The organism is Duganella sp. GW821-FHT01E12 (assembly GCF_059422325.1).
This window is the reverse complement of the sequence record NZ_JBWKWR010000008.1, coordinates 223,338-279,515: the sequence shown is the minus strand read 5'-3', so window position 1 is coordinate 279,515 and position 56,178 is coordinate 223,338. Positions and strand designations below refer to the sequence as shown.

The window sequence follows — 56,178 nt, the reverse complement described above, 5'->3', positions numbered from 1 at the left end:
CAAAAATCAAGTCTAAGTGATGGGTTCAAGCGCTGTTTGATCTGTCTCAATCAGCGCTGAGGCCAGGGCCTAGCCAGCCGACAGCATGGCCGACATGCCGATCAGCGTGGGGTATTGTTCGGTGATGACGAAGGTGGGGATGTGCGCCAGGTAGTCGGAGAAGCGGCCCTTGTGCTCGAAGCGCGCGCGGAAGCCGGAGCGCTCGAAGAACTCGCTCATCTGCGGCACGATGCGCCCGCCGATGTAGATGCCGCCCTTGGCGCCCAAGGTCAGCGCGACGTTGCCGGCCACGGTGCCGAGCATGTCGCAGAAGGCGTCCAGCGTCTCCTCGCACACGGGGCACAGGCGGTGCAGGCCGCGCTCCATAATCTGCGCGGTGTTCAGGTCCTGCGGCTCGACGCGCGCGCGCTCGGCCAGCGCGCGGTACACCAGCGCGATGCCGATGCCCGACACCAGCCGCTCGCTCGACACATGCTCATGGTAGCGGCGCGCGTAGCGCAGGATGTCGATCTCGCGCTCGTTCATCGGCGCGAAGGTGCTGTGGCCGCCCTCGCTGTCGATGGCGATCCAGCGCTCGCCGGCCGGCACCAGGGCCGACACGCCCAGGCCCGCGTCCGCGCCCACCAGGCCGATGGTGGCGCCGGCACGCGCCACGCCGCCGCCGATCTGGCGCTTGTGGTCCGGCGCCAGATAGGGCAAGGCGCTGGCCAGCGCGGTGAAGTCGTTCACCACCACCAGCGATTTCAGGCTGAATTGCGAACACACGGCCTCGATCGAGAACGACCAGTGGTGGTTGGTCATCGTCACCCAATCGCCGTCGATGGGGTTGGCGATGGCGATGCCGGCCAGGCGCGCCTGGTAGCCGCCCGCCGCCACCGTGGCCGGCTGCGACAGATAGGCCACCAGCGCCGCGCCCAGCGTGGGATAGGCGGCGCAGTCGGTGACCCAGATCGCCTCGATCCGGTTGGGGGCGGTCTCCAGCCCGAAGCTGGCGCTGGTGCCGCCGATGTCGGCCAGCAGGCGCGGGCCGTTCGCGAGGTGCGAAAAAGATTCGCGTTGCATGTCTCTTCCTGTTTTCTTGTGGGTGCCGGCGGCTCGATTATATGCCACATCGCTTATGAAAACGATTTCAAGCACCGTTTTCATTAAATACCGTCTGTCGATGAAAGTCAATGTGGCATCGGTGGTGGATTTGGCCGGAGGGCCCGGGTTTTATGGTAATCTTCCGGCGAAAAGGTTTTCACAAAATAACGATCACAACAGGAATTGCCTTGGCAGACGTCCCCCACTCCACCGGCCCATCGACCCTGATGGATGTTGCGCGCCAGGCGGGCGTGTCGCCCAGCACCGTGTCGCGCATCCTCAACGGCACCGCCCGGGTGTCGGACGACAAGCGCCTGGCCGTGCTGGCCGCCATCGACAAGATGAAGTTCGCGCCCAACCAGATGGCGCAGGGCCTGAAAAAAGGCCGCTCGATGACCATCGGCATCGTGGTGCAGGACATCTCCTCGCCCTTCTTCGACGAAACCCTGCGCGGCGTGGACGACGGCTTGAAAGGTACGGGCTACGCCTCGGTGATCGTCAGCGGCCACTGGAACGCGGAAGAGGAAGCCGACCGCATGCGTCTGCTGCTGGCGCGCAAGGTGGACGGCATCATCCTGCTGTCGGGCCGCATGTCGGACCAGGCCGTGCTGGGCTTTTCCAGCCAGCGCCCCATCGTCTCCACCGGCCGCGCCTTGCAGACCCGCAGCGCGCTGGGCTTCAAGCTGGACAACGAATCGGGCGCCTGCATGGCGGTCCACCATTTGATCGAGCTGGGCCACCGGCGCATCGCCTTCATCTCCGGCCCGGCCAACAACATCGACGCCGCCGAGCGCCTGGCCGGCTACACGCGCGCGCTGCGCGAGGCGCACATCGAGCTGGATCCGGACCTGATCGTCGAGGGCAACTACCACGAGGCCAGCGGCATGCTGGCGATGAACCGGCTGTTCGACACCCACCAGCAATTCACCGCCGTGTTCGCGGCCAACGACCTGAGCGCATATGGCGCGCGGCTGGCGCTGTACCGCAAGGGCATCCGCGTGCCGGACGACATCTCGCTGGTCGGCTTCGACGATTTGCCCGGCTCGTCCTATACCACGCCGCCACTAACGACTATACGCCAGCCCTTGTATGACATCGGCCGCATCGCCACCCAGGCGCTGCTGCGCATCATCAACGGCGAGGAAGCGCGCGGCGAAGTGCCGCCGCTGGAGCTGATCGTGCGCGAAACCACGCGCCGCGTGCGCTGATCGCGATAGCCACACGGAAAGCTGGTCTTTTCTGCACCGATGGCGCAACCGCTTTACAATGACGGACGTTTCGGCAAGAATCACCTCGATTTTTTCACATCGTCAAACCAACACAAGGAAGAACAATGGAACATACCCTGCCACCACTGCCCTACGCAATCGACGCCCTGGCGCCGCACATCTCGCAAGAGACGCTGGAATACCACTACGGCAAGCACCATCAAACGTATGTGACCAACCTGAACAACCTGATCAAGGGCACCGAGTTCGAGAACCTGTCCCTGGAAGAGATCGTCAAGAAATCGTCCGGCGGCATCTTCAACAACTCGGCCCAGGTGTGGAACCACACCTTCTACTGGAACGGCCTGACCCCGAACGGCAAGGGCGCACCAAGCGGCGCGCTGGCCGACGCGATCAACGCCAAGTGGGGTTCGTTCGACAAGTTCAAGGAAGAGTTCACCAAGTCGTGCGTGGGCAACTTCGGTTCGAGCTGGACCTGGCTGGTGAAGAAGGCCGACGGTTCGCTGGACATCGTCAACACCTCCAACGCCGCCACCCCGCTGACCACCGACGCCAAAGCGCTGATCACCTGCGACCTGTGGGAGCACGCCTACTACATCGACTACCGCAACGCGCGTCCTAAGTACGTAGAGACCTTCTTCAAGCTGGCCAACTGGGACTTCGCAGCCGCCAACTTCGCCTGAGCTGTCTGAGTTTTATCCCCGCACTGCATGGCCGTGCGGGATTTCCCCTCCTTACTGCAACTGCAGGGTCTTGACGATCTTGAAGTCGCTCTTTTCGCCGGCGCCCGATGCGGTGTTGCGGCTCTCCTTGCGGATCGATACCAGGCGGTTGCCGGCCAGCGCGTAGACGCTCGACTCTTCGTTCTTCGCCTCGAAGGTGACGACGATAAAGGCCCGGCCATAAACATTCTGCGTGATGCGGCTCGCCAGCGGCGTGCCGTCGGCCGCGATCCAGACGTGCAGCTTGCCGTCGAATTCCTTGACGTACTTCCTATCCCTGTCGCTCAGCGCGTCGATGCCCTGCGCGAAGGTCAGCAGGCGCGCCGGCTTGCCCTGGTAGACGTCGGCCTTCTCGCTCAGGAAGCTGGTCTTCTCCAGCATGTGCGCCAGGCTGCTGGCCGCAGAGATCATCGGCCGCAGGTCGGTCGGGCTGAATTCGCGGGCGGCGTTCAACGTCGGCGTCTTGGCGTTGGGGTTGCGGGCGACCGCCGTCGCTTCCGCATCGAGCCTGGCCAGCATGTCGCGGCTGTAACTGAGCTGCATGCCTCGCTGGCCATCCTCGATGCCGACCATGGCCTGGCCGCTGGTTTCGTCGGCGTCCTTGCCCTCGCCGTTGCGGCGCCAGACGTTCGAATCCAGCGTGGCCTTCAACGGCACCGGCTCCTGCAGGTGCTCCAATGCCGCCTTCAAATCGGCCACGCCATCGGCGCGCGCGGCGGCGCCGGCCAGCGCCAGCACGGGGATCAACATCAGATGTGGCAATCGCATTCGTTCCTCTCTCAGGCGGCGGCCAGGCGGCCGGCATTCATGGTGACGGTTCTGCCGCAGCGCGCGGCGATCGACAAATCGTGCGTGACCAGCACCAGCGTCGAGCCGCGCTCTCGGTTCAGCGCGAACATCAGTTCGATCACCGCCGCGCCGGTGGCCGCGTCCAGCGCGCCGGTGGGCTCGTCGGCCAGCAACAGCGGCGGCTCGCAGACGAAGGCCCGCGCCAACGCCACCCGCTGCTGCTCGCCGCCGGACATGTACTTCGGATAGTGGCGCAAGCGCGCCGACAGGCCCACCCGCTCCAGCATCGCCCTCGCCTTCTCGCCCGCCTGCGCCTCGCCGCGCAGCTCCAGCGGCAGCATAACGTTCTCCAGCGCGGTCAGGTGCGGCAGCAGCTGGAACGACTGGAACACGAAGCCCACGTTCTGCTGCCGGAACACGGCGCGGCCGTCCTCGGTGAGCTGGAAGATGTCGGTGTTCTCCAACTCCACCGTGCCGCTGGTCGGCAGGTCCAGCCCCGCCAGTATGCCCAGCAGCGTGGACTTGCCCGAGCCGGACGCGCCGACGATGGCCAGCGTCTCCCCGGCCTGCACCGTCAGGTCGATGTCGTGCAGGATGGTCAGTTCGCCGGTGGCGTCGGTGACGCGCTTGCCGAGGTTTTTTACCGCTATCGCCGGCCGCAGCAGGCTGGCCGCGAGATTCATATTGGTCATTGATGCTCCTAATTTTCCCGAAGACTGAGTAAGGGCGGCTGGTTCAACACGTTGCGCAGACCCGCCCAACCGCCGGCCAGCGCGCACAAGGCGCCTGCCAGCAGGCCGGCGATCCACAACAACGGCGACCATTGCCATTCCAGGTGAAAGCTGAAGCGCGCCAGCGCCCAGCTGGCGGCGGTCGCGCCGCCGGCCGCCAGCAAGCCCGCCAGGGCGCCGGTCAGCAGATGCTCTATCCACTGCGCCTGCGACAGCTGCCGGCGCGTGGCGCCCAGCGCGCGCAGCAGCGCGGCCTGGCGCTTGCGCGCGTCCAGCGATCCCGCCATCGCAGCGTACAGTACCAGCAATCCGGACATCAGCGTGAACGCGAACAGGAATTCCACCGCCGCGCTGACCTGCGCCAGCGTCTCCTGCATGCGCTCGATGAAGGCGCTGATGTCGAACACGCTCACGTTCGGGTAGTCGCGCGCCAGCAGGTAGGCAAAGCGCCGGTCGTCCGCCGGCACGTGCACGGTGGTCGCCAGCGTGGCCGGCATGGCGGCCATCAGCGCGGGCGCGACTTCGAAGGCCGCCGCCACCTGGTGCGCGCGCCAGTCCACCTTGCGCAGGCTGGTGGCCTTGACGTCCAGCGTCTCGCCGGCCACGTCGAAGGTCAGGCGGTCGCCCAGCTTGACGCCAAGGATTTCGGCGATGCCCTGGTCGACCGACACTTCCGCCGCGACGCCGTCGTACCAGCGGCCAGCGGTGATGGTGTTGGGCGCCTGCAGCGAGGCGGCGTGTTCGATTTCCATTTCGCGCTCGACCATCTCCTTCGCACGCGGATCGTCCAAGCTGGCGGGCTTGCCGTTGATGCCGACCAGCCGCCCGCGGCTCAACACATGCATCCGCGGCTGGCCGTACTTGTTCAGCCGCGCCTCCAGCGCCTGCCGCTGGTCCGGCTGGATATTGATGATGTAGTGGTTCGGCGCGCCGTCCGGCGTGGCCTGGCGCCAGGCTGAAAGCAGGTCGCCGCGCACCACCGTCAGCAGCAGCAAGGCGGTCAGGCCCAGCGCCAGCGCGACGATCTGCGTGATGCTCGCGGCCGGGCGGCGGCGCAGGTCGGTGACGGCGAAGCGCCAGGCCGGATGGTTGAACAGGCCGCGCATCGGCCGCAGCGCGCCGACGCCCAGCCACGCCGCCAGGCCGAACACCAGCCCGCACAGCGCGAACGCGAGGGCCGCGCCCAAGCCGAGCATGACGTCGGCGGTCTGCCACACCAACAGCGCGGTGAACACGCCGGCGCCCAGCGCATAGCTGGCGACGGTGCGCGCCTGCGGCGCTTCCTGCTCGCGGCGCAGCAGCCGCACCTGCGACACGTTGCGCATCTGGAGCAGCGGCGGCAGCGCAAAGCCCAGCAACAGCGCCAGTCCCGCCACCAGGCCTTGCAGCGCCGGCTGCCAGCCGGGCGGCGGCAGGTCGGCGTCCACCAGCTTGCCCAGCCATTCGAGCAGCACAAAGTGGCAGCCGAATCCCAGCAGCACGCCGGCCACGCTGCCGGCCACGCCCAGCATCAGGAACTCCAGCAGATACATGCGGATCTGCTGCGACTGCGTCTGGCCCAGGCAGCGCAGCACGGCGCAGGCGTCGAGGTGGCGCTGCACGTAGCGGCGCGCGGCCATCGCCACCGCGATCCCGGCCAGCAGCGCGGACAACAGCCCAACCAGCGACAGGAACTGCCGCACCTGGTCCTGCATGGACTGGCTGTCCTTGCCCATCGAAGCCAGCGTGCTGATTTCGATGCCCAGCCTGGGCGCGGCGGCGATGCGCGCCTTGATCCATTGTTCGAACCCGGCCACCTGCGCCGGTTCGCCGGCCACCAGCAGGCGGTGGGTGGCGATGGCGTGCTGCTGCAGCAGGCCGGTGGACATCAGGTCGGCGCCGTTGATCATCGCGCGTGGCGCCAGCGTCACGAACGATGCGGCGGCGTCGGGCTCGGAGGCGATCACGCCGGCCACCGTCAGGCTGCGGTCGCCGATGCGCAAGGTGGAACCGTCGTGCAGGTTCAGCGCAGCCGTCAGGGTCGCGTCCACCCACACGGTTCCGGGCGCGGGGATGGACGCGGCCACCGCCGCCGGCCCGCCGTCGCGGCGCAGCTTCATGTGGCCGCGCAAGGGGTAGCCGTCGCTCACGCTCTTGAGCGCGACCAGCATCGACGCGCCCTGCTCGTCCCTGCCGGCGACGGCCATGTTCAGCATCGCGACCGTGTCGGCGCTGCGCAGGCCGCGCCGCCTGGCCTCGGCGCGCACGTCGTCGGGCAAGGGCTGGTCGGACGCCAGCACCAGGTCGGCGGCCAGCACCTGGTTGGCGTTGCGCGCGATGCCGGCGCCCATGCGCGCGGTGAAGAAGTTCACCGACGACAGCGCCGCCACCGACAGCATCAACGCCGCCAGCAGGAACCTCAACTCGCCCGCGCGCCAGTCGCGCCGCAGCATGGAAAACGATAGTCTGAACATCTCGCCGGCTTCCGGAATAAAACCCGCAGCATGCCAAAACCGCCGCGCGTCGACCGCCGCAATGCGACGAAACGCCAGCCGCCGCGACGGTTTGCCAGATTGGAGGGCTGGATTGCACGGCACGATCCGCACAATCTGCACGATTGGGCCGGCGTGCCTATAATTCAGGACACTTCTCTTCCACCCCGGAGTATCCAGATGACCTACCACGCCTCGCCGCACCGCTACGACGCGATGCAGTACCGCCGCTGCGGCCGCAGCGGCCTGCAGCTGCCGCTGATGTCCCTCGGACTGTGGCACAACTTCGGCGACACCAACTCGCTCGCCTCGCAGCGCGACATGCTGCGCACCGCCTTCGACCTGGGCATCACCCACTTCGACCTGGCCAACAACTACGGCCCGCCATATGGCTCGGCCGAATCCAATTTCGGCCAGGTGTTCAAGGCCGACTTCCGTCCTTATCGCGATGAGCTGATCGTCTCCACCAAGGCCGGCTGGGACATGTGGCCCGGCCCCTACGGCCAGGGCGGCGGTTCGCGCAAGTATGTGCTGGCCAGCCTGGATCAGAGCCTGCAGCGCATGGGCCTCGACTACGTCGACATCTTCTATTCGCACCGCTTCGATCCGGACACGCCGCTGGAGGAAACCATGGGCGCGCTGGCGCACGCGGTCCAGCAGGGCAAGGCGCTGTATGTGGGCGTGTCGTCGTATTCGGCCGAGAAGACCGCCGAGGCGGCGCGCCTGCTGGCCGAGTGGAAGGTGCCGTGCCTGATCCACCAGCCGTCCTACAATATGCTGAACCGCTGGATCGAGGAAGACCTGCTCGACACGCTGGCCGCGCAGGGCATGGGCTGCATCACCTTCACCGCGCTGGCGCAGGGCATCCTGAGCGACAAATACCTGAACGGGATTCCGCAGGACTCACGCGTGAACCGCCCCGGCGGCGGCTCGCTGCAGAAGGCGCACCTGAGCGATGCAAACCTGGCGCGCGTGCGCGGCCTGAACGAGATCGCCAAGGCGCGCGGCCAGACGCTGGCGCAGATGGCGCTGGCCTGGGTGCTGCGCGATGCGCGCGTGACGTCCACGCTGATCGGCGCCAGCAGCAGCGCGCAGATCCGCGAGAACGTGGCGGCCTTGCAGAACCTGGCCTTCAGCGCCAAGGAACTGGCCGACATCGACGTGCTGGCCAGGGAAGGCGACATCAATCTGTGGGCCGGATCGTCCAGCCACAAATAAAGGCCGCTACGGCCGCGACGCGGGCGGCGAGCCGGTGCGCGACCAATCGCGCCGCTCGGGGCGCTCTTCCGCCGCCCCGTCGTTGAACGCGCCGTCCACCACCGGGATCGTCTCGACGTGATCGAAGCCGATGTCGGCGTCCGCCGGCAGCGTTTCGACGTCCACGCCGGCGCGCTCGCCGGTGCCTTCGGCGTCGGTGTCGCTATCGAGGCCCAGATCGGGCTCGCCGACGACATCGCTGCCGCTGTCGGAGTTGTCGCTGGGGCCCAGCGCCCGCGTGCCATGGCCGCGCCCCAGACTGCGGTCGGTGCCTACCGGGATATTGTCCGGGTCCAAGGTACTGTCAGACATGATCTGCTCCTCCCTCTGAAAACTCCATTTGACCATCGCCGCCGCGCCCGTTCCGTGCGCGACCGCGCATAAACGCTATCGTTCTCATAGGAATTTTTTACTTTACAAATGTATTATTCATCTCTATAGTTACTCCATCCCAGCAGCCAAACCAAGGAGCAACGCCATGAGCATCACCGCCAAAAACCTGATCACCGCCGCCGCCACCGCAGCTTTCGCGATCGCCGCCACGGCCACCACCGTCACCAACGCCTTCGCGCAGACCGCCGCGCCGGCAGCGGCCAACACGGCCGCCACGACCACCGCCGCCGCGCAAACCGCCGTCGCCAACGGCGCGCTGGCTGCCACCGCCAAAGCCCAACCGGCCGGCCTGACCCGCGCCCAAGTGCAGGCCGAATTCCTGGAAGCGCGCAAGAACGGCACGCTGATCGAGAACGAAGCCGACATGGACGTCGCCCAGACCAAGAAACACCACGTCAAGTAATCGGCAGCCCGTCCCGTGAAACCGCGCGCCATCCAGTCGACCGCCCCCGCCGCACTCGCCGTCTTCGCGCTGGCGGTGCTGGCCGGCTGCGCCGACATGGGCCAGATCCATCCGCAGGCAAGCGCGCTGAAACCGGCCGAACTCAATCCGGGCAAGGCCATCGCCGCCGCCAGTGCCGATGTGGCCTGGCCCGAGCAGCAATGGTGGCAGGCGCTGCACGATGAGCAGTTGAACCGACTGGTGGCCGCCGCGCTGGCCGGCAGCCCGACGCTGCGTGCCGCGCAGGCGCGCGTGCGCCAGGCCGAGGCGCTGGCCGGCGTCGCCAAAGCCGGCACGCTGCCGCAGGTGAACGCCTCCGCCAGCGCCGACCGCGAGCTGTATTCCGCGCACAGCACCGTGCCCGCTCCGCTGGCCGGCAACTACGCGTGGAAGAACACGGCCACGCTGTCCGGCGCCTACGACCTGGATCTGTGGGGCCGCAACCGCGACGCGCTGGCCGCCGCGCTGGACGAGGTGCACATGGCGTCGGCCGAGGCGCAGATGGCGCGGCTGACACTGACATCGGCCATCGTGCGCAGCTACATCCAGCTGTCGCTGGAGTATGCGCTGCAGGACAGCGTGGAGCAGAACCTGGCGCAGCGCCAGCGCATCCTGGACATCACGCGCAAGCGCCAGACCGCCGGCCTGGCCAGCGAAATCGAGGTGGCGAGCATAGAGACCACGCTGCCGGCCGGACGGCGCGAGCATGAGCAGATCGGCGAATCGATCGCCCTGCTGCGCAACCAGCTGGCGGCACTGATCGGCAAAGGACCGGGCGACGGCGATGCGATCGCCCGGCCGATGCTGGCCCTGGACGCCGGCCATGGCGGCGCGGTGCCGGCCTCGCTGCCGGCGGAACTGGTCGGCCACCGCCCCGACATCGCGGCCCAGCGCTGGCGCGTGGAGGCGGCCGGCGCGCGCATCGCCGGCGCCAAGGCGGAGTTTTACCCGAACATCAATCTGGCGGCGTTCGTCGGCTTGCAGTCGCTGGGCTTCGGCCATTTCCTGGACAGCAGCTCGTCGATGCGCGGCGTGACGCCGGCCATCAGCCTGCCCGTGTTCGAGGGCGGCCGGCTGCGCGCACAGTTGGGCAACCAGACCGCGCTCTACGACGGCGCGGTCGAGCAGTACAACGCCGCCGTGGTGCAGGCGATGGCCGACGTGGCCAACGCCGTGGTGCGCATCGACTCGGTGCGGCAGCAGGACCGGCTGGCGCAGCGCGCGCTGGCCGCGGCGCGGCGGCAACAGGAACTGGCCGAACGCGCCTACCGCGCCGGCATGACCGACGCGCTGAATGTGATCAATGCGCAGCTGACCTTATTGAACGAGGAACAGCAGATGGCGCAAGTGGCGAGCAAACAACTGGATAACTACACATTGTTGATGACCGCGCTGGGCGGCGGCATAAAACTGGATTTGCCGTGACGCTTAGATAGTACAATCAAATCCTTTGAAAATTAGTGAGGAGCAGGCAATGAGCAGTTTTGAAGCGACTAAAAAACGCCTGAAAAACATCCATGCCCGAATGCCGGAGTTCCCAGAGGATCTGATGCGCGTGCTGCGCATGACGTACCACATCCAGAAGCGGATGAAAGACCTGAGCAACGCGGCGCTGCGCAAATACGACCTGGTCGACGCCAGCTACATGGTGTTGGCGGTGCTGTACGGCTCGGACGACGAGACCTCGACGGCGTCCACGCTGGGCGAGGCCTGCATGGAAAAGCCGGCCAACCTGACGCGCGTGTGCAACGACCTGGAAGCCCAGGGCTTGATCTCGCGCGGCAACCGTCCGGGCGACCGCCGCTGCGTGATGATCACGCTGACCGACGCCGGCCGCGAGCTGGCCGCGAAGGTGCTGCCGGAAGTATGGGGCACCACCACCCGCGCCTACGACGGCTACACCGACGAAGAAGTTAAAGTACTTGAAGCGCTGCTCAAAAGGCAGCTGGACAACCTGGAAGCACTGACCTAGCAAGAACCGACCGCCATGAACTCTCCCCAAGCCGCCGCCACTCCCCCCCAGGACCCAAGCGCGGCAAGGGGAGCATGGCGCTGGCTGGCGCGCGAGACCGCCGGCTGGTTCAACACCGAAGGCGCGCGCTGGCTGTTCGTCGCCAGGACCATGCTGGCCTCCTTCTGCGCGCTGTGGCTGGCCTTCCGCCTCGGCCTCGACGCTCCCTACACCGCCCTCGCCACCACCGTGATCCTGGCCCTGCCCAGCAGCGGCATGGTGCTGGAAAAAGCCTTCTACCGTTTTCTCGGCACGCTGGTCGGCTGCTCGGCGGCGCTGCTGCTGGTGGCGCTGTTCCCGCAATCGCCGCCGCTGCTGTTCATCGGCGTGGCGCTGTGGATCGCCCTGTGCACCGCCGGCGCGGCCATGCACCGCAACCAGCAGTCGTACAGCTTCGTGCTGGCCGGGTACACCGCCTGCATGATCGCCGTGCCCGCGATCGACGCGCCGGAACACGTGTTCACGCTGGCCGTCACGCGCGTGACCGAGGTCGGGCTGGGCATCATCTGCGCCGCCGTGGTGCACGACGTGGTCTTCCCGCGCCGCCATTCGCACGCCGTGATGCGCACCGTGCAGGCGCGCTACGCCAGCTTCATCGCCTTCAGCGTCCAGGTGCTGGAGCAGCGCCTGTCGCCGGCCGAGACGGAGCTGAACCACCTGAAGTTCGCCGCCGACATCGCCGCGCTGGAATCGGGCCGCGCCGCCGCCTTCTTCGAGGCCGGCCACGCGCGCGCCCACACGCGCCAGCTGCACGCCTTCAACGCCGCCTTCATGGCGGTGCTGACCACCTTCTACACGCTGCACCGGCTGATCCACCGCCTGCGCGGCGCCGCGCCCGCGCACGCGCAGCCGGTGCTGGCGCTGATCGAACCGATGCACGTCCACCTGGCGCAGGCCATGGGCGAGGAGCTGACGCCGCAGCGCATGGCGCAGATGCGCGCCAGACTGGCGGCCGACACCGACGCCGCCCGCGCCCAACTGGCTGCGGCGCCGACGCTGGAGCGCGCGCAACGCATCGACTTCGACACGGCGGTGGAACTGCTGGAGCGCTATGGGCGCGACATGGAGGCCTTCGCCTGCCTGTACCACGGGCTGGCGCAGGAGAAGCGCCAGCAGGTCAGCGATCCCGGCGCCTACACGCCGAAGACGCCGCCGGCCATCGTCGCCGCCAGCGGCTTCCGCGCCGGCGTGGCCCTGCTGCTGACGGCCGCCGCGTGGTACTGGCTGGCCTGGCCCTACGTCGGCAACGCCATCCTGATGGCGACCATCTTCTGCGCGCTGGCCTCATCGTCGCCGCGCCCGACCGCGATGGTGCAGCAGGTGCTGATCGGCTTTTTGGTCGCCACCCCGCTGGCCTTCGTCACCGAATTCTTCCTGGTCGCCCGCGCCAACGACTTTCCCACGCTGGTCATCGCCGCGCTGCCGATCTTCGTGCTGGGCAGCTACCTGATCACCAGCCCGCGCTGGGCCGGCGTGGGCATCGGCATCTGCATGTTCTGCGCCACGCTGGTGGTGCCCACCAACTTGATGCACTACGACGTTGAGGGCTTCATGAGCAGCGAGCTGTCGCTGACGATGGGCGTGGCGGTGGCCTACCTGATGTTCAAGGTGGTGCTGCCCGAGCACACCATGGGCCAGAAGGACCACGTGGCCGCCGCCCTGTGGCGCGAGGCGCAGCGCGCCTGCACCGCGCCGATGTACCGCCTGAAGCGGCGCTTCGACAACCGCGTGCGCGACCTGCTCAGCCAACTGAACGCCGCCTCCGGCCCCGCGCCAGGCGAGGCGGTGCGCGCCGTGGTGCGCCAGGGCCTGACCTTGCTGGAGCTGGGCCACGCCGTGATCGAGCTGCGCCAGCTGATCGCCACTTCGCACCCCGGCCCCGTGCCGGAAGCGCTCAAGCTGGTGGTGGGCGAGCTGGCCGCCCACCTGCGGGCGCCGTCGCGCGCCAGCGGCCAGGCGGCGCTGCAAACGATACTGGACGCCGGCGCCAGCGTGCGCGCCGCGCTGCCCACCGCCACGCCGGAACGCCAGCTGCGCCTGCAAACCGCGCTGACCGACCTGCATTCCATTTACACGTCCTTGCTGGACCAGATCACTACAGGAGAAACCGGCGATGCCGCGTGAGATAGATTTTTTCGGCGTACTGCTGCCCGGCGTGCTGCCGCTGTTCCTCGTCAGCGTGCTGCTGCAACTGGCGCTCAACAGCGTCTTGAGCCACCTCGGCGCCTACCGCCACAGCTGGCATCCGGCGCTGGCGCGGCTTTGCCTGTTCGTCTGCATCTTCAGCGCCCTGCTGGTCGCGCTGTACAAATAATCCAACCCAATCAGAAAGGCCGCCGTGAGCGCATCCAAAATCTTCCGCTTTTTCCTGACCATGCTGCTAGTGGGCGCCGCCCTGTGGATGGGCCGCTCGGCCTGGGACCGCTACATGGAGTCCGCCTGGACGCGCGACGGCCGCGTCAAGGCCGACGTGGTCACCATCAGCGCCGACGTCGCCGGCACCGTCACCGGCGTGATGGTGCGCGATAACCAGCTGGTCAAGCAGGGCGACGTGCTGTTCGAGGTCGACAAGGCGCGCTACCAGAGCGCGCTGGTGCAGGCCAACGCCGTGCTGGCGTCGCAGCAGGTGGAGAAAGGCCGGCGCAGCAAGGAGGCCAGCCGCCGCGCGGGCCTGGACAATTCCATCGTCTCGGCCGAGAGCAAGGAGACGGCGGAATTCGCGGTCGGCACGGCGGCCGCGCAGTACCAGGCGGCGCTGGCGGCGCGCCAGCTGGCGGAGCTGAACCTGGAGCGCACCGTGGTGCGCGCGCCGGTCACCGGCTACGTCACCAACCTCAATGTGCACCCGGGCGACTTCGCCGCCGTCGGCGCGGCCAAGCTGGCGATGATCGACAGCGCCTCGTACTACGTGGTGGGCTATTTCGAGGAGACCAAGCTGCCGCTGCTGAAGGTGAACGATGCCGTCGAGGTGCACCTGATGAGCGGCGCGGCCCAGCTGCACGGCCATATCGAGAGCATCGCCCACGGCATCACCGACCGCGACGCCAACACCGGCCGCGAGCTGCTGGCCGACGTCAACCCCACCTTCAACTGGGTGCGGCTGGCGCAACGCGTGCCGGTGCGCATCCGCATCGACCAGCAGCCCAAGGGACTGGAGCTGGTGGCCGGCACCACCTGCACGGTGGTGATCCATGGATAACGGCGCCGATCGTTTCAGCACCATCCGCCTGTTCCTGGACGCGGCGCTGCTGGGCAGTTTTTCCGCCGCCGGCCGCAAGCAAGGCATGTCGCCGGCGGCGGCCAGCGCCTGCATCCAGCGCCTGGAGGCCTCGCTGCAGGTCAAGCTGTTCGAGCGCACCACGCGCCAGCTGCGCCTGACCGAGGAGGGCCAGATGTACCGCCACTTCAGCGAGCAGGCCATGGCCCTGATGGCGGAGGCGGAGGCGGGCCTGCACGCGGGCGGCGACAATGTGCGCGGCATGGTGAAGGTCTCGGCGCCGTCGGACCTGGGGCGCAATGTGCTGATGCCGATGCTCGACGAATTCCGCGGCCGCCATCCGGAGCTGCAGTATTCGCTGACGCTGAGCGATTCGACCGCGAACATGGTGCAGGACGATATCGACCTGGCGATCCGCTACGGCCAGCTGGCCGACAGCGAGATGGTGGCGCGCGTGCTGGCGCCGAGCCGGCGGGTGGTGTGCGCGGCGCCGTCGCTGATCGCGCAGACGGGCGGCCCGGCCACGCCGGAGGAGCTGGCGCGGCTGCCGACGCTGGTGCTGGTGACGGCGCTGGGGCCGATGCAGGAATGGCGCTACTGCAGCAACGACGAGGCGGACGAGAAGCGCGCCGTGCGCGTGCGCCGCACGCAGCAGAGCAACGACGGCGAGGTGATACGCAAGTGGGCCATCGCCGGCCAGGGCTACGCCTACAAGTCCATCCTCGACATCGCCGGCGACTTGCGCAGCGGGCGGCTGGAGACGGTGCTCGACGAGTACTTCACCGAGAGCGCGCCGCTCAACCTGCTGTACCACCGCAACCGCTACCAGCCGCCGCGCATCGCGCTGCTTATTGCGTTTTTGCTGGAGCGCTTTGCAGACCTGGCATGACGCCCATCTGCTGCAACAGCGTCAGGTTGTCCTCCAGGTGCCAGTTCTCGGCGATGCGGCCGTCGGCCACGCGGTACAGGTCGAAGGCGCGGAAGTCGATGGCCTGGCCCTTGCCACTGGTGGCGCCGAAGGTGCCGGTGAAGTGGCCGCTGAAGTGCAGGTGCACGGCCACGCGGTCGCCGTTGACCACCATGTCGGTGATCTCGGCCTTCAGGTCGGGGACGGCGGTGCGGAAGCCCTTGGACGCCTGCAGCGGGCCGTTGACGCCCTGCTCGCGGCCGGCCGGCAAGGTGCGGTCCATGAAGTCGGGCGCCAGCGCCTGTTTGGCCAGCGCCGGATCGCCGGTGTTCCAGAAGGCGGCGTAGCGGCGGGCCGCCTGCTCGGTCAGGTCGTTGGCGCTGGCGGCGCCGGCCAGCAGCAAGGCGGTGATCAGGAGGGAGCGTTTCATGGGCAATCCTTTCGTTGTGTGGATGCCCGGATTGTGCGCCGCCGGCCGCCGCGCCGGAATGGGCCTGGCCGTTGAAGCAGTTGCTTGCGGCGTTTGAAAATGCCTAGCGCGCGCCGCCCGCGTCGACGATGGCGCCGCTGACGTAGGACGATTGTGGGCCGAGCAGCCACAGGATGGTCTCGGCGATTTCCTCCGGCTGGCCGCCGCGCTGCATCGGCACGGTCGATTCGAGCCGCGCCACGCGATCCGGATCGCCGCCGCTGGCGTGGATGTCGGTGTAGATGATGCCCGGCCGGACGCAGTTCACGCGGATGCCCTCGGCCGCGACCTCCTTCGACAGGCCCAGCGTCAGCACGTCGATCGCGCCCTTGGACGCGGCGTAGTCGATGTAGACGTTGGCGCCGCCGTGCCGGGCCGCGCCCGACGACAGGTTGACGATGCCGCCACCATGCCCGCCGCTGGCGGTCGACATGCGCCTGACCGCCTCCCGGCTGCACAGGAAGTAGCTGATCACGTTGGTGGTGAACACGCGCTGCAGACGCTCGACCGACATCTCGGTCAAACGGCACTGCCGTTCCAGCACGCCGGCGTTGTTGACCAGCGCCGTCAGCGGCCCCAGTTCCTCGTCGACGGTGGCGAACAGCCGCAGCACGTCCGCCTCCACGCCGACGTCGGCCTGCACGGCGATCGCCTCGCCGCCCTCGGCCGCGATCTGGGCGCGCAGCCGCCCGGCCGCCTGCGCGTCGCGCAGGTAGTTGATGCAGACCGCGTAGCCGCGCCGGCTCGCCATCAGCGCGGTCGCCGCGCCTATGCCCCGGCCGCCGCCGGTCACCACCATCACTTGTTTCATCGGATGCCTCATCAAGCAAAAAGCCCGCTGCTGCGGGCTTGGGCCGGGTTTATTTTTCCGGGCTCAGATGCGTCAGCGCGTAGCCGACGTGCTGCCACCAGTGCTCGCGCGAGTGCACGGTGCGCAGGCACTTCTTGTCGAGTTCTCCCTTGAAGACGGGATCGGCGCACTGCTTGGTCATCAAGGCATTGCGCTGGTTCTCGGCGTTGGTGAGCGCAATCACCAGCCAGACGATGAAGCCCAGCGCCAGCACCGCCAGGCTCCAGGCGACGTGGTTGATGTAGGCCCATTCGAACAGGGTTTCGATGACCGGCGAAGACTCCTTGTAGATCTTCATGACCTCACCTTCGGCCGCCTTGCGTTCGTCGCTGATTTCTTTCATGTCTGTCCTTGCTTCCTGGCGGTGCGTTCCTGAGCCGACTTGGCAACCAGGCTATCCATCACCGCAAATACTGTAGCCTGCGCCGCCGTGGCGGACGTCAGGTCGTGGCCGTCGATCACCGAGGCCGGCGCACTGTCGAGTTTATACCGGTTTACCACCTTCACGCCACGTTTCATCCTGGTTTGGACCGCGAACGAATCGAAAAATTCCAGATATTTTGCGCGGTCGACGGCGTCCAGCCTCAGGGCCGGTGGCGGCGCGCCGTCTCCAGCCGCTCGCACAGCGCCGCCACGCCGTCGGCGATGCGCGGCGTGGCGCGCACCAGCTGCTCGCCGCCGAGCATGAACAGGTTGCCGCGCTGGACCGCCTGCATGCCGGGGTACTGCTTCCAGATGTTGATGCCCGATTCGGCGTCGTGCGCCTCGCCGCCCAGGATGGCTTCCGGGTTCTCCTTCAACACGGCCTCGGTGCTGACGGTGGGCGCCGGCACCTTCAGCGCGGCGAACACGTTCTGACCGCCGCAGACGCGGATCGCGTCGCTGACGATGTGCTCTCCGCTGAGCGTGAACAGCGGCTTTTCCCATATCTGGTAGAACACCCGCACCGTCGGCCGCTGCGCGTAGCTGGCGGACAATTGGGCGATCTTCTGGCGGTAGTCCTGCGCGGCCTTCTGCGCGGCGGCCTCGGTGCCCATCAGCCGCCCCAGGCGGGTCAGGCTGGTGGCCACTTCGTCCAGCTTTTGCGGATCGCTGTAGAAGATGGGGATGCCCAGGCTTTTCAACTGATCCAGCTGGCGCGCGGTGTTCCCGCTCTTCCACACCACCAGCAGGTCCGGGCGCAGCGCCAGCACGTGTTCCATGTCGATGGTGGCGTTGCTGCCCACCTGCGGGATGCGCTTGGCCGCTTCCGGGTAGTCGCTGTAGTTCATCACGCCGACCACGCGCTCGCCGCCGCCGGCCGCGAACAGCAGCTCGGTGATGTGCGGCGCCATCGCGATGATGCGCTGCGCGGGCCTGGCGACGGTGACGCTGTTGCCGGCGTCGTCCTGCACGGTGATGGCGGCGTGGGCGCCGGCGCACGCCAGCAGGGCTGCGGCCAGCAGGCGCGCTTGGTGGGTGATGGAGGTCATGGGCGTGGGCGTTGGGGCGGGCGGACGAAGAGCGGGATTATACGCGCGCGCCCCTGATCATTCACATTTTAGATATGACCTATCTACATTTCGCGCATTGATCGGCGCGGCGCCGGTGCTTATAGTGGTGGCATACTCAAACCGGAGCTTCGCCATGAAAGTCTTGCCCACCTATTTCCTGTCCCACGGCGGCGGCCCCTGGCCGTTCATGATGGACCAGGTCGGCCACCTGTACGCCCAGCTGGATGCATCGCTGCGCGACATGCCGCGCCAGATCGGCGTGACGCCGAAGGCGGTGCTGGCGGTCACCGCGCACTGGGAGGCGCCCGAATTCACGCTGTCGTCGTCGGCCGCGCCGGCCATGATCTACGACTACGGCGGCTTCCCGCCGCACACCTACGAGGTGCAGTACAAGGCGCCCGGTTCGCCGGCGCTGGCGGAACAGGTCCGACAGCTGCTGGAGGCGGGCGGCCATCCGGCGCGGCTGGACCCGCAGCGCGGCTTCGACCACGGCACCTTCAGCGCGCTGTATCCGGTATATCCGGACGCGGACGTGCCCATCGTGCAGCTGTCGCTCAAGCGGGGGCTCGATCCGTTGACGCATCTGGAGGTGGGCCGTTTGCTGGCGCCCTTGCGCGAGCAGGGGGTGCTGATCGTCGGCAGCGGGCTCAGTTACCACAATCTGCGCGCCTTCAACGCGCAGGGAGCGGCGGCGTCGCATGCGTTTGACGGCTGGCTGCGGGCGACGATGGCGCTGCCGCCGCAAGAACGCGCGGCGCAGCTGCTGGCGTGGGAGCAGGCGCCGGCCGCGCGCATGGCGCATCCGCGCGAGGAGCATCTGCTGCCCTTGATGGTGGCGCTGGGCGCGGCGGAGAACGATGCGGCGTCCGTGCCGTACCACGAGGACGCGTTCATGGGATCACTGGCGGTGACCAGCTTCCGCTTCGGTTAAACGGTCAGGTGCCGCGCTTGCCGTTGGCGTAGGCCTCGGCCTTGGCGGCGGCGATGGCGGCCTTCTCGGCGGCCTTCACCGCCATCTCGGCGTTGTGCGCTTCCAGCCGCTCCTTGCGGCTGGCCGGCGTCTCCAGCGAAATGCGGCCCAGGATGCCGCTGCGGTAGTCGCCCAGGAAGGTGTGCGAGGCCTTCTCGAAATCGAGGTCGCCACCCTTCTGGCGGAAGCCGCGCTTGGCCGCCACGCCCTCCACCACGGCGATGCCGTCGAAGCTCCCGATGTCCTTGAAGCCGTAGCGCGCCACCAGTAGCTGCGGGTAATACTTGAGCATCTCGTCGGCCAGGAACACCGCCACCTCCTCCTCGATCAGCGCGTTCGAGCCGATCGCGTGGCTGGCGGCCAGCATCAGGCCATCGCTCGGCAGCGCGATCTTCGGCCACAGCATGCCGGGCGTGTCGACCAGGATGGTGTTCTTGTCCAGGTAGAGCTTCTGCTGCTGCTTGGTCACCGCCGGCTCGTCGCCGACCTTGGCCACGCGCTTTTTCAGCAGCGCGTTCATCAACGTCGACTTGCCGACGTTGGGGATCCCCATGATCATGATGCGCAGCGGCTTGGTCGGCACGCCGCGGTGCGGCGCCAGCTGCTTGGCCAGTTCCGGCACGCGCGCCACGTCGGCCGGCTTCTTGGTCGTCATCGCGAACGCCGTCACGCCCTCCTGCGCGTTGTAGTAGGCCACCCAGGCCGCCGTGGCGGCCGGATCGGCCAGATCGATCTTGTTGAGGATCTTCAGGCACGGACGCTGGCGGAACTTGCGCAGCTCCTCCACCATCGGATTGGTGCTGGCCTCGGGCAGGCGCGCGTCGACCACCTCGATCACCAGATCGGTGTTCTCCATCTGCTCGGCCGCCTTCTTCTTGGCGGCGTTCATGTGCCCCGGGTACCATTGTATCGACATGCTCTGACCTTCAAAATCGTTCTGACAATCCGCTATTTTACCTGCTACCCCGTCTGGACTTCGGATATCATGGGGCGCTTTTTGCGTTTCCTGACCATATCAACAATATTATTTTCTCCACCGGAGTGCTGAAGATGAGCATAGCTGCACCGTCCAACCCGAAGGAAATCACCCTTCGCGGCATTATCCTGGGCATTCTGATTACCCTGGTCTTCACCGCCGCGCAGGTCTACCTCGGCCTGAAGGTCGGCCTGACCTTCGCCACCTCGATCCCGGCGGCGGTGATCTCGATGGCGCTGCTGAGCGCCTTCAAGGACGCCACCATCCAGGAAAACAACATCGTCCAGACCATCGCCTCGGCGGCCGGCACGCTGGCCTCGGTGATCTTCGTGCTGCCCGGCCTGCTGATGATAGGCTGGTGGGCCAAGGTGCCGTTCTGGCCCACCTTCGGCGCCTGCGCCATCGGCGGCGTGCTGGGCGTGATGTACACGATGCCGCTGCGCCGCGCGCTGGTGTCGCAGTCCGACCTGCCGTATCCGGAGGGCGTGGCCGCGGCCGAGGTGCTCAAGGTCGGCATGGCCTCGCGCGCCGGCGCGGCCGAGGGCAAGGCCGGCCTGTGGGCCGTGATCTGGGGCAGCACCGCCTCGGCGCTGTTCGCCGCCGGCGCCGCCGTCAAGCTGATGGCCGGCGAGGTGGCGATCTACTTCCGCACCGGTGCGGGGGCCAATGCTGGCGCCACCGGCATCGGCGCTTCGAGCTCGCTGGCGCTGATCGGCGCCGGCCACCTGATGGGCATCACGGTCGGCATCGCGATGCTGGCCGGCCTGGTCATCGCCTGGGGCATCATGGTGCCGCTGATGACGCATCTGTCGCCGGCCGCCGCCGGCGTCGACGCCTCCGCGCACGCGCTGGGCATCTGGTCCAAGGAAGTGCGCATGATGGGCGCCGGCGTGATCGGCATGGCCGCCATCATCACGCTGGCCGGCCTGGCCAAGCCCATCTTCGGCGGCCTGAAGTCGGCGATGGAATCGGCCCGCAAGGCCAAGCTCAATGGCGGCGTGCTCGACCGCACCGAGCAGGACCTGCCGATCTTCGTGGTCGGCCTGGTCACGCTGCTGTCGATGGTGCCGGCCGGCTGGCTGCTGGCCTCCTTCCTGCAGGGCGGCCCGCTGGCGTCGCTGGCCTTCCCGCTGGTGGCCGTAGGCATCGGCTACATCCTGATCGCCGGCATGTTCGCCGCCGCCGTCTGCGGCTACATGGCGGGCCTGATCGGCTCCTCCAACTCGCCGGTGTCGGGCATCGCCATCCTGACCATCCTCGGCGCCGCGCTGAGCGTGGGCATGGTCGGGCGCAGCGTCATGGGGCCGGAGGTGGCGCAGGCGCTGATCGCCTACGCGCTGTTCGTCACCACCGTGGTGCTGGCGGTGGCGGTGATCGGCAACGACAACCTGCAGGACTTGAAGACCGGCCAGCTGGTCGACGCCACGCCGTGGAAGCAGCAGGTCGGCCTCTTGATCGGCGTGGTGGCCGGTTCCTGCGTGGTGCCGCCGGTGCTGGAGCTGCTCAACCACGCCAACGGCTTCGTCGGCGCGCCCAACCTCAACTCGATCTCGGACCAGCCGCTGGCCGCGCCGCAGGCGCTGCTGATCTCGACCCTGGCCAAGGGCGTGATCGGCGGCCAGCTGCGCTGGGACCTGCTGGGCTATGGCGCCCTGGTCGGCCTGCTGCTGGTGGCGATCAACTTCGCCCTGAAGAAGTCCAGCAACGGCAAGTACTCGCTGCCGCCGCTGGGCGTGGGCCTGGCGATCTACCTGCCCAGCGCGGTGATCACGCCGGTATGCATCGGCGCCGTGACCGGCTACCTGTTCGACCGCGCGATGGAACACAAGGTCGGCGGCGACACCGCCAAGCGCCTCGGCGTGCTGGTGATGTCGGGCTTCATCGTCGGCGAGAGCCTGTTCAATGTCGCGCTGGCCGGCCTGATCGTGGTCTCCGGCAAGGGTGAGCCGCTGGCCATCGCCAACTCGCTGAGCGAGGCGCAGACCATGGTGGTGGCGCTGATCCTCGGCATCGCCATGGTGTGGGGCTTGTACCGCTGGTCGGCGAAGAGCGGGCGCAACGTCGCCGCCTGAGGTAGTCCGCGCCCGATGTCCAACGCCCTGCCGCCCGGCAGGGCGTTTTTCATTTGGACGCCGCCGATGTGACAATTGGCTATAATTCAACATTAGAATTTCAATATCATCCTGAGTTCCCGCTCTCTTCACCTCAGGAACCCCGTGAAAAAAACCACCGTATGGCTGCCCACCTGGGCGGTATTGACTGCGCTGACGCTGGCCGCCGCCGCCCAAGCGCAGAGCATCGACTTCGTCGCGGACAACGCAAATGTGCCATCCCCGCACGACTCCGGACCAAAGGCCGAATCTTATGCCTACGAGAAAGCCCCTGACGCTTACTCCGACGATCCAGACCTGAAGTTCCGCAAGCCGCAACCATCGTTTGCGACCCCGCTGACCACCATCCCGACCTTCCAATCGATCGGCATTTATTGGGCGCCGCCCAACGCCGTGGTCGACCGTCGGGCGCGGGTGCAGTTCCGCAAACATGGCGATCAGACATGGCGCGACGGCCTGCCGCTGTGGTTCGATCCACGCAACCGCGAATACCGCGGCAGTCTGGTGATGCTGGACGCGGACACCACCTACGATATCGCGCTGCAACTGGCCGACGAGCCTGGCACGACCGCCGAGACCACGCAAGCCACATGGACCGACATGCCCGTGGTCGCCCAGACCATCTTCGTTCCCGAGTTCTCGACGACGACCTATCAGGTCAACGTCTCGGGCCATCCCGGTGCCTATGTGCTCTATGAGCCGCTGCCCGGCACGCAAAGCGTCATCGACATGGGCGAAGGCCTGCATCCGGATGCAGGCAGCTGCGTAACGATCACCGCCTCGCATGTCATCGTACGCAATCTTATCCTGAAAAACTGCCAGCGCCAGGGCATAGAGATCGCCACGAAGACGCAAGACGTCATTATCGAAGGCAATGACATCAGCGGCTTCGGCGCAGCCCCGCTGGGCACCGCACCGCCGCCGAGCGCCGGTAACGTACCGACCAATAAGATCGTCGCCGGCACCGAATATGAGGCTGGCGTCTATTGCCAGAATACGAAAGCTCCTCCCACAGAGCGGCCTAGCCGCGTCGTCATCCAGCGCAACACGATACACCATCCGCGCTACGGTTCGCAGCATTGGGCCTACGGCCATCCCAACTCGGCTCAGGCGGTCATGTTCAGTCACTGCGGCAGCAACCATGTGATCCGCTACAACACGATTTACTCGGCGCCAGGCCACTACTTCAACGACGGCATCGGCGGCTTGTCCAACTTCTCGTTCGAAGGCTTCCCGAACGCCGATTCGGATATCAACGGCAATGACATTTCCGGCGTCTATGACGACGCCATCGAATCCGAGGGCGCCAATCGCAACGTTCGCATCTGGGGGAATTACCTGCATCACGTCTACAATGGCGTGGGCATGGCGACGGTATCGGAAGGGCCTATTTACGCGTTCAGAAACATCCTGAGCGACACGGTGGGCATGCACGCCCCCACCACGGATCCGGAAGTTGACGACCACGGCTCCTTTTTCAAGCTGGGCAGCGATCAGCCTATCGTCAACGGCGGCAGAATCTATCTATTCCACAATACAAATCTTCAGCCACAACCCTTTATCGATAGCGGCTTGACATCCGGGCTGGGCGCGGGCGGCTTCTTGACCACGCCCTTCGGTTACAGCACCTGCAATATCGTCAGCCGCAACAACCTGATGACCAATAGGCTCAGCAAGCGTTCCGTCGTCGCCGTCAACGAAAACTGCGGCAAGAACGACATCGACTACGACGCCTTCATCGGCACCGTCACCGGCACCGTGTTCGAACAACACCGCGCGGCCGGAAGCGGCGCGACCGATGCCAGGCCGATTATCTTCAAGGAAGGCAACAAGGTCATGCCGACGATAGAACTCAAAACCTATGCCTATGAGCCCCCCCCAACCCAGCTCACGGGCAAGGTATTCCTGACCACAGTGGCGCCCCAAAACAAGGGGGACTTCAGCCTGAATAAAACATCGCTGGGATACGGCACCGGGGTCAGTCTGCCCAACTTCAATACGGCGGCGACGTCAGGACCAGGCGACACCGGCATCGATGCCGGCGCGCACCAGCGCGATACGGCGCCGATGGAGTTTGGCACCGAGGCTCACAAGCCCAAGCCGTAAACGCCGCAGCGGAACAACGGGCGGCGCGCATCCTGGCCGGACGCAACGTCACGCATGATTGACAAAAAAGCAACCGGCCTCTACGATGCTAAAAAAACATCGCAGAGGCCCCCATGTCCCCATCGCCGTTCCGTTTCACCCCCTTGCTGCTGGCACTGCTGCTGCCCTGCGCCGCGCGCGCGGCAGCGCCCGCCGCGGCCTTCTTCCAGGCAGCGCAAACCAGCCATGTGACGCTCTCGCCCAAGGGCGGCCACGTGGCCAGCGTGACGATGCTGCCCGGCGGCGTCTCCGGCCTGGTGGTGTACGACACCGCCGACCTGGGCAAATACACCGTCATCATCAAGACCTCGCCCAGCGAGACCATCACCGCGGTCCACTGGGTCAACGAGCGGCGCATCGGCTTCACCGTCAAGAACCTGCGCATCGAATTCCAGGGTAACCAGGAAGAGCTGGCGGCCGACATCGACGGCAGCCACCTGGTGCACCTGATCTCCGGCAGCTGGGAACACCAGCAGGAATCGACCGGCAGCATGATCAAGGCCCACAAGCTGACCGCCGACTACGCCTTCCACAGCGTGACCCACGACGGCTCGGACGACATCCTGGTCGAGCGCTACCACTGGAACGGCATCGACGCCGCGCCCGAACACTCGCGGCTGTATCGCCTCAACACCCGCACCTCCCAGCTCAGCAGCACATTCGAGGGGGCGCAGCCGGAGGCGGTCAGCGACTGGCTGACCGACGTGCACGACGCGCCGCGCGTGGCCACCTCGGTGCGGCAGGGGCGCTGCATCAGCTCCTACCGCAAGGGCCAGGAGAGCGGCTGGACCGAACTGGCCAGCGGCAACTGCCTGCAGGACGAGCGCTTCACGCCGATGTTCCTCGACGGCGCCGACGTCCTCTACGTGCGCGCCAACCACCAGGGCTACAGCGCGCTGTTCCGCTACGACCTCAACACGATGAAGCGGGCCGCCGAGCCCTTCGTCTCGGTGCCGGGCTACGACTTCAACGGCACGCCCGAAATCGACGGCGCCAGCGGCAAGCTGCTCGGTATCCACATGCAGACCGACGCCGGCACCACCTACTGGCTCCATCCGGCGCTCAAGGCCGACCAGGCCAGGATCGACGCCGCCATGCCCGCCACCACCAACACCGTGCACTGCGCCCAGGATTGCCTGGCCTCGCCGGTGCTGCTGGTGGTCGCCTCGTCGGATCGCCAGCCCGACCAATACGTGCTGTACACGCGCGCCGACGGCAAGCTGCAGGGGCTGGGCGGCGCCCATCCCGACATCGACCCGCAGCAGATGGGCCAGCGTGACCTGCTGCGCTACCAGGCGCGCGACGGCCGCACGATTCCGGCCTACGTCACGCTGCCGCCCGGCAAGGCCGACGGCCCGCGGCCGGCGGTGGTGCTGGTGCACGGCGGCCCCTACGTCCGCGGCGGCTACTGGGACTGGGACGCCGAGGCGCAGTTCCTCGCCAGCCGCGGCTACGTGGTGATCCAGCCCGACTATCGCGGCAGCACCGGCTTTGGCTACGCGCATTTCCGCGCCGGCTGGAAGCAATGGGGCGGCGCCATGCAGGACGACCTGGCCGACGCCGCGCGCTGGGCCGTCAAGCAGGGCTGGGCGGACCCCAGGCGCATCGGCCTGATGGGCGCCAGCTACGGCGGCTACGCCACGCTGATGGGGCTGATCAAAGAGCCCGAGCTCTTCCGCTGCGGCGTCGAATGGGCGGGCGTGACGGACATCGGGCTGATGTTCAGCACGCCGCAGTCCGACGCGTCCGAGGAAAGCCTGAACTACGGCATGCGCACGCTGATCGGCGATCCGCAAACCGACGCCGCCCTGTTCCGCGCCAATTCGCCGCTGCTGCGCGCGGCCGAGCTGAAGCAGCCGCTGCTGATGGCGCACGGTCTGGAAGACCGCCGCGTGCCGCAGGTGCACGCGGATCGCTTCCGCGACGCGGTCCAGGCCGGGAACGCCAACGTGCGCTACATCACCTACAACAACGAAGGCCACGGCTGGCGCCATGAAGACAACCGCATCGACTTCTGGAAACAGGTCGACGCCTTCCTGGCGCGCCACCTGGCGCCAGCCAAGTAAGGACCGCCCAGGCCGCCCTCGCCGCCCGGCGGTCAGGCATCCATTACATGGCTGATCCGCCAACTTGGCTCAGGCCTCTTCAATGCATACTGAAAAAGGTTATCTTTTATCCGTGAATAGCTTCGTCGAGGTTGTTATCCAAGGCTTCACGATGCGCTTAACACTTCCCGCTTCCGCGCTGTTACTACTGACGGCTGGCAGCTGGTTTGTCCCGGCATACGGAGCAAACTTCGTCGCCCTGGAACAGCTCGAATGGCCAGCAAAGGCAAACTGCACCGGCTGCACGAGACTCCAGTTCGGCACGCTGGAGATCCAACTGCCGCCCGCGCTCGTCGGCAAGGTCTTTATCCCTGCCAGCATGGCCTGCTCGGTGCATTTAATTCCGCCCGACGGGGACTTCAGTCCATGCCGCCAAACTCGCAATACGCTTACCTGGTCATCGATAACGCGCCCGATATCTACAGCCTGTCGGGCGCGCTCACACCGGAGCTTTACGCCGCCATCCTCGCCAACCTGCGGCCCGCTCCCGCGCCTTAGCGCACAGCCTGCTTCCTTGCCGGGAGTATAGACGCCGGGTCCGAAAATCGGCCCTTGCGGCATTCGTGCTCGTTTGGCTGTCTCGTTCCGTCTCCTCTTGTCTCGTTTGTACTTTGTGCGGCGCACAAGCTCCGCTGAGACAGAACGAGACAAAACCAGACAGAACGCGCAAGGGGAACGAGCATGAATGCCGCAAGGACCTGTGACATACCACCCGCCGCATACACCGAGCGGGAAAGACCACCGAGCGCCGGCGGCTACAAGTCCGCCAGCGCCTTCACATGCGCCACCACGCTGCGGCCCAGCGCCGACAGGTTGTAGCCGCCCTCGAGGCAGCTGACGATGCGGCCCTTGGCGTACAGCCTGGCCACCTCCATCACCTGCTGCGTGATCCACGCATAGTCGGCCTCGACCAGCCCCATGCCGCCGATTTCATCCTCGCGGTGGGCGTCGAAGCCGGCCGAGATGAAGATCATCTCCGGCTTGAACGCATGCAGCGCCGGCAGCCATTGCTCCAGCACGATCTTGCGCACCGCGTCGCCCTTGGTGTGGGCCGGCACCGGCACGTTGACCATGTGCTCGCTGATCGGCTCCGGCTCCGTGTACGGATAAAACGGATGCTGGTAGAAGCTCACCATCAGCGCGCGCGGCTCGTGCAGCAGCGCCTCCTCGGTGCCGTTGCCGTGATGGACGTCGAAGTCCACCACCGCCACCCGCGCCAGCCCGCGCACATCCAGCGCGTGCTTGGCCGCCACGGCCACGTTGTTGAACAGGCAGAAGCCCATCGGCTCGATCGGCCGCGCGTGGTGGCCGGGCGGACGCACCGAGCAGAAGGCGTTGTCGATCTCGCCGTCGATGACCGCGTCCGTGGCGGCCACGGCGGCGCCGGCGGCGCGCTGCGCGGCCTGCCAGCTGTAGTGGTTGAGCGAGGTGTCGCCGTCGATCGGGTAGGTCTCGCCCGGCGCCGGCACGTTGTCGCGCACGATGCCGATGGCGTTCCTGCTGTGGTTGCGTTCCAGGTCCGCCAGCTGCACCAGCGGCGCCTCGCGGTATTCCAGCAGGTCGCTGATGTGCGAGGAAATCAGCTGGTCGGCAATCGCTTGCAGGCGCGCGGGGGATTCGGGGTGCCAGTCGCCCATGTCGTGGCGGGCGCAATCGGGGTGGCTGTAGATGGCTGTGGTCATGTCGTTATCTGCTGCTGGTAGGCGCTAATCTACCATAGATGGCCGGCACGGTATCGCCTGCTCCGTTTCTCGCATAGAATCTGTACAGCGCCCAACTCCCATCGAAACCATGTACACCAAACTGCACGCAGTGGCCCGCCAGGTCGGCGACATCATCGTCGGCAAGGAACAGCAGATCCGCCAGGCGCTCACCTGCCTGCTGGCCGGCGGCCACCTGCTGATCGAGGACGTGCCGGGCGTGGGCAAGACCACGCTGGCGCACGCGCTGGCGATCTCGCTGGGGCTGCGCTTCAACCGCATCCAGTTCACCAGCGACCTGCTGCCGGCCGACGTCAACGGCATCTCGATCTACGAGCGCGAGAAGAACGGCTTCGTGTTCCACCCCGGCCCCATCTTCACGCAGGTGCTGCTGGCCGACGAGATCAACCGCGCCACGCCCAAGACCCAGTCCGGCCTGCTGGAGGCGATGGAGGAGCGCCAGGTCAGCGCCGACGGCGTCACGCGGGCGCTGCCCGAGCCGTTCTTCGTGATCGCGACGCAGAACCCGACCCACCAGATCGGCACCTTCCCGCTGCCGGAATCGCAGCTGGACCGCTTCCTCATGTGCCTGTCGCTGGGCTACCCGGACGCCGCCGCCGAGCGCGCGCTGCTGATGGGCGAGGACCGGCGCGTGCTGCTCAAGGCGCTGCCGCCGGCCATGACGCCGGCCGAGCTGGCCGAGGCGCAGCAGGCGCTCAAGCGCATCCACGCCGCGCCGGCGCTGATCGACTACGTGCAGGCGCTGGCCGCCGCCTCGCGCCAGAACGGCCTGTTCGCCGAGGGCATGAGCCCGCGCGCCGCCATCGCCCTGCTGCAGGCCGCGCGCGCCTGGGCCGCGCTGGAAGGCCGCGACCACGTGCTGCCGGAGGACGTGCAGGCGATGCTGGTGCCGGTGTGCGCGCACCGGCTGCGGCCGCTGAAGGCCGCGCACGGCGTGGCGCTGGCCAGCCGCGACCTGGTGCTGCAGCTGCAAAAGTCGGTGCCCGTCTAGAACGCCATGGCCGGCCAGCTGTCATCGTTGTACCGCAAGGCGCGCGACCAGTGGCTGTTCCAGCTGGGCCCCAGCGAGCCGGGCGAGGTGACGCTGACCATGCGCCGCGTCTTCATTGTGCCGACCCGGCCCGGCCTGGCCTTCGCCGGCCTGCTGCTGCTGATGCTGATCGGCGCGCTGAACTACAACCTCGGCCTGGGCTTCGCGCTGACCTTCTTCGCCGGCGCCTGCGCCATCGCCGACATGTACCAGACCGCGCACAACCTGGCCCGCCTGCGGCTCGCGCCCGGCCGCGCGCAGCCGGTGTTCGCCGGCGAGGCCGCGCAGTTCGAACTGCGGCTGCACAACCCAGGCAAGTTCGACCGCTACGCCATCTGGCTGGGCTTCCAGGCCGACGGCGAGCCGCGCCAGGTCACCGACGTGCCGGCCGGCGGCGCCAGCGCCGTGCTGCTGTCGGCCGCCACCAGCGGGCGCGGCTGGCTGGAGGCGCCGCGCGTGCGCCTGGTCACGCGCTTCCCGCTCGGCCTGTTCCGCGCGTGGAGCTACTGGCGGCCGGCGCTCAGGGTGCTGGTCTACCCCGCGCCAGAAACGCCGGCGCAGCCGCTGCCGTCGAGCGGCGCCGCCAGCGAGGACGGCCACGGCACCGTCGGACTGGACAACTTCGCCGGCATCCGCAGCTACCAGCCGGGCGACCCGATGCGCCACCTGGCGTGGCGCCAGATCGCCCGCCACGACCCGGCGCTGGGCGGCCAGCTGGTCACCAAGCATTTCGACGGCGGCGCCGTGGCCGAGCTGTGCCTCGACTTCGCCGCACTGCCGCCGCAGCTGGAGCTGGAACGCAAGCTCTCGCGCATGGCGCGCTGGGTGCTGGAGGCCGAGCAGCGCGCCCTGCCCTACACCTTCCGCCTGGCGCAGCACGAATACGGCCCGGCGCTGGGCGACGCCCACCAAGCGGCCTGCCTGCGCGCACTGGCGCTGTTCGGCCACGAGGGCCAGTCATGAGCGCCGCCCTGCCGCCATCGCCGGCGCCGCCCGGTGACCGCGCCAGCGCCGGCGGCAGCGACAGCCCCGGCGCCCACGCCAGCCCGCGCGCCCGCCTGTCGCTGCGCCTGACCCGCGACAAGTCCGACACCTTGCTGCTGCTGGCCGCCGCGCTGATGGTGCTGGCGCCGCACTTCGAGCACCTGCCGTTGTGGACCAGCGCCATGGTGTGCTGCACGCTGCTGTGGCGCGCCGCCATCACCTGGCGCGGCAAGCGCATGCCGCCGCTGTGGGTGCTGCTGCCGGTGTCGCTGGCCGCCATGGCCGGCGTCTACCGCAGCTTCCACACGCTGCTGGGCCGCGACGCTGGCGTCGCCATGCTGGCGCTGCTGCTGGCCCTCAAGCTGCTGGAGATGCGCGCCAAGCGCGACCTGTTCGTGGTGATCTTCCTCAGCTTCTTCGTCCTGCTGACGAATTTCCTCTACTCGCAAACCATGCCCACCGCGCTGTGGATGGGCGCCACGCTGATCGTGCTGCTGACCGCCCAGCAATCGTTCCAGTACACCGGCGCCGTGCCGCCGCTGACGCACCGCCTGCGCCGCGCTGCCGGCACCGCGCTGCTGGCAGCGCCGCTGGCGTTGCTGATGTTCGTCGGCTTCCCGCGCATCCAGGGCCCGCTGTGGGGCCTGCCCGGCGACGCCCACAGCGGCCACACCGGCATCTCCGACAGCATGGCGCCGGGCACGCTGTCGTCGCTGGCGCAGTCCGACGCCGTGGCCTTCCGCGCGCGCTTCCCCGGCACCACGCCGGCGCAGAGCCAGCTGTACTGGCGCAGCGTCGTGCTGGGCGACTACGACGGCCGCACCTGGACCCGCGTGCCGCGCCGGCGCGGCCTGCAGCGGCAGGAGGTGGGCATCGCCACGCGCGGCCAGCCGCTGCGCCACGAGATCACGCTGGAAGCCACCAACACCCGCTGGCTGGCCGCGCTGGAACTGAGCGGCCCGACCTTGTCGCTGCCCGGCTACCGCGTGCGCGACTCCGACGAACTGGAATTCTTCACCAGCGAGCCGGTCACCCAGCGCGTGCGCTATGAGGCCGAGGCCTGGACCGATTTCAGCGTGCAGGCGGCCGAGCAGCCGCAACGCATGGCGCGCTGGACCGAACTGCCGGCCGGCTACAACCCGCGCGCGCTGGCGCTGGCGCAGCGCTGGCGCCAGGCGGTCGCCCCCGGCGCCGCCGGCCCGCTGTCCGCGCGCCAGGCCGCCGGCGCCGCGCTGCGGGCGCTGCAGCACTTCCACGACGGCGGCTACGCCTACACGCTGCAACCGCCGCTGCTGGGCCGCGACGCGGTCGACGACTTCCTGTTCGGCAGCAAGGCCGGCTTTTGCGAACACTACGCCGGCGCCTTCGTGGTGCTGATGCGCGCCATGGGCGTGCCGGCGCGCGTGGTCACCGGCTACCAGGGCGGCGAACTGAACCCGGTGGACGGCTACCTCACCGTGCGCCAGTCCGACGCCCACGCCTGGGCCGAGTACTGGGCCGCCGGCGCCGGCTGGCGCCGCGTCGACCCGACCGCCGCCGTCGCCCCCGAACGCATCGCCCGCAACCTGGCCCAGGCGCTGCCGCCGGCGCCCGTTTTCGGCCTCGGCGCCTTGCTAAATCTGCAAAACGACCCCAATTCGTGGTTGAGCCAGATCAGATTCCGTTACGCCGCGTTGAATAATGCTTGGAATCAATGGGTCCTGGATTACAATCCAGACAGGCAGCGAGGTTTCCTCGAAGAACTAAGCTCGGCCTTCGCCAACTGGCGCAGCGCACTCGGTGCGGCGCTAGCGTGCGGCCTGCTGTACGGGCTGTACTGGCGGCGGCAGCGGCGTCCGGTGGCGCCGCTGGACCGGCTGTACGACCGTTTCTGCCGGCAGCAGGCGCGCCGCGGTTACGCGCGCCGCCCGGACGAAGGCCCGCTCAGCTACGCCGCCCGCCTGCGCACCATGCAGGCCGGCCCGGACCAGCATGCCGCGATGGAAAAATTTTTAACCCTGTACGGCGCGCTGAAGTATGGCGCCGCCGGTTCCGAATCACGTGCGGCGTCGCTGACGACGCTCAAAACACTGCTAACCTTATGCCGATGAAGACTTTGATTTCCGCCCTGCTGCTGGGCGCCGCCACCCTGGGCCAGGCCGGCCAGGCCGCCGCCATCGACCCCTACGGCTACAAGCTGCCGCCCAGCATGCAGCCGAAGAAAAAAGCCGCGCCGGCCGCCAAGAAAAAAGGCCCGCCGCCGATCGACTACGTCGGCGAATTCGTCAACTTCGGCGAGTGGAAAGAGGTGCGCGCCTTCCTCGACGAGGTCGCCGCCCGCGACGGCTTCGACCGCGCCGAACTGAACACCCTGATGGGCCAGGTGCGCTACGTCGACTCGGCGGTGCAGCTGGTCAAGCCCGCGCCGCCGGGCAAGCCGAAGAACTGGCAGGCGTACAGCAAGCTCATCGTCGATCCGGTGCGCATCGACAACGGCGTCAAGTTCTGGAACGACAACCGCGAGGCGCTGGAGCGGGCCGAGGCGCTGTACGGCATCCCGGCCGAAATTCTGGTCGGCATCCTCGGCGTGGAGACCGTGTACGGCCGCAATACCGGCCGCTTCCGCGTGATCGACGCCCTGACCACGCTGGCCTTCTCCTATCCGGACGCGCCGCAGCGCACCGAGCGCATGGCCTTCTTCCGCGGCGAGCTGGAATCGACGCTGCTGTTCGCGCGTCAGAACGGCATCGATCCGCTGTCGCTGCGCGGCTCGTTTGCCGGCGCCATCGGCATGCCGCAGTTCATGCCCAGCAGCCTGATGAAGTACGCCGTCGATTTCGACGGCAGCGGCAAGGTCGACCTGCTCAACTCCGGCGTCGACGCCATCGGCAGCGTGGCGGCCTTCCTGGCCGCGCACGGCTGGCAGCGCGAACTGGGCGGCCCGCTGGTGTATTCCGCCGCCGTCTCGCCCAACCGCGCCTGGGAAGGCATGACCAACCAGGGCTTGAGCGCCAAGTACCGCCCGCAGGAATTGACGGCGGCCGGCGTCAGCACCACGGTGCCGGTGCCGGAACAGCAGACCTACGGCCTGGTGGATTTGCAGAACGGCGCCGAGCCCACCGAGTACTGGCTGGCCAATAATAATTTCTTTGCGATCACGCAATACAACCGCAGTTATTTCTATGCGATGTCGGTGGTGGAGCTGGGGCGCGCCGTGCGTCTGGCGCGCGGCGGGATGTAAGGAAGCGTAAAGTAGCTTGTCCCGCGGACTTGCAAACTGTATTGTTTAGTTGACACTTGGCAATAATTTGTACAAACTTGCGGTAACTGCGGGCCTAACGTAAACCGTTCTACAACAAAATTAATTTATAATTAACTTTGTGTGTTCATTAAAAGTGTGCACAGGCAGCTTAGCATATCGTTGGGTGTATAATTCTCACACAATGTTGCAACCGGACAACAATAACCTATGGCAAGCGTGTTTTTTTATTGCTTATGAGTATTAGAAGGCGTGTTGTTGTACAATTGTGTATATATTATGAAACTTGTTATCCCGGAATCCGTCCGTGTGTGAATTCGTTCCTTGGTAAGGATGAACATTAACGCAGCAAAGCGAGCTCCGAGTGTTGTACTTTGCAGGACAACTTTACAGAAGGAAAAGACGAAATCATGACAAACCAAGTCGGCATAGATATGAACAACGATGCGGATGGCGATGATCTGTTGCAATACAATCCCAACCGCCTGCTCGATACCCTGATCGAGAACCTGCGTCTGAAAAATGACGCGGCCCTGTCGCGCGCGTTGGAAGTGGCGCCGCCGGTCATCAGCAAAATCCGCCACCACCGCCTGCCGGTTGGCGCCTCGCTGCTGATCCGCATGCACGAAGTGAGCGACCTGAGCATCCGCGACCTGCGCTACTTGATGGGCGATCGCCGCAACAAGTTCCGCATCAGCGACAAGCAGTTCAAGCCTAAAGAAGGCGAACCAGGCGGCCAGGGCTGATCCCAGCCCTCCGTCCTGCCGCGACTCCCTCCCCCTTATCCAGGGGAGAGGGACGCAATCCCCACGCTTGGCTTACGCCGGGAACACGCCGGTCGATAAGTAGCGGTCGCCGCGGTCGCAAACGATGAACACGATGGTCGCGTTCTCCACCGTTTGCGAGATGCGCAGCGCGATTTCACAGGCGCCCGCCGCCGAAATTCCACAGAATATGCCTTCCTCGGCCGCCATGCGGCGCGCCATGCGTTCGGCCGCCGCCTGCGACACCGGTTCGATCTGGTCCACCCGCGCGCGCTCGTAGATCTTCGGCAGGTAGGCCTCCGGCCACTTGCGGATGCCCGGGATCGACGACCCCTCCTCCGGCTCGGCGCCGATGATCTGCACCGCCGGATTCTGCTCCTTCAGATAGCGCGACACGCCCATGATGGTGCCGGTGGTGCCCATGGCGCTGACGAAGTGCGTCACGCGCCCCCCGGTGTCGCGCCAGATCTCCGGCCCCGTGCCCTCGTAGTGCGCGCGCGAATTGTCGAAGTTGGCGAACTGGTCGAGGATGATGCCCTTGCCGTCCTTCTGCAGCTGCTCGGCCATGTCGCGCGCGTACTCCATGCCGCCGGTCTTGGGCGTGAGCATGATCTGGGCGCCGTAGGCGGCCATGCTCTGGCGCCGCTCCACGCTCAGGTTCTCCGGCATCAGCAGCAGCATCTTGTAGCCGCGCAGCGCGGCCGCCATCGCCAGCGCGATGCCGGTGTTGCCGCTGGTGGCCTCGATCAGCGTGTCGCCCGGCTTGATGTCGCCGCGCTCTTCGGCCCGCTTGAGCATGGACATGGCGGCGCGGTCCTTGACGGAGCCGGCCGGATTGTTCCCCTCCAGCTTGCCGAGTATGACGTTGTTGCGGGCCAGCGCGTCAGCGCCGGGAAGCCGGGTCAGCTGCACCAGCGGCGTGTTGCCTATCGTATCTTCCAGAGTCTTGTAAGCCATCGTGTTCTATCGTCAGAGATTTCGCTAAAACAGCCATTTTAAACCGGCTTGGCGTACGGCGTACGGCGGCATGCCCCGGCGAAGTGTTTGGACTGGGCCGCCGCCTTGCGCTAGACTTGCAACACTTTCACCGTCACTCTTTTTTTCCCGGAATCGTCATGGCCACCACTCCTATGGAACTGCTCCCCGAAGACACCCCGGACGAGCCCGCTCCGACCCAGAGTCTCGACCTGGAAAAACGCCGCCATCAGATCTTCCCCGTGCTCAGCGCGGCCGACATCAAGCATATGCACCGCTTCGGCCACGTGCGCCACTTCAGCGACGGCGAGATGATCTTCGAGGCCGGCAAGACCAGCTTCGGCCTGATGCTGGTGCTCAAGGGCGGCATCGAGGTGAGCCGCTACGACGGCCTGGGCAACACCGCCTACATCACCACCCACACGCCGGGCCAGTTCGGCGGCGAGGTGGCGCAGCTGTCGGGCCGGCCCTCGCTGGGCAACGGCAAGGCGGTCGGCGCGGTCGAGGTGCTGGTGCTGCCGTCCGAATCGCTGCGCGCGCTGCTGGTGGCGCACGCCGAGCTGGGCGAGCGCATCGTGCGCGCCCTGATCCTGCGCCGCGTCGGCCTGATCGAACAAAACTCCGGCGGCCCGGTCATCGTCGGCCCGCGCGGCCACGGCCGCATCCACACGCTGCAAAGCTTCCTGGCGGCCAACGGCCATCCGCACACCGTGCTCGACCCCGAGCTGGACCAGCAGGCCGCCGACCTGATGGCGCACTACCAGCCCAGGGCGGACGAGCTGCCGCTGGTGGTGTGCCCGGACGGCGTGGTCAAGAAGAACCCCACCGTGGTCGACATCGGCCGCTGCCTGGGCATGCTGCCCGAGCTCGACGGCGACAAGATCTGGGACGTGATCGTGGTCGGCGCCGGCCCGGCCGGCCTGGCGACCGCGGTGTACGCGGCGTCGGAGGGCTTGTCGGTGCTGGCGCTGGAAACGCGCGCCTACGGCGGCCAGGCCGCCGCCAGCGCCCGCATCGAGAACTACCTGGGCTTCCCCACCGGCGTCTCCGGCCGCGCGCTGGCCGGCCGCGCCTACGTGCAGGCGCAGAAGTTCGGCGTCGAGGTGGCGATCCCGGCCCCGGCCGGCCGCTTGATCTGCGACACTTATCCGCTGCAGGTGGAAATGTGCGGCAGCCTGCAACGGCTCAAGGCGCGCACCGTGGTGCTGTCGTGCGGCGCGCGCTACCGCCGGCCGTCGCTGGCCAACCTGCGCCAGTTCGAGGGCAAGGGCGTGTACTACTGGGCCTCGCCGATCGAGGCCAAGCTGTGCAAGACCGAGGAGATCGTGCTGGTCGGCGGCGGCAACTCGGCCGGCCAGGCCGCCGTGTTCCTGTCGGGCCACGCCTCCAAGGTCCACATGCTGATCCGCAAGGACAGCCTGGCCTCCACCATGTCCAGCTACCTGATCGAGCGCATCCAGGCCACCCCCAACATCGAGCTGCACACGCACTCGGAAATCGTCGCGCTGGAGGGCGACGACGACGGCTTGAAGCAGGTCCGCATCCGCAACTCGCTCAACGAGCAGGAATGCGACTACGACGTCTGCCGCGTGTTCCTGTTCATCGGCGCCGACCCCAACACCGGCTGGCTGAGCGACTGCGGCGTGGACGTCGACGCCAACGGTTTCATCCGCACCGGCTTCGACGTCACCAAGGCCCAGTGCCGCGCCAACTTCGCCGACGGCGTGTATCCGCGCGACCTGCCCTCGCGCGCCGCGCTGGAGACCAGTGTGCCGGGCGTGTTCGCCATCGGCGACGTGCGCGCCAGCTCCACCAAGCGGGTGGCTGCGGCGGTGGGCGAAGGCGCGGCCGTGGTGTCGCAGATCCACGCCTTCCTGGCCAACCTGCCGGCCGACAAGGTGTTCAGCTAAATCCGCCTCAGCGCGCGCCCGGCAGCGCCAGCCGGGTGCGCGGCGGAGCCAGCCCCGGCTCCGGCCGGCGCGCGGCCGCCGGCGCCTCGCCCTTCAAATGGAACACCTTGACCGACTGGGCCAGCGCCTGCGCGTGTTCCTGCAAGCTCTCCGCCGCCGCGGCAGCCTGCTCCACCAGCGCCGCGTTCTGCTGCGTGATGTCGTCCATCTGCGTCACCGCGCGGTTGACCTCGCCGATGCCGGTGCTTTGCTCCTGGCTGGCCTCGGTGATCTGCGCCATGATGCCGGCCACCTTCTGCACCGACGCCACCAGCAGCGTCATGGTGCTGCCGGCGTCGTTCACCAGCTTGCTGCCGGCATCGACCGTCTCCACCGACGCGCCGATCAGCTCCTTGATCTCCCTGGCCGCCGCCGCGCTGCGCTGGGCCAGGTTGCGCACCTCCGACGCCACCACCGCGAAGCCGCGCCCCTGCTCGCCCGCGCGCGCCGCCTCGACCGCCGCGTTCAGCGCCAGGATGTTGGTCTGGAAGGCGATGCCGTCGATCACGCCGATGATGTCGACGATGCGGCTGGAGCTGGCCTTGATCGAACCCATGGTGTCGACCACCTGCGCCACCATCGCCCCGCCCTGCACCGCCACGGTGGAGGCGTCGGCCGCGAACTGATTGGCTGCGCGCGCGCTGTCGGCGTTCTGCTTGACGGTGTCGGTCAGCTGCTCCATCGAGCTGGCGGTCTCCTCCAGCGAACTGGCCTGGGCCTCGGTGCGCGACGACAGGTCGGCGTTGCCGCGCGCGATCTCGTCGGTGGCCACCAGCATCTCGTCGGTGCTGGAACGGATGCGGCCTATCATGCCGGTCAGGTTGGTGTTGATGGTGTTCATCGCGTCCATCAGGTGGCCCACCTCGTCGTCGCGCTCGACCCGGATGTCGTGGCTCAGGTCGCCATCGGCGATATTGCGCGCGGTGTCGATCGCGTGGTCGAAGCTGAGCTTGATGTGGCGGTAGATCATGAACAGGCAGATCAGCGACACGCCCACCAGCAGGATCAGCAGCGCGATCGCGGTCCAGAACGCCATATTGGTGCTGTGGGCCGAGCCCGCCACGGCCGCGCCTGTGCGCTCGTCGAGCAGCACCAGGAACTCGTTCACCGGCTGCATGATCTTGGCCTTGTTCTTGTGGTACTGCTCGTCGTGCATGATCTTGCGCGCCATCTCGGGATCGGGCGGCCCGGACTTGGTGAACTTGCCGCTGCCGTCGTCGAACAAGCCCTTGACCGCGTTCATGGCGATGACCTCGGTCTTGACCAGGCCGTCCGAATTGGCCTGCGCCTCCTTGAGCTTGCCGAATTCCTCGTCGGTGAAGCCGGCCTGGTGCATCAGGTCGGCCAGCGCGATGGTGGCGCCGTCGGGTGTGGGCTTGTCCACGCCGGCCGCCACGAAGTCCCAATAGATGCGCTCGTAGTGCTGCGGCCGCGGCTTCTTGCCGTTGCGGATGTCGAGGATGTCCAGGTATTCTTTTTCGTACTTGGGATCGCCGGTGACGACGTAGGTGCGGGCCAGCCGGGTCAGGTCGTCCGAGCTTTGCCGCAATTCGTCGGCCAGCAGATAGGAATGGTAGCGCGCCTCGTTGGCGTGGTTCAGCTCGGCCTCCTTGGTCGAGATGCGCACCAGCGCCCACAAGGTCAGGCTGGACAATGCCAGACTGACCAGGAAGAACAAAATGAAAATATTCTTGATGGAGAATTTGCTTTTCATATGAGGCCTCCGACTGTCTGCGACAATTGTAGACCCAATACGCACCAATCTGGCGCGGCGCGTGCAACGGCTTGCATAACTGTTGCTAATTGTCCCTGACGCCTATCCCGGCCTGGCTCGGCTGTCCCACGTCATGCTGCGGATCTTTCTTTGATGCGTTGCAGTTGTGCAGACTGATACGCGCCGAAGGCGTCGTTGAACAGGCAGCGGATCAGGGGATCATCGACGATATCGGCGTCCGGCGGCGCGCCGTTGATGCGCATGTACATCGACGTCAGCGACTCGCCCAGCGCCAGGCCGGCATACAGTTTGGCGATGGGGATTTCGGTCATCCACGTGGGCGCCTCCTCGTCGCCGGTGAGCGCGATGCGGTCGCCGTGGACGCGGTAACGGAACTGCCGCACCGCGCCCTCATGGTCGTAGACCGAGAGCTGCCAGATGCATGGCGTGGCGAAGTAGCTGTCCGATGGCAGTTCCATGTCCGCGTATTTTTCCGGCAGGCCGCTGCGGCAGAAGTCCAGCGCCAGCGCAGTCTGTTCGGCATCGAGCGGCGCGAAGTGGCGGGCGACGTCGGACGTCGGCGGCGGCACGATCTCGGCGTCGTATTCATAATCGACATCCTGCTCGCCGACCGGCAGCACCCACGGCAGCGGCGCGGATGGCGCCAGCCCTTGCGGCGTCAGCGCCACCGACACCGATGGATTCAGGCGGACGATGGCCGCAGCGGGGAGCCACGCGCCCACCTCCCGCGCGAACTGGCGGTATGTGATCGGGAACAGCGCATGGTTGTACCACGACCAGGGCTCCTGCACGAACTGACAGGAGCTCGGCACCACATAGCGCGGCGCCAGCGCCTGCAACTGCTCCGGCCATTCCTCCGGCAGCGCAGGCACGCCGCCCTGCGCGCGCGACGGCGCGATGACATCGATCTCGCGCATGGTCTGGAAAGGCCACAGCACCATGTCCCACGGCGCGTAAGGCTTGAGCTGCTCCAGCGTTTCCGGGTCCATCCACGAATCGACCACATTGAGCACATTCAGGCCGGCAGCGCGGATGTGGAACATCGAATCGACATCGGCATCGAGCGCGCGGCGCGGAATGACCTCGATCGCGCCGACCCGCACCGGGGCATCCACCACCAGCGGCAACACGTTGACGAAACCCAGCTCGCGTATCATCGCGAACAGTTCATCGAACAGGCAGTAGAGGTAGATCGGCGTATCGCGGTCGAGCAGATCGAGGCTCTCCAGCGAGCAGTGATCGTCGTGAAAATGCGAGATGAACACCGCATCCGGTTTCATCCCGCGTATCAGCGCATGATCGAAGCGCACGTCGGGAAAGGCGTGGCAATTCCTGCTGAACGGATTTTCAAAAATGGGATCGAACGCGATCAGCGTGCCGTCGCATTCGAAGACATAGCCTGCGTGCAGGATACGGGAGATCTTGAGTGTCATAAGATGGGTGAGCGACAACGGGGCCGCGATGATATCGCATTCAAACCGAAACGGCGGAGAGATTCCGTACCATCCGCTTCGCCACTTGCCGGCTTCCCTGCGGCATGACTTTATTGAGAGCGAAAAGATGTAGTTCGGCTTTCAATTCATCCTGCATCAACGGATCGTTATCGAGCCAGGTCAACGCCCTCGCCGGCCAATAACCGCTGACGGAAGCGCTCAACGCATGCCGCAATAGCGACCTGGCTGGAAATCCCCGTATGCTCGCCGCATATTCCGGAAACCGGCTCTCGGCATCCTTCAGAAATCCAGAGAAATCCTGAAAGTCCAACTCAAGAACCGGCAAAAGATGCATACACATTTTCTCGGAATCAATGACATGCGCCACACCTTGTGACTGCATGCACCATCCTTCGTGTGTATGAACCCCGAGCTTGCGGCCACTAATTTCCATCAGCCAGCAATATGGCCATGCTTCATCCGCAAGCAAAAGCGACGGCGCTCTCATTTCGCCTCCCAGGATTGATGCGATACCGCCAGCCCCGTCATTTCCATTAGCCACCGAGGAAAAAAATGACGATAAAAATTGGTCCAATTTTGGCCGTAATGCCCGCTTTGCTCATTGGTCAAAAACTCCCCGTGAAGCCCGCGCTGAAGCATACCGCCCAGGACATAACTATGTACCGAGTTAATCGAATGTGCAAGTTGTTGGTGCGGCGATCCGTTAAAGCGGCACACGACAGGCCGACCCGTGACAAATTGCCGCGCCGACGGGACGTAGACAAACTCAACGCCGTTCCCCGGCGGATAATATCCGCACAGCGCACGAACCGACGTCTGGTCGGTAATTCCAATGATCCCGGCTACCGGGCCCGAGCCTCCCGTTACCGGCCAGCCGGATGTTTTCTCCGCCATGTAGTGGACTCAAAAAGCTCACTGTACGGCGGAGTTCTCAATCGGAGTCTGAGCAAAACGAGTTCAACGCCAATTAACGCAGCGGCGTCGGATAGCTGGCCGGGCTGGCGTTGCCGTCGTTGTCGATCGCTTGCACGCCGAAGTAGTAGTTGTCCTTCGACAGCGGCACCGTGAACTCGGTGGCCTTGCCGACGAACTGGCTGCCCTGCCAGTCGGCGGCCGTGGTGTCGCGCCAGACGATGCGGTAGCCCGCCAGGTCGGGCTCGGCGTTGGCTTGCCAGACCAGCTCGGTATCGTTCTGCAATTTGGCGGTGCGCACCTGCACCTTGGCCGGCGCGGCCGGCGCCAGCGACAGCGACGACAAGGCCGCCGCGTTGACCCGCGCCACCTGGGCGATGTAGTTGAAGTCGTCGTAGCGCGGCAGGTCGCCGATCAGCACGCCGTTCTCGGTGCGGATGTTCTGGTGCTGGTGGTTGAAGTCCTCGGCCGGCTCGGTGAAGCGCAGCGCCGCGTAGCCGCGCTCCAGGAACGGCATGTGGTCGCCACCGCGCAGGTAGCGGTCGCGGCGCTGGATGATGTTGACCTTGAACTTGGGCACGTAACGCTCGCCGGCCTCCTTCACCGCCCGCGCCAGCTGGCGCGACAGCGAATCGTTCTCGCCGCCGGTCTGGATCAGCGTGCGCACGGCGTCGCTGTTTTCCTTCTGCACCGGCAGGCCTTCGGCAAACAAGCGCACCTGCGTGTCGTCCACCTTGCCGTGCTCGTCGCGCGAGCTGCCGATGATGTCGTTGGTGAACATGCCGGCGATGTTCAGGTTCTTCTGCTTCGCCTGCTCGGCCCAGTGCGCCGCGCCGAGCAAGCCCTGCTCTTCCGCCGCCACCGTCATGAAGACCAGGGTGGCGTCGAACTTGTACTTGGCCATCACGCACGCCATCTCCATCACGGCGGCGGTGCCGGAGGCGTCGTCATTGGCGCCGGGCGCATCGCCCTTGGCGTCCATGATGTCGGTGTTGCGCGAGTCGTAGTGGCCGCTGACCACGTACATGCGGTCCACGGATGCGGCCTGCGTGCCCGGCAGCGTCGCCACCACGTTGACGATCTCGGTCGGCCGGCTGATGCGCGCGGACACCGGCGCGACATGGCTGTCGAACGCCACCTGCAGGCGCCCGCCCTGGGCCGCGCCGCAGCGCTCCAGCTCGCTCTTGATCCAGCGCCGCGCCGCGCCTATGCCTTCGGTGTCGGAGACCGTGTCCGACATCGTGTGGCGCGTGCGGAAGCCGGCCAGCTTGTTGATATAGCCTTCGATGCGGGCCGGCGAAATCTCGCGGACGATCTGGTCGATCTGGGCCTGATGGCGGCCAGTGTCGGGCGCAGCCGCGAAGGCCGGCGCGACTGCCAGCAGCGACAAGGTGAGGAACTTGCAAGGCATCGTCGGTCTCCGGTGAAAAGTTCGCAATATCTTCTCACGGATCGACAGCCATTTTTGACTGGGAAACAAAACACAAACAAAAAACCCGCAGCGGCTGGCTGCGGGTTGCAGGGCTGCGGCGGATTACTTGGCAGGCGGCGCGGCCGGCGTGGAGGCTGCTGCGGCTTTGTCGGCCTTGGAGGCCTTCGCCGCGGCCTTGTCGGCCTTGGCGGCGGCTTTATCGGCCTTGGCGGTTGGCGCCGTGGCGGCAGGCGCGCCATCCAGCGGCTTGCCGTTCACCACCAGGCCCGCTTGCGACAGCTTGACGGCGCTTTTCTCGCCGACGCCCTTCACGCGCTTCTCGAAGTCCGCCCAATCCTTGAAATCGCCCTTCTTGCGCTCTTCCAGGATGGCCTTCGATTTGACCGGGCCGATGCCCTTGACCGAGTCCAGCGCGGCGGCGTCAGCCTTGTTGACGTCGACCTGCGCGAAAGCGAAGCCCATCGTTGCAATCAGGGTTGCAACAGCCAGCAAAAGTTTCTTGAACATGTCTCAATCTCCATGGTGGGTGAAAGGCGGCAAGCGCGCCTTGAACACCCTTAACGGCCAGCCTCGACGACGGTTGACAGATAATCCATGAAGCTTTTGTGACATGCCTCAAAGCCCGGCCGTCAGGCGTTGAACAACTCCTCGCGCGTCACGGTCGCCGTACCCAGCTTGCCGACCACGATGCCGCCGGCGCGGTTGGCCGTCTGCACCGCCTCGTTCCAGCCCACGCCCGCGCCCAGCATGGCGGCCATGGTGGCGATCACCGTGTCGCCGGCGCCGGAGACGTCGAACACCTCGCGCGCCTGCGCCGGCATGTGGAATTGCTCGCCGTCGGTGTACAAGGTCATGCCCTCTTCCGAGCGGGTCAGCAGCAGCGCGTCCAGCTTCAGCTCGGCGCGCAGCGCCTGCGCCTTGGCGGTCAGCTGCTCTTCGCTGTTCCAGCTGCCGACGATGCGCTTCATTTCCGACTTATTCGGCGTCAGCACGGTGGCGCCGGCGTAGCGGCTGAAGTCGTCGCCCTTGGGATCGACCATCACCACCTTGCCGGCCGCGCGCGCCGAGGCGATCATGTCGGCCACGTTCACCAGCGAACCCTTGGCGTAGTCCGACAGCACGATCACGTCGTAGTCGGCCAGCAGCGCCTTGAACTGCAGCAGCTTGTCGCGCAGCACGGTGTCGGTCGGCGGCTCCTCGAAATCGATGCGCACCATCTGCTGCTGGCGGCCGATCACGCGCAGCTTGATGATGGTGGAGATGGCGTCGTCGCGCTTGAGGTAGCTGTGGATGCCGCCGCTTTGCAGCATCTGCTCCACCTCGTTGCCGGCCTCGTCCGCGCCCACCACGCCCAGCAGCCCGGCGCGCGCGCCCAGCGCGGCCGCGTTGCGCGCCACGTTGGCCGCGCCGCCCAGGCGCGCCTCGCGCTTCTCGATGCGCACGATGGGCACCGGCGCTTCCGGCGAAATGCGGCTGACGTCGCCGAACCAGTAACGGTCCAGCATCACATCGCCAACCACCAGGATGCGCACCTGCTCCAATGCCGGTGCTTTGTATATCGTAAGGTCAGTGCTCACAAATACCTCGTTAAACTCGGGTCAGGATGGAACGGCCGATGCCGTGGTATTCGAAGCCCGCCTCGGCCATCACTTCCGGCTCGAACAGGTTGCGGCCGTCGAAGATGATGGCCTGCTTCAGCGACGACTTGATGCGGTCGAAGTCCGGGCTGCGGAAGGCCTTCCATTCGGTGACGATCACCAGCGCCTCGGCGGCGGCCAGCGTGTCCATCGGGCTGGCGGCGAAGCGGATGCGCGCCAGTTCCTCGGCGTTCAGGTCCAGCGCCAGCACGCGCTTGGCTTCGGCCATCGCGACCGGGTCGTACACCGCCACGGTGGCGCCGCCGTCCAGCAGCTGCTTGATCAGCACGCGGGCCGGCGCTTCGCGCATGTCGTCGGTGTTCGGCTTGAAGGCCAGGCCCCAGACCGCGAAGTGCTTGCCGCGCAGATCCTCGCCGAAGCGCTTGACCACCTTCTGGCCCAGCACCAGCTTCTGCTTGTCGTTGACCGCCTCCACCGCGCGCAGGATCAGCAGGTCCTGGTCGTACTGGCGCGCCGTGCGTTCCAGCGCCTGCACGTCTTTCGGGAAGCAGGAACCGCCGTAGCCGGCGCCGGCGTACAGGAAGCTGTGGCCGATGCGCGGATCGGAACCGATGCCGTGGCGTACCGCCTCGATATCGGCGCCCACCTGGTCGGCCAGGTTGGCCAGCTCGTTCATGAACGAGATGCGGGTGGCCAGCATGGCGTTGGCCGCGTACTTGGTGAACTCGGCCGAGCGCACGTCCATCCAGAAGGTGCGTTCGTGGTTGCGGTTGAACGGCGTGTACAGCTTCTTCATCAGGCCGTGGGCCTTTTCGCCTTCCGGCGTACCGTCGCAGCCGATGACGATGCGGTCGGGACGCATGAAGTCTTCCACCGCCGCGCCCTCTTTGAGGAACTCGGGATTGGACACCACCGAGAACTTGGAGGCGTCGCCGCGCGCGGCCAGCTCGGCCTGCACGGCGGCCTTGACGCGGTCGGCGGTGCCGACCGGCACCGTGGATTTGTCGACCACGACCTTGAACTCGGTCATGTACTTGCCGATGTTCCTGGCGGCTGCCAGCACGTATTGCAGGTCGGCCGAGCCGTCCTCGTCCGGCGGCGTGCCGACCGCGATGAACTGCAGGCAGCCGTGCGCCACCGAGGCGGCCACGTCGGTGGAGAACTGCAGGCGGCCGGCGGCGCGGTTGCGCGCGACGATTTCCTCCAGGCCCGGCTCGTGGATCGGGATGCCGCCGTTGTTGAGCAGGTCGATTTTCTTCTGGTCGACGTCGAGGCAGAAGACGTCGTTGCCCAGCTCGGCGAGGCAAGCGCCGGTGACGAGGCCTACATAGCCGGTGCCGATGATGGTGATTTTCATGTTGGTGCTCTTCTTAGTTCATGACGTTGAGTTCTTCGGTGCGGCGCGGCGGATAGGTCTCCCAGCGGCTGCATCCCGGGCACTGCCAGTAGAACTGGCGCGCCTTGAAACCACAGTGGCTGCACTGATAGCGCGCCAGCTTTTGCGTATAACCGTGGACCAGGTTCTTGACCATGGACAGTTCCGGCACCAGGCTGGCCGGCGCATCCATCAGGCGCGCCTCCAGCAACTTGTCCAGACCCAGCAGGGTCGGCGTGCGGCGCAGCTCGTTGCTCACCAGCTGCTTGGCGGCGTCCACGCCGTCCAGCTCCAGCACCGCCTTGTAGACCACCTCGATCAGGTCGATCGACGAGGCCTGTTCCAGATACGACTTGAGCAGGTTCACGCCCTCCTGCGGACGGCCCACCTTGCGGTAGGCGTCCATCATGCGCTGCGCCACCAGCGCCGTATGCGGCACGCTGATCTGCTCGACGCGGCGCCAGGTCAGCAGCGCGCCCTCGATGTCGCCCTGGGCCAGCTGGGCGTCGCCGCTGAGCATGGTGGCGCGCACGTTGACGCGGTCGGCGTGCAGCGACTTGTCCAGCAGCGGCAGCGCCTCTTCCGGATGCATGTGCACCAGCGCGTCCTGCGCCAGCTCGCAGTAGAACTGCGCGATTTCCTTCTGGCGCGAACCGGCGCCCGATTCCTGCAGGCCGATCGCCGCCTCGATGGCGCGCGGCCACTCCTTCTCGCGCTGGAAGATCTCCAGCAGCGCGCGGCGCGCCTGCACGGCGTACTGGCCGCTGACCATGGCGTTGAAGGTTTCCTCGGCGCGGTCCAGCAGGCCGGCCTTCAGGTAGTCCATGCCCAGCTCGTACTGCGCGTGCTCCTTCTGCTCCTGCGGCAGGTCCGGGCGCGACAGCAGGTTCTGGTGCACGCGGATGGCGCGCTCGGTCTCGCCGCGGCGGCGGAACAGGTTCCCCAGCGCGAAGTGCATGTCGGCCGTCTCCGGGTCCATGCGGACGATCTCGATGAAGGCGTCGATAGCCTTGTCCGGCTGCTCGTTGAGCAGGAAGTTCAAGCCCTTGAAATAACCGCGCGGCAGCGTGCGCGATTCCGATACCAGCTGACGTATGTCGACGCGCGCGGCGACCCAGCCCAGTCCGAAGAAGACCGGGATACCCAATAACCACCAGAGTTCGAATTCCATGCTTTGTGTTTTTTTATTGTGTGTTGACGCTGTCGGGCTGCGGCTGGGCGTTGGCCTGCAGCGCGCTCGACTGCAGCGTGGTGATCGTGGTTTTATGCTTGTTCGTTTCGCGGCGGTGGCGGAACACGGTGGGCGTCAACGCCAGCACGCCCAGGAAGGCGCCGGCCACGAAGAAGCCCAGCAGCATCAGGACCAGAGGTCCGTGCAAGTCATAGTGCAGGAAGAAATGCAGATCGACTTCCTGCGTGTTCTTCAGGGCAAAGCCAAAAAACAGGACGAAAAGAACGAATCCAATAATCGTGGATATGAATTTCATTAGCCAGGTTTCCTGTTCAGTATTTCTAAAAAAAAGCGGCATCCGTAGACGCCGCTTTTATTTTAACTCATCAGACGCTTCAGTCCTCGATGATCGGTTGCCCGACCATCGCATCAACCCGCTCGCGCAATTGCTTGCCCGGCTTGAAGTGGGGCACCCGTTTCTCGGGCACCATCACCTTGTCGCCCGACTTCGGATTACGTCCGATGCGCGGTGGCCGGCTGTTCAGAGCAAAACTGCCAAAACCGCGGATCTCGATGCGCTGACCGGTCGCCAGGGCGTTGGTCATCGCATCCAGAATGGTCTTGACGGCATACTCCGCATCTTTGGCCACCAGCTGAGAATAACGCTCAGCCAGGCGGTTGATCAACTCGGACTTAGTCATCGACTAGTTCTTAGTTCTTGTTATCGAACTTGGCTTTCAACAGCGCGCCCAGGCTGGTGGTGCCCGAAGCTGCGTTGTTGTCGGTCGCGGCCATCTTCTGCATGGCTTCTGCAGTTTCAGCGCTGTCTTTAGCTTTGATCGACAGTTGGATCGAACGTGCTTTGCGGTCGATGTTGATCACCAGAGCCTCGACGGAATCGCCGACTTTCAGGTGGGTGCCAGCATCTTCCACGCGGTCACGCGAGATTTCCGACGCGCGCAGGTAGCCTTCGACTTCTTCGGACAGTTGGATCACGGCGCCTTTAGGCTCAACCGATTTCACGGTGCCGGTAACCAGCGCGCCCTTGTCGTTCATGGCTGCGAAGTTGTTGAATGGGTCGCCTTCCAGTTGCTTGACGCCCAGGGAAACGCGCTCGCGCTCAACGTCGATGGCCAGAACGATGGCTTCCAGTTCGTCACCTTTCTTGAAGCGACGCACGGCTTCTTCGCCGGTTTCGGTCCAGGACAGGTCGGACAGGTGCACCAGGCCGTCGATGTTGCCGGCCAGGCCGATGAACACGCCGAAGTCGGTGATCGACTTGATCGCGCCACGGACTTTATCGCCCTTCTTGTGGGTCACGCCGAAGTCATCCCATGGGTTCGCTTTGCACTGCTTCATGCCCAGCGAAATACGGCGACGCTCTTCGTCGATTTCCAGAACCATGACTTCAACTTCGTCGCCCAGCTGGACAACTTTGTTTGGAGCGACGTTCTTGTTGGTCCAGTCCATTTCGGAAACGTGGACCAAGCCTTCGATGCCTTGTTCAACTTCAACGAACGCGCCGTAGTCGGTCAGGTTGGTGACTTTACCGAACAGACGGGTGCCTTGTGGGTAACGACGGGACAGACCGGTCCAAGGATCGTCGCCCAGTTGCTTCACGCCCAGGGACACACGGTTTTTCTCTTGATCGTACTTCAGAACCTTGGCGGTGATTTCCTGGCCAACGGTCAGCACTTCCGATGGGTGACGCACACGACGCCATGCCAGGTCGGTGATGTGCAGCAGGCCGTCGATACCGCCCAGATCCACGAACGCGCCGTAGTCGGTGATGTTCTTGACGACGCCGGTAACCACGGTGCCTTCTTTCAGGGTTTCCATCAGTTTCTGACGCTCTTCGCCCATCGAAGCTTCGATGACGGCGCGGCGGGACAGAACGACGTTGTTACGCTTGCGGTCCAGCTTGATCACTTTGAATTCGAGGGTCTTGCCTTCGAATGGGGTGGTGTCCTTGACTGGACGGGTGTCGACCAGCGAGCCCGGCAGGAAGGCGCGGATGCCGTTGGTCAGAACGGTCAGGCCGCCCTTGACTTTGCCGTTGACGGTACCGACAACGATTTCGCCCGATTCCATGGCTTTTTCCAGTGCCAGCCACGAAGCCAGACGCTTGGCCTTGTCGCGCGACAGGATGGTGTCGCCGAAACCGTTTTCGAGCGATTCGATCGCCACGGAAACGAAGTCGCCTACTTTGACTTCCAGTTCGCCGTGGTCGTTCTTGAATTCTTCAACTGGGATGAATGCTTCCGATTTCAGGCCGGCGTTGACGATCACGAAGTTGTGATCCAGACGAACGACTTCAGCCGAGATCACTTCGCCCGAACGCATGTCTTGACGCGACAGGGATTCTTCGAAGAGGGCTGCAAAACTTTCCATATTAGACATTGTAACTTCCAGGTTACCAACAAGGCTCGCGAGATGCGACTTCAGTTGGGTTAGGGTTGATAAACGCCACGGCCATCAGAGCGACCGCGACACCAGCTATTTACCGATGGCCGCATACCACTGCAACACCTGGGCGACCGCTTCGTCAGCGGTCATATTCGAGGTGTCGAGCACATGCGCCCCCTCTGCGGGGACCAGCGGCGCGATGGTCCGGTTCGTATCCCGGTCGTCCCGCGCCTGCAAATCCATCAGTAGGTCTTCCATATTAGCAGAAATTCCTTTGCCAATCAATTGCTTATAGCGGCGCTCCGCGCGCGCCGCCACACTGGCGGTCAAAAACACCTTCAGCGCGGCGTTCGGGAAGATCACCGAGCCCATGTCGCGGCCGTCCGCCACCACGCCCGGCGCCTTGCGGAAGCCCAGCTGCAGCCCCAGCAGCGCGTGGCGCACGGCGTGGAAGGTTGCTATTTTTGAAGCGGTGTTGCCCACCTCCTCCGCACGGATGGCCTCGGTGACGTTTTCGTGCGACAGGATGATGTCGCCGCCCTGGAAGCTGCATTGCAGGTGCTCGGCCAGCTTGGCCAGGGCGTGCTCGTCGTTCAGATCGGTGCCGCGGCGCAGCGCCGACAACGCGGTCAAACGGTACAGGGCGCCAGAATCCAGGTAGTGGAAGCCGAGCTTATCGGCGACGCGGTGCGCGACGGTGCCCTTGCCGGATGCGGTGGGACCGTCGATGGTGATGACTGGAATTGGGGAAGTGACCATTTTGTTTATATTGTTTATTTTGCTATGGCGGCGAATGCCGCGAAATACTCGGGGAAGGTCTTGCCCACGCACTTGGGATCGTTGATGCGCATGACGTTGCCCTTGCGGGCGGCGCCGTCCAGCGACACCAGCGAAAAGCACATCGCCATGCGGTGGTCGTCGTAGGTGTCGATGGTGGCCGGCGTGATCACGGCCGGCGGCGTGACCTTGATGTAGTCGGGCCCCTCCTCGACGATGGCGCCGACCTTGCGCAGCTCGGTCGCCATGGCGGCGATGCGGTCGGTCTCCTTGACGCGCCAGCTAGCGATGTTGCGCAGCGTGCTGGTGCCGTCGGCGTACAGCGCGGCGATGGCGATGGTCATGGCGGCGTCGGGGATGTGGTTGAAGTCGGCGTCGATGGCTTTCAACACGCCGTTCGACTTGGCCTCGATCCAGTTGTCGCCCATGGTGATCTGCACGCCCATCTGCTCCAGCGCGGCGGCGAAGCGCACGTCGCCCTGGATGCTGTCCTTGCCCACGCCTTCGACCCGCACCGGGCCGCCGGCGATGGCGCCGGCCGCCAGGAAGTAGGACGCCGACGAGGCGTCGCCCTCGACATGGATGGTGCCGGGTGACTGGTACACCTGGCCGGGCTGGATGGTGAACGACTCCCAGCCGTTCTGCTCCACCGTCACGCCGAAGCGGCGGATCAGGTTGAGCGTGATTTCGATATAGGGCTTGGAGATCAGTTCACCGACCACGTCGATGCTGATCGCGTGTTCGCGCGCCATCAGCGGCGCCACCATCAGCAGCGCGGTCAAGAACTGGCTCGACACGTCGCCCCGCACCGACAGGCGCTGCGCGTGGATCTTGCCCTGCTTGATGTGCAGCGGCGGGAAGCCGGGGTTGCCGGTGTATTCGACGTTGGTGCCTGCGGCGTTCAGGGCGTCTACCAGGTCGCCGATCGGACGCTCGTGCATGCGCGGCACGCCATGCAGCGTGTAGTCGCCGCCGATCACGGCCAGCGCGGCGGTCAGCGGACGAATGGCGGTGCCGGCGTTGCCCATGAAGAGGTCGGCCGATTTGTTCGGCAGCACGCCGGCCACGCCCTTGACGTGGTGGATGGTGCCGGTGGCGGTCTTCTCCTCGGTCCACTGCACACCCAGCGAGCGCAGGGCGGCCAGCATCACGGCCGTGTCGTCCGAGGCCAGCAGGTCGACGATGTCGACGTCGCCCTGCGACAGCGCCGACAACAGCAGGATGCGGTTGGAGATGGATTTCGAGCCCGGCAGGCGCACCGCGCCCTCGACGTGGGCGACGGTTTGAAGATCGATAAATTCGTGGTTCATACTGTTCCGTTCTATTGAGCGTCGGCCTGCGCGGCACCCGCGAACCCCGCACTGCGGCGGCCGGGGTCGGACCCCGTACGGGGTCCGACCCCATCGTCTTAGGGGTGGTGCGCGCAAGCCTCCTAGTCTGCTTTGTCCTGCGACGGCGGCGCCTCGGCCGCCTCGATCGCTGTAATCCACTGATGGCGGGCGCGCTGGGCGTTGGCGTACACGCTCTCCAGCCCTGCCCCGTCGCCGGCGGCGAGACGGGCACGCAGGCCCGTTAATTGTGCCAGATAGGCATCAAGCTCCGTCAACAACGCCGACTGGTTGGCCAGGCTGATGTCGCGCCACATTTCGGGCGACGACCCCGCGATCCTTGTGAAATCGCGGAAGCCGCTGGCCGCATACTGAAACAGTAAATCCGCATGCGGTTTGTTCGCGATGTCGTCCACCAGCGCATAGGCCAGCAAATGCGGCAGATGGCTCACGGCGGCAAACACCCTGTCATGTTCTTGCGGAGTCAAACGATGGATGATCGCATCGCAGGCGCGCCACGCGGCGGCCACGCGCTCGACATCCTGCGCCGAATTCTCATCCAGCGCCGTCAGCACCACCTTCTTGCCGACGTACAGATCGTCGATCGCCGCCTCGGGACCGTTGGTCTCGCGCCCTGCGATCGGATGGCCCGGCACGAACTGGGCGATCTTGCCGCCCAACGCGCGCCGCGCCGAGGCCACCACGTCGGACTTGGTGCTGCCCGCGTCGGTGACCACGGTGCCCGGCTGCAGATGCGGCGCCATCGCCGCCAGGATCGCCTCGGTCTGCGCCACCGGCGCGGCCAGCAGCACCAGGTCCGCGTCCCGCAGCGCCTCGGCCATCGTGCAGCCGCCACCGCCCGCATCGGCGACGCCGATCACGTCGATGATGCCCAGCTCCCGCGCGCGCTGGAGCGAGGCCGCCGAACGGCCCATGCCCACCACGCTGCCGACCGCGCCGGCCTTCTTCAGCGACCGCGCGAACGATCCGCCGATCAGGCCCACGCCAAAGATGACGACCTTGTTCAGCATTACTCCGCCAGCGCCTTGGTCAGCGCCGCGATCAGCACCGCGTTTTCCTGCGGCAGGCCGATGGAGATGCGCAGCCACTCCGGCAGGCCGTAGTTGCCGACCGGGCGCACGATCACGCCCTGCTTCAACAGCGCCAGGTTCACGCGCGCGCCGGCGCCGGCATCGTCGCCGACCTTGACCAGCACGAAATTGCCATACGACGGCACGTACTTCAAGCCCAGTTTATCGAAGGCCTCGGTGAACTGCTGATAGCCGGCGGTGTTGTTGACGGCGCTCTGCTTGAGGAAGTCCTTGTCGTTGAGCGCCGCGATGGCCGCAGCCTGCGCCAGCGAATTGACATTGAACGGCTGGCGGATGCGGTTCATCAGGTCCGTCAGCGCCGGCTGGGCGATGCCGAAGCCCACGCGCAGGCCGGCCAGGCCGTACGCCTTGGAGAAGGTGCGCGAGACCAGCAGGTTGGGATACTTCTTGACCCACTCGGCCGATTCGAACTGGTTTTCTTCGGCCAGGAATTCGTTGTAGGCCTCGTCCAGCACCACCACCACGCCGGCCGGCACCTTGTCCAGGAAGGCCTGGATCTCGGCGGCCGGGATGAAGGTGCCGGTCGGGTTGTTCGGGTTGGCGATGAAGACCAGGCGGGTGTCGTCCTCGATCGCGGCCAGCATGGCCGGCAGGTCGTGGCCATGGTCCTTGGCCGGCACCACGATGTGGCGCGCACCCACGCCCTGCGTCGCCAGCGCGTACACGGCGAACGAGTACTGCGAGTACACCACCGACTGGCCGCGCTCGACGAAGGCGTGGGCGGCGATTTCCAGGATGTCGTTGCTGCCGTTGCCCAGCGTGATCCATTCGGCCGGCACGCCGTAGCGCTTGGACAGCGCGCCCTTCAGGTCGAAACCGTTGGCGTCCGGGTAGCGGCCCAGCTCCGCGGCGGCGGCGTTCATCGCCTGCACCGCCGATGCCGGCACGCCGAACGGGTTCTCGTTCGACGCCAGCTTGACGATGGCCTCTTCATCGAGGCCGAATTCGCGCGCGACTTCCGCAATCGGTTTGCCCGCCTGGTAAGGAGCGATAGCGCGGACGTATTCGGGGCCGTAATTCTTGGACATGGTCTCTCTCAGATTCTCGTTAAAAAAATTAGTTCAGGCTGACCGGGTAGGAACCCAGCACCTTGAAGAAGGCCGCGTTGCTTTGCAGCTCCTCCAGCGCCTTGGCCACGCCTTCGTCCTGCACATGGCCTTCGACGTCGACGTAGAAATAGTATTCCCAGGTGCCGGTGCGGGCCGGGCGCGACTCGAAGCGCGTCATCGACACATTGTGCCGGGCCAGCGATCCAAGCAGGCGGTAGATGGAGCCTGCCTTGTGCGGCGCGGCCAGCGCCAGCGAGGTGCGGTCCTTGCCAGAGGGGCCGGCCCGCAGCTGGCCGATCACCGCGAAGCGGGTGCGGTTGTGCGGATCGTCCTGGATGTTGGCCTTGACCGTGCCCAGGCCGTAGCGCACGCCGGCGCGCTCGCCGGCGATGGCGGCGATGGTGTGGTCGTCGCGCGCCATCCGCGCCGCCTCGGCGTTGGACGACACGGCGCGGCGCTCGATGTCCGGGTAGTTGTTGTTCAACCAGATCTGGCACTGCGCCAGCGCCTGCGCGTGGGCGCAGATGGCGGTGATGCCGTCCATGTTGCCGGTGCCGGTCAGCAGGCTGTGGCGCACCGCCAGCGACACCTCGCCGCTGATCGACAGCGGCGTATGCAGCAGCAGGTCCAGCGTGCGGCCGATGGCGCCCTCGGTCGAATTCTCGACCGGCACCACGCCGAATTCGGCGGTGCCGGCCTCGGTGGCGCGGAACACCTCGTCGATCGACGAGCAAGGCAGCACGTCGACGGCGGTGCCGAACTGCTCGTACGCGGCCTGCTCGGTGTAGGTGCCGGCCGGCCCGAGGAAGGCGATGGTGACGCGCTTCTCCAGCGAGCGGCAGGCGGACATGATCTCGCGCCAGATGGTTTGCAGCTCGCCGTCGCCCATCGGGCCGGGATTGCGCTCGGCCACGCCGCGCAGCACCTGCGCCTCGCGCTCGGGACGGAACACGGGGGCGTTGGTTTCGGCCTTGACGTGGCCGACCTGCTGCGCCACTTTGGCGCGCTGGTTCAAGAGGTCGAGGATCTGGGCATCGATGGCGTCGATCTGCTCGCGCAAGGGTGTCAGTTTGTCAGTCATGATGAGCTTATTTTCCGGTGCGGCCTGCGAATTCGTTCAAGTAGTCTACGAGCGCTTGCACGCCCTCGATAGGCATCGCGTTGTAGATCGATGCGCGCATACCGCCGACGGACTTGTGGCCCTTCAGTTGCAGCAGCCCGCGCGCTTTGGCGCCGGCCAGGAATGCCTCATTATGACTTTCGTCCTTCAGGTAGAAAGGAACGTTCATGCGCGAACGGTTTTGTTTCGCCACGCGGGTCTGGTAAAAATCGTCGGCGTCGAGCGCCGCGTACAGCAGTTCGGCCTTGGCGATGGCGCGCTTCTCCATCTCGGCCACGCCGCCCTGCTTCTTCAGCCACTGGAACACCAGGCCGGCGATGTAGATGCCGTAGGTGGGCGGCGTGTTGTACATCGACTCGTTGTCGGCCACCAGCTTGAAGTCGAACGCCGACGGGCAGGCCGGCAGCGCCTTGCCCAGCAGGTCTTCGCGCACGATGACGATGGTCACGCCGGCAGGGCCGATGTTCTTCTGCGCGCCGGCGAAAATCAAACCGTACTTCGACACGTCGACGCGGCGCGACAGGATGTGCGAGGACATGTCGGCCACCAGCAGCACGCCTTCCTGCGGCGCCGGCACGCCGGCGTCGAAGTCGAACTCGATGCCGTCGATGGTCTCGTTGGTGCACATGTGCAGGTAGGCGGCGCCGGGCGTGAGCTTCCACTCCGACTGCGGCGGCACTTGCGTCGTCGACGAGGCGGCGATGTTCACGTTGGCGTACTTGGCGGCTTCCTTGATGGATTTGCCCGACCACGAACCGGTGTGGATGAAATCGATGGTCGCTGGCTGCGGCTTGTGGCCGACGAGGTTCAGCGGCACCAGGGCGTTCTGCGACAATCCGCCGCCCTGCATGAACAATATCTTGTAGTTGTCCGGTACTGCCAGCAGCTCGCGCAGATCGCGCTCGGCCGCCTTGTAAATCGAAATAAACTCCGGCCCGCGGTGGCTCATCTCCATGACGGACATGCCGCTGCCATGCCAGTCCAGCATCTCGGCAGCGGCTTGCGCCAGCACTTCCTTCGGCAAGACGGCGGGGCCGGCCGAAAAGTTATAGATATGAGTCACGTTGCGATCCTTATTTTTTGGCGGGTTGTTTCGGCTTCTGCTTTTGCTCCTGCTCCTGCGCCAGTTGCTGCTGCTTCTGCATCAGCGGGCCAAGGCGTCGCATCGCGATCTCCTGGCCGATCTGCATGCTCTCGGCAGTCAGCTTGGGCATGGTGGACAGCATCTTGGCGCCCACCGGCGAGCGGTAAAAGGCGGTGATCTGGTGCAGTTCATCAGCGCTATAGGTGCGGGCGTACAGCGGCACCGACGCGGCGAGGATCTCGTCGATCATGCCAGGATCGTTGATAGCGCCCTGCAAGGTGCTGATGGCGGCGGGCAGTTCGGCTTCCATCTTGGCCAGCGCCTGCTTCTTTTGTTCCGGCGTCGTGCCGGGGTTGTTCTTGATCGACGCCTCGGCGCCGGCGCGCATCGAAGTGCCGATGTTTTGCGCCATCTGCTGCATCACGCCGGTCATCAGCGAGCGCAGGTTCATCGCGTCGAACAACTCTTGGGCGGCTGCGGTAGTGGCGGCGTCGGCTTGCGCAAATGCCGGGGCGCTGATCAAGGCGAACGCGGTAACGATGCTTGCTACAATTTTTTTCATAGTCGCCTCAAAAATTCGTTCAAAAAGAAAA

The 56,178-nt window shown here is 66.0% G+C and carries 53 protein-coding genes; 21 read left to right on the top strand and 32 right to left on the bottom strand.

Annotated elements, in window-relative coordinates; all coding sequences use genetic code 11:
- Nucleotides 1-69: 69 nt before the first annotated feature.
- Nucleotides 70-1,062: a glucokinase gene (locus AC07WS_RS22295; RefSeq protein WP_494731190.1), complete on the bottom strand. Its 993-nt coding sequence runs from the start codon at nt 1,060-1,062 to the stop codon at nt 70-72.
- Nucleotides 1,063-1,310: 248 nt separating this feature from the next.
- Between AC07WS_RS22295 and AC07WS_RS22290 the strand changes: the two genes are divergently transcribed.
- A complete protein-coding gene (locus AC07WS_RS22290; RefSeq protein ID WP_494731198.1) occupies nt 1,311-2,291 on the top strand; it encodes a LacI family DNA-binding transcriptional regulator in 981 nt (326 codons plus the stop codon).
- A gap of 125 nt (nt 2,292-2,416) precedes the next feature.
- Nucleotides 2,417-2,995, top strand: a complete 579-nt coding sequence (gene sodB / locus AC07WS_RS22285; protein WP_117014711.1) for a superoxide dismutase [Fe] — start codon at nt 2,417-2,419, stop codon at nt 2,993-2,995.
- Between the two features lie 51 nt (nt 2,996-3,046).
- Here the strand turns inward: sodB and AC07WS_RS22280 are convergent, their stop codons facing one another.
- Genes AC07WS_RS22280 through AC07WS_RS22270 form a run of 3 tightly spaced genes read right to left on the bottom strand, consistent with a single transcriptional unit; the run spans nt 3,047 to nt 7,007 of the window.
- Nucleotides 3,047-3,802, bottom strand: a complete 756-nt coding sequence (locus AC07WS_RS22280; RefSeq protein ID WP_494731189.1) for a hypothetical protein — start codon at nt 3,800-3,802, stop codon at nt 3,047-3,049.
- An 11-nt stretch (nt 3,803-3,813) separates the two neighbouring features.
- Nucleotides 3,814-4,515: an ABC transporter ATP-binding protein gene (locus AC07WS_RS22275; protein WP_494731188.1), complete on the bottom strand. Its 702-nt coding sequence runs from the start codon at nt 4,513-4,515 to the stop codon at nt 3,814-3,816.
- A gap of 8 nt (nt 4,516-4,523) precedes the next feature.
- On the bottom strand, nt 4,524-7,007 hold the full coding sequence (locus AC07WS_RS22270; protein ID WP_494731187.1) for an ABC transporter permease: 2,484 nt from the start codon (nt 7,005-7,007) through the stop codon (nt 4,524-4,526).
- Nucleotides 7,008-7,205: 198 nt separating this feature from the next.
- On the opposite strand from AC07WS_RS22270, the gene mgrA reads away from it, so the two are divergent.
- The gene (gene mgrA / locus AC07WS_RS22265) at nt 7,206-8,243 is read left to right on the top strand and encodes an L-glyceraldehyde 3-phosphate reductase (RefSeq protein WP_494731186.1); all 1,038 of its coding nucleotides are present in this window, start codon (nt 7,206-7,208) and stop codon (nt 8,241-8,243) included.
- 6 nt (nt 8,244-8,249) lie between these two features.
- Here the strand turns inward: mgrA and AC07WS_RS22260 are convergent, their stop codons facing one another.
- Entirely contained in the window at nt 8,250-8,594 is a 345-nt protein-coding gene (locus AC07WS_RS22260; protein ID WP_494731185.1) for a hypothetical protein, read from the bottom strand.
- Nucleotides 8,595-8,760: 166 nt separating this feature from the next.
- Between AC07WS_RS22260 and AC07WS_RS22255 the strand changes: the two genes are divergently transcribed.
- Genes AC07WS_RS22255 through AC07WS_RS22225 form a run of 7 tightly spaced genes read left to right on the top strand, consistent with a single transcriptional unit; the run spans nt 8,761 to nt 15,234 of the window.
- A complete protein-coding gene (locus tag AC07WS_RS22255) occupies nt 8,761-9,078 on the top strand; it encodes a DUF4148 domain-containing protein (protein WP_494731184.1) in 318 nt (105 codons plus the stop codon).
- A 15-nt stretch (nt 9,079-9,093) separates the two neighbouring features.
- The gene (locus tag AC07WS_RS22250; protein ID WP_494731183.1) at nt 9,094-10,542 is read left to right on the top strand and encodes an efflux transporter outer membrane subunit; all 1,449 of its coding nucleotides are present in this window, start codon (nt 9,094-9,096) and stop codon (nt 10,540-10,542) included.
- 49 nt (nt 10,543-10,591) lie between these two features.
- Nucleotides 10,592-11,089 carry a MarR family winged helix-turn-helix transcriptional regulator gene (locus AC07WS_RS22245; protein ID WP_117014719.1) on the top strand — a complete coding sequence of 166 codons (498 nt, stop codon included), beginning with the start codon at nt 10,592-10,594 and terminating at the stop codon, nt 11,087-11,089.
- 15 nt (nt 11,090-11,104) lie between these two features.
- Nucleotides 11,105-13,252 (top strand): FUSC family protein, encoded by a 2,148-nt coding sequence (locus AC07WS_RS22240; RefSeq protein ID WP_494731182.1) that lies wholly within the window; start codon nt 11,105-11,107, stop codon nt 13,250-13,252.
- Nucleotides 13,242-13,442: a DUF1656 domain-containing protein gene (locus AC07WS_RS22235; RefSeq protein WP_494731181.1), complete on the top strand. Its 201-nt coding sequence runs from the start codon at nt 13,242-13,244 to the stop codon at nt 13,440-13,442. The genes AC07WS_RS22240 and AC07WS_RS22235 overlap by 11 nt, the downstream gene beginning before the upstream one ends.
- 24 nt (nt 13,443-13,466) lie before the next feature.
- Nucleotides 13,467-14,327: an efflux RND transporter periplasmic adaptor subunit gene (locus AC07WS_RS22230; protein WP_494731180.1), complete on the top strand. Its 861-nt coding sequence runs from the start codon at nt 13,467-13,469 to the stop codon at nt 14,325-14,327.
- Entirely contained in the window at nt 14,320-15,234 is a 915-nt protein-coding gene (locus AC07WS_RS22225) for a LysR family transcriptional regulator (RefSeq protein WP_494731179.1), read from the top strand. Before AC07WS_RS22230 ends, AC07WS_RS22225 begins: the two co-directional genes overlap by 8 nt.
- On the opposite strand, the gene AC07WS_RS22220 is transcribed toward AC07WS_RS22225, so the two are convergent.
- The 5 genes from AC07WS_RS22220 to AC07WS_RS22200 form a co-directional block, all read right to left on the bottom strand.
- A complete protein-coding gene (locus AC07WS_RS22220) occupies nt 15,194-15,682 on the bottom strand; it encodes an ester cyclase (protein ID WP_494731178.1) in 489 nt (162 codons plus the stop codon). The genes AC07WS_RS22225 and AC07WS_RS22220 overlap by 41 nt on opposite strands.
- Nucleotides 15,683-15,785: 103 nt before the next feature.
- Nucleotides 15,786-16,532: an SDR family oxidoreductase gene (locus AC07WS_RS22215; RefSeq protein WP_494731177.1), complete on the bottom strand. Its 747-nt coding sequence runs from the start codon at nt 16,530-16,532 to the stop codon at nt 15,786-15,788.
- Nucleotides 16,533-16,581: 49 nt separating this feature from the next.
- Nucleotides 16,582-16,914, bottom strand: coding sequence for a hypothetical protein (locus AC07WS_RS22210; protein ID WP_494731176.1), 333 nt, complete (start codon nt 16,912-16,914; stop codon nt 16,582-16,584).
- The gene (locus AC07WS_RS22205) at nt 16,911-17,078 is read right to left on the bottom strand and encodes a hypothetical protein (RefSeq protein ID WP_494731175.1); all 168 of its coding nucleotides are present in this window, start codon (nt 17,076-17,078) and stop codon (nt 16,911-16,913) included. The genes AC07WS_RS22210 and AC07WS_RS22205 overlap by 4 nt, the downstream gene beginning before the upstream one ends.
- A gap of 77 nt (nt 17,079-17,155) precedes the next feature.
- Complete coding sequence (locus AC07WS_RS22200; RefSeq protein WP_494731174.1) at nt 17,156-18,043, bottom strand: cobalamin-binding protein; 888 nt, start codon at nt 18,041-18,043, stop codon at nt 17,156-17,158.
- A gap of 154 nt (nt 18,044-18,197) precedes the next feature.
- Here AC07WS_RS22200 and AC07WS_RS22195 point away from each other — a divergent pair, with 154 nt between their 5' ends.
- The gene (locus AC07WS_RS22195; RefSeq protein WP_494731173.1) at nt 18,198-18,995 is read left to right on the top strand and encodes a DODA-type extradiol aromatic ring-opening family dioxygenase; all 798 of its coding nucleotides are present in this window, start codon (nt 18,198-18,200) and stop codon (nt 18,993-18,995) included.
- Between the two features lie 4 nt (nt 18,996-18,999).
- Here the strand turns inward: AC07WS_RS22195 and ylqF are convergent, their stop codons facing one another.
- Complete coding sequence (gene ylqF, locus AC07WS_RS22190; RefSeq protein WP_494731172.1) at nt 19,000-19,950, bottom strand: ribosome biogenesis GTPase YlqF; 951 nt, start codon at nt 19,948-19,950, stop codon at nt 19,000-19,002.
- A 134-nt stretch (nt 19,951-20,084) separates the two neighbouring features.
- On the opposite strand from ylqF, the gene AC07WS_RS22185 reads away from it, so the two are divergent.
- The 4 genes from AC07WS_RS22185 to AC07WS_RS22170 all read left to right on the top strand — a co-directional run bounded on the left by AC07WS_RS22185 (nt 20,085) and on the right by AC07WS_RS22170 (nt 26,869).
- Complete coding sequence (locus AC07WS_RS22185; protein ID WP_494731171.1) at nt 20,085-22,082, top strand: OPT family oligopeptide transporter; 1,998 nt, start codon at nt 20,085-20,087, stop codon at nt 22,080-22,082.
- A 144-nt stretch (nt 22,083-22,226) separates the two neighbouring features.
- The gene (locus tag AC07WS_RS22180) at nt 22,227-24,227 is read left to right on the top strand and encodes a right-handed parallel beta-helix repeat-containing protein (protein WP_494731170.1); all 2,001 of its coding nucleotides are present in this window, start codon (nt 22,227-22,229) and stop codon (nt 24,225-24,227) included.
- A 113-nt stretch (nt 24,228-24,340) separates the two neighbouring features.
- Nucleotides 24,341-26,332, top strand: coding sequence for an alpha/beta hydrolase family protein (locus tag AC07WS_RS22175; RefSeq protein ID WP_494731169.1), 1,992 nt, complete (start codon nt 24,341-24,343; stop codon nt 26,330-26,332).
- 405 nt (nt 26,333-26,737) lie between these two features.
- Entirely contained in the window at nt 26,738-26,869 is a 132-nt protein-coding gene (locus AC07WS_RS22170; RefSeq protein ID WP_494731168.1) for a hypothetical protein, read from the top strand.
- 257 nt (nt 26,870-27,126) lie between these two features.
- On the opposite strand, the gene AC07WS_RS22165 is transcribed toward AC07WS_RS22170, so the two are convergent.
- Nucleotides 27,127-28,053 (bottom strand): histone deacetylase family protein, encoded by a 927-nt coding sequence (locus AC07WS_RS22165; protein WP_494731167.1) that lies wholly within the window; start codon nt 28,051-28,053, stop codon nt 27,127-27,129.
- Nucleotides 28,054-28,162: 109 nt separating this feature from the next.
- Between AC07WS_RS22165 and AC07WS_RS22160 the strand changes: the two genes are divergently transcribed.
- The 5 genes from AC07WS_RS22160 to AC07WS_RS22140 all read left to right on the top strand — a co-directional run bounded on the left by AC07WS_RS22160 (nt 28,163) and on the right by AC07WS_RS22140 (nt 34,090).
- A complete protein-coding gene (locus tag AC07WS_RS22160; RefSeq protein WP_494731166.1) occupies nt 28,163-29,083 on the top strand; it encodes an AAA family ATPase in 921 nt (306 codons plus the stop codon).
- 6 nt (nt 29,084-29,089) lie between these two features.
- Complete coding sequence (locus tag AC07WS_RS22155; protein WP_494731165.1) at nt 29,090-30,085, top strand: DUF58 domain-containing protein; 996 nt, start codon at nt 29,090-29,092, stop codon at nt 30,083-30,085.
- Nucleotides 30,082-32,196, top strand: coding sequence for a transglutaminase TgpA family protein (locus tag AC07WS_RS22150; protein ID WP_494731164.1), 2,115 nt, complete (start codon nt 30,082-30,084; stop codon nt 32,194-32,196). The genes AC07WS_RS22155 and AC07WS_RS22150 overlap by 4 nt, the downstream gene beginning before the upstream one ends.
- Nucleotides 32,187-33,326, top strand: coding sequence for a lytic murein transglycosylase B (gene mltB, locus AC07WS_RS22145; protein ID WP_494731163.1), 1,140 nt, complete (start codon nt 32,187-32,189; stop codon nt 33,324-33,326). The genes AC07WS_RS22150 and mltB overlap by 10 nt, the downstream gene beginning before the upstream one ends.
- 428 nt (nt 33,327-33,754) lie before the next feature.
- Complete coding sequence (locus AC07WS_RS22140; protein ID WP_008446241.1) at nt 33,755-34,090, top strand: hypothetical protein; 336 nt, start codon at nt 33,755-33,757, stop codon at nt 34,088-34,090.
- Nucleotides 34,091-34,162: 72 nt separating this feature from the next.
- Here AC07WS_RS22140 and cysM read toward each other — a convergent pair whose 3' ends face one another.
- Nucleotides 34,163-35,065 (bottom strand): cysteine synthase CysM, encoded by a 903-nt coding sequence (cysM, locus tag AC07WS_RS22135; protein WP_494731162.1) that lies wholly within the window; start codon nt 35,063-35,065, stop codon nt 34,163-34,165.
- 158 nt (nt 35,066-35,223) lie between these two features.
- Here cysM and AC07WS_RS22130 point away from each other — a divergent pair, with 158 nt between their 5' ends.
- Nucleotides 35,224-36,993 (top strand): FAD-dependent oxidoreductase, encoded by a 1,770-nt coding sequence (locus AC07WS_RS22130; protein WP_494731161.1) that lies wholly within the window; start codon nt 35,224-35,226, stop codon nt 36,991-36,993.
- 7 nt (nt 36,994-37,000) lie between these two features.
- On the opposite strand, the gene AC07WS_RS22125 is transcribed toward AC07WS_RS22130, so the two are convergent.
- The 19 genes from AC07WS_RS22125 to AC07WS_RS22035 form a co-directional block, all read right to left on the bottom strand.
- Nucleotides 37,001-38,746: a methyl-accepting chemotaxis protein gene (locus tag AC07WS_RS22125; RefSeq protein WP_494731160.1), complete on the bottom strand. Its 1,746-nt coding sequence runs from the start codon at nt 38,744-38,746 to the stop codon at nt 37,001-37,003.
- Nucleotides 38,747-38,877: 131 nt separating this feature from the next.
- Complete coding sequence (locus tag AC07WS_RS22120) at nt 38,878-40,200, bottom strand: MBL fold metallo-hydrolase (RefSeq protein WP_494731159.1); 1,323 nt, start codon at nt 40,198-40,200, stop codon at nt 38,878-38,880.
- A 40-nt stretch (nt 40,201-40,240) separates the two neighbouring features.
- Nucleotides 40,241-40,603, bottom strand: a complete 363-nt coding sequence (locus AC07WS_RS22115) for a hypothetical protein (RefSeq protein ID WP_494731158.1) — start codon at nt 40,601-40,603, stop codon at nt 40,241-40,243.
- A 101-nt stretch (nt 40,604-40,704) separates the two neighbouring features.
- Nucleotides 40,705-41,115, bottom strand: a complete 411-nt coding sequence (locus tag AC07WS_RS22110; RefSeq protein ID WP_494731157.1) for a polymorphic toxin type 43 domain-containing protein — start codon at nt 41,113-41,115, stop codon at nt 40,705-40,707.
- A 73-nt stretch (nt 41,116-41,188) separates the two neighbouring features.
- Nucleotides 41,189-42,544 carry a M20/M25/M40 family metallo-hydrolase gene (locus AC07WS_RS22105; protein WP_494731156.1) on the bottom strand — a complete coding sequence of 452 codons (1,356 nt, stop codon included), beginning with the start codon at nt 42,542-42,544 and terminating at the stop codon, nt 41,189-41,191.
- Between the two features lie 123 nt (nt 42,545-42,667).
- Nucleotides 42,668-43,072: a ComEA family DNA-binding protein gene (locus tag AC07WS_RS22100; RefSeq protein WP_494731155.1), complete on the bottom strand. Its 405-nt coding sequence runs from the start codon at nt 43,070-43,072 to the stop codon at nt 42,668-42,670.
- 122 nt (nt 43,073-43,194) lie between these two features.
- Nucleotides 43,195-44,142 carry a D-glycero-beta-D-manno-heptose-7-phosphate kinase gene (gene rfaE1, locus AC07WS_RS22095; RefSeq protein ID WP_494731154.1) on the bottom strand — a complete coding sequence of 316 codons (948 nt, stop codon included), beginning with the start codon at nt 44,140-44,142 and terminating at the stop codon, nt 43,195-43,197.
- 10 nt (nt 44,143-44,152) lie between these two features.
- Nucleotides 44,153-45,520: a UDP-glucose dehydrogenase family protein gene (locus tag AC07WS_RS22090; RefSeq protein WP_494731153.1), complete on the bottom strand. Its 1,368-nt coding sequence runs from the start codon at nt 45,518-45,520 to the stop codon at nt 44,153-44,155.
- A 13-nt stretch (nt 45,521-45,533) separates the two neighbouring features.
- Complete coding sequence (gene lapB / locus AC07WS_RS22085) at nt 45,534-46,709, bottom strand: lipopolysaccharide assembly protein LapB (protein ID WP_494731152.1); 1,176 nt, start codon at nt 46,707-46,709, stop codon at nt 45,534-45,536.
- Between the two features lie 13 nt (nt 46,710-46,722).
- Nucleotides 46,723-47,025: a LapA family protein gene (locus AC07WS_RS22080; protein ID WP_117014747.1), complete on the bottom strand. Its 303-nt coding sequence runs from the start codon at nt 47,023-47,025 to the stop codon at nt 46,723-46,725.
- Between the two features lie 79 nt (nt 47,026-47,104).
- On the bottom strand, nt 47,105-47,410 hold the full coding sequence (locus AC07WS_RS22075; protein WP_008446215.1) for an integration host factor subunit beta: 306 nt from the start codon (nt 47,408-47,410) through the stop codon (nt 47,105-47,107).
- 10 nt (nt 47,411-47,420) lie between these two features.
- Nucleotides 47,421-49,100, bottom strand: a complete 1,680-nt coding sequence (gene rpsA / locus AC07WS_RS22070; protein ID WP_043479897.1) for a 30S ribosomal protein S1 — start codon at nt 49,098-49,100, stop codon at nt 47,421-47,423.
- A 105-nt stretch (nt 49,101-49,205) separates the two neighbouring features.
- Nucleotides 49,206-49,874: a (d)CMP kinase gene (gene cmk, locus AC07WS_RS22065; RefSeq protein WP_161097403.1), complete on the bottom strand. Its 669-nt coding sequence runs from the start codon at nt 49,872-49,874 to the stop codon at nt 49,206-49,208.
- Nucleotides 49,875-49,888: 14 nt separating this feature from the next.
- Nucleotides 49,889-51,202 (bottom strand): 3-phosphoshikimate 1-carboxyvinyltransferase, encoded by a 1,314-nt coding sequence (gene aroA / locus AC07WS_RS22060; RefSeq protein ID WP_494731151.1) that lies wholly within the window; start codon nt 51,200-51,202, stop codon nt 49,889-49,891.
- Nucleotides 51,203-51,324: 122 nt separating this feature from the next.
- Nucleotides 51,325-52,251 (bottom strand): prephenate dehydrogenase, encoded by a 927-nt coding sequence (locus AC07WS_RS22055; protein ID WP_494731150.1) that lies wholly within the window; start codon nt 52,249-52,251, stop codon nt 51,325-51,327.
- The gene (hisC, locus tag AC07WS_RS22050; protein ID WP_494731149.1) at nt 52,251-53,360 is read right to left on the bottom strand and encodes a histidinol-phosphate transaminase; all 1,110 of its coding nucleotides are present in this window, start codon (nt 53,358-53,360) and stop codon (nt 52,251-52,253) included. Before hisC ends, AC07WS_RS22055 begins: the two co-directional genes overlap by 1 nt.
- A gap of 28 nt (nt 53,361-53,388) precedes the next feature.
- Nucleotides 53,389-54,462 (bottom strand): prephenate dehydratase, encoded by a 1,074-nt coding sequence (gene pheA / locus AC07WS_RS22045; protein ID WP_494731148.1) that lies wholly within the window; start codon nt 54,460-54,462, stop codon nt 53,389-53,391.
- Nucleotides 54,463-54,469: 7 nt separating this feature from the next.
- Entirely contained in the window at nt 54,470-55,564 is a 1,095-nt protein-coding gene (gene serC / locus AC07WS_RS22040) for a 3-phosphoserine/phosphohydroxythreonine transaminase (protein WP_494731147.1), read from the bottom strand.
- A gap of 10 nt (nt 55,565-55,574) precedes the next feature.
- Complete coding sequence (locus tag AC07WS_RS22035; protein ID WP_494731146.1) at nt 55,575-56,147, bottom strand: DUF2059 domain-containing protein; 573 nt, start codon at nt 56,145-56,147, stop codon at nt 55,575-55,577.
- Between the last annotated feature and the right edge of the window lie 31 nt (nt 56,148-56,178).

Coding starts and splice junctions, on each gene's coding strand:
- AC07WS_RS22035 (WP_494731146.1), bottom strand. CDS start 56,147: ATGAAAAAAATTGTAGCAAGCATCGTTACCGCGTTCGCCTTGATCAGC.
- AC07WS_RS22150 (WP_494731164.1), top strand. CDS start 30,082: ATGAGCGCCGCCCTGCCGCCATCGCCGGCGCCGCCCGGTGACCGCGCC.
- AC07WS_RS22220 (WP_494731178.1), bottom strand. CDS start 15,682: ATGAAACGCTCCCTCCTGATCACCGCCTTGCTGCTGGCCGGCGCCGCC.
- AC07WS_RS22080 (WP_117014747.1), bottom strand. CDS start 47,025: ATGAAATTCATATCCACGATTATTGGATTCGTTCTTTTCGTCCTGTTT.
- AC07WS_RS22215 (WP_494731177.1), bottom strand. CDS start 16,532: ATGAAACAAGTGATGGTGGTGACCGGCGGCGGCCGGGGCATAGGCGCG.
- AC07WS_RS22160 (WP_494731166.1), top strand. CDS start 28,163: ATGTACACCAAACTGCACGCAGTGGCCCGCCAGGTCGGCGACATCATC.
- AC07WS_RS22120 (WP_494731159.1), bottom strand. CDS start 40,200: ATGACACTCAAGATCTCCCGTATCCTGCACGCAGGCTATGTCTTCGAA.
- AC07WS_RS22100 (WP_494731155.1), bottom strand. CDS start 43,072: ATGTTCAAGAAACTTTTGCTGGCTGTTGCAACCCTGATTGCAACGATG.
- ylqF (WP_494731172.1), bottom strand. CDS start 19,950: ATGTCGATACAATGGTACCCGGGGCACATGAACGCCGCCAAGAAGAAG.
- AC07WS_RS22110 (WP_494731157.1), bottom strand. CDS start 41,115: ATGGCGGAGAAAACATCCGGCTGGCCGGTAACGGGAGGCTCGGGCCCG.
- AC07WS_RS22290 (WP_494731198.1), top strand. CDS start 1,311: ATGGATGTTGCGCGCCAGGCGGGCGTGTCGCCCAGCACCGTGTCGCGC.
- AC07WS_RS22225 (WP_494731179.1), top strand. CDS start 14,320: ATGGATAACGGCGCCGATCGTTTCAGCACCATCCGCCTGTTCCTGGAC.
- AC07WS_RS22195 (WP_494731173.1), top strand. CDS start 18,198: ATGAAAGTCTTGCCCACCTATTTCCTGTCCCACGGCGGCGGCCCCTGG.
- AC07WS_RS22200 (WP_494731174.1), bottom strand. CDS start 18,043: ATGACCTCCATCACCCACCAAGCGCGCCTGCTGGCCGCAGCCCTGCTG.
- AC07WS_RS22240 (WP_494731182.1), top strand. CDS start 11,105: ATGAACTCTCCCCAAGCCGCCGCCACTCCCCCCCAGGACCCAAGCGCG.
- hisC (WP_494731149.1), bottom strand. CDS start 53,360: ATGTCCAAGAATTACGGCCCCGAATACGTCCGCGCTATCGCTCCTTAC.
- AC07WS_RS22210 (WP_494731176.1), bottom strand. CDS start 16,914: ATGAAAGAAATCAGCGACGAACGCAAGGCGGCCGAAGGTGAGGTCATG.
- AC07WS_RS22130 (WP_494731161.1), top strand. CDS start 35,224: ATGGCCACCACTCCTATGGAACTGCTCCCCGAAGACACCCCGGACGAG.
- AC07WS_RS22245 (WP_117014719.1), top strand. CDS start 10,592: ATGAGCAGTTTTGAAGCGACTAAAAAACGCCTGAAAAACATCCATGCC.
- AC07WS_RS22055 (WP_494731150.1), bottom strand. CDS start 52,251: ATGCTGAACAAGGTCGTCATCTTTGGCGTGGGCCTGATCGGCGGATCG.
- mgrA (WP_494731186.1), top strand. CDS start 7,206: ATGACCTACCACGCCTCGCCGCACCGCTACGACGCGATGCAGTACCGC.
- AC07WS_RS22155 (WP_494731165.1), top strand. CDS start 29,090: ATGGCCGGCCAGCTGTCATCGTTGTACCGCAAGGCGCGCGACCAGTGG.
- AC07WS_RS22275 (WP_494731188.1), bottom strand. CDS start 4,515: ATGACCAATATGAATCTCGCGGCCAGCCTGCTGCGGCCGGCGATAGCG.
- AC07WS_RS22165 (WP_494731167.1), bottom strand. CDS start 28,053: ATGACCACAGCCATCTACAGCCACCCCGATTGCGCCCGCCACGACATG.
- AC07WS_RS22185 (WP_494731171.1), top strand. CDS start 20,085: ATGAGCATAGCTGCACCGTCCAACCCGAAGGAAATCACCCTTCGCGGC.
- AC07WS_RS22255 (WP_494731184.1), top strand. CDS start 8,761: ATGAGCATCACCGCCAAAAACCTGATCACCGCCGCCGCCACCGCAGCT.
- cysM (WP_494731162.1), bottom strand. CDS start 35,065: ATGGCTTACAAGACTCTGGAAGATACGATAGGCAACACGCCGCTGGTG.
- mltB (WP_494731163.1), top strand. CDS start 32,187: ATGCCGATGAAGACTTTGATTTCCGCCCTGCTGCTGGGCGCCGCCACC.
- AC07WS_RS22260 (WP_494731185.1), bottom strand. CDS start 8,594: ATGTCTGACAGTACCTTGGACCCGGACAATATCCCGGTAGGCACCGAC.
- AC07WS_RS22280 (WP_494731189.1), bottom strand. CDS start 3,802: ATGCGATTGCCACATCTGATGTTGATCCCCGTGCTGGCGCTGGCCGGC.
- AC07WS_RS22295 (WP_494731190.1), bottom strand. CDS start 1,062: ATGCAACGCGAATCTTTTTCGCACCTCGCGAACGGCCCGCGCCTGCTG.
- AC07WS_RS22115 (WP_494731158.1), bottom strand. CDS start 40,603: ATGCAGTCACAAGGTGTGGCGCATGTCATTGATTCCGAGAAAATGTGT.
- AC07WS_RS22235 (WP_494731181.1), top strand. CDS start 13,242: ATGCCGCGTGAGATAGATTTTTTCGGCGTACTGCTGCCCGGCGTGCTG.
- cmk (WP_161097403.1), bottom strand. CDS start 49,874: ATGGTCACTTCCCCAATTCCAGTCATCACCATCGACGGTCCCACCGCA.
- lapB (WP_494731152.1), bottom strand. CDS start 46,709: ATGGAATTCGAACTCTGGTGGTTATTGGGTATCCCGGTCTTCTTCGGA.
- AC07WS_RS22125 (WP_494731160.1), bottom strand. CDS start 38,746: ATGAAAAGCAAATTCTCCATCAAGAATATTTTCATTTTGTTCTTCCTG.
- pheA (WP_494731148.1), bottom strand. CDS start 54,462: ATGACTGACAAACTGACACCCTTGCGCGAGCAGATCGACGCCATCGAT.
- AC07WS_RS22270 (WP_494731187.1), bottom strand. CDS start 7,007: ATGTTCAGACTATCGTTTTCCATGCTGCGGCGCGACTGGCGCGCGGGC.
- AC07WS_RS22090 (WP_494731153.1), bottom strand. CDS start 45,520: ATGAAAATCACCATCATCGGCACCGGCTATGTAGGCCTCGTCACCGGC.
- AC07WS_RS22105 (WP_494731156.1), bottom strand. CDS start 42,544: ATGCCTTGCAAGTTCCTCACCTTGTCGCTGCTGGCAGTCGCGCCGGCC.
- sodB (WP_117014711.1), top strand. CDS start 2,417: ATGGAACATACCCTGCCACCACTGCCCTACGCAATCGACGCCCTGGCG.
- AC07WS_RS22175 (WP_494731169.1), top strand. CDS start 24,341: ATGTCCCCATCGCCGTTCCGTTTCACCCCCTTGCTGCTGGCACTGCTG.
- aroA (WP_494731151.1), bottom strand. CDS start 51,202: ATGAACCACGAATTTATCGATCTTCAAACCGTCGCCCACGTCGAGGGC.
- AC07WS_RS22170 (WP_494731168.1), top strand. CDS start 26,738: ATGCCGCCAAACTCGCAATACGCTTACCTGGTCATCGATAACGCGCCC.
- AC07WS_RS22140 (WP_008446241.1), top strand. CDS start 33,755: ATGACAAACCAAGTCGGCATAGATATGAACAACGATGCGGATGGCGAT.
- AC07WS_RS22075 (WP_008446215.1), bottom strand. CDS start 47,410: ATGACTAAGTCCGAGTTGATCAACCGCCTGGCTGAGCGTTATTCTCAG.
- rpsA (WP_043479897.1), bottom strand. CDS start 49,100: ATGGAAAGTTTTGCAGCCCTCTTCGAAGAATCCCTGTCGCGTCAAGAC.